The organism is Alcanivorax sp. 24, from assembly GCF_004360225.1.
Classification (GTDB): domain Bacteria; phylum Pseudomonadota; class Gammaproteobacteria; order Pseudomonadales; family Alcanivoracaceae; genus Alloalcanivorax; species Alloalcanivorax xiamenensis.
Genome location: NZ_SNUA01000007.1, coordinates 113,134 through 170,804, shown reverse-complemented (window position 1 = coordinate 170,804; position 57,671 = coordinate 113,134). Strand labels below are relative to the sequence as shown.

Below are 57,671 nucleotides of genomic sequence, written 5' to 3'. Positions count from 1 at the left end.
GTTGCCTTCGGTGGGGACCAGCAAATGGGAAGCCAGCATGCCGTCGCCTTCCAGGGATTCGAGGAACAACCGCAGCAGGCGGTAATCACTGAGATCCTCGGTGAAGTCACCGACGTGCATAATCAGATCACCACCAGGCAACTGCGCCTGCATCTTGCGATACAGTTCCGTCACCAGACCGCTGCCGTTGAAGATATTTTCGTTGGACAGCGTCTGGGTATCGCCGAACAGGTGGATGTTCACCTGATCGTCGCCATCATCGGTGGTGAAGCTGAACTCGGTGCTTTGGTTGGCACCGCCATCACCGACCTTATAGCGATAGGTGGTTCCCGGCGCCAGATTGGTCAGCGCTACATGGTGCACGCGTACAACCCCCGCTTCCGTTCCATAGAAGAACGGCAGAATCCCGGAGTCACCAGTGGCGGTCTGATTCAGGGAACCGGTGCCGTACATCACTTCGCTGGCGCTCACATCCGTGGAGGTATACCAGGTCACGTTCACTTGTGAACCATCCGCGCCCGGGGTCAGATACAGGTGACGCGGCGCCGGCGTCAGCCGCTCCACCAACGCCTGCACATCGGTCATCAGCGATGACCCCAGATCGTCATAGGCCCGGAACAACATTTCCCGGGAGTCGCTGCCCGCGGGCAGGGTCACGGCCAGGCGGCCTTCCGCGTCGGTGGCACCCAGCACAACCACGTCACTGATCTGGTCCGTGCCACTGTTGTAGGTGAAGGTTTCCACCGTCACCCCGGACGCGGCGTTACCCTGCTGATCCACCACCAGCATGTCCAATTGCTGGCCGCTGATGCCCCAGTGGGTCAGCAAGCGATAACGGCTGCCCACCTCTTTGCGCACCACCGGATGGTAGTAGGTATCGCCATCCAGTTGGCCGTTCACCACCACGGACACGAAGGTGTTCTGGATGTAGTCGCGCACCTTCAGTTCCAGATACGCCACCACGCCGGTATTGTCATTGAACCCGGTAAAGCGCCCGCTCCAGTTGCCTTCCGTGGTGCTGACATCGGTGGCGCTCAGGTCACCGTCGATCACCGTCATGGCGGCTTTGGTGGCGTCGTAGTCGAGACTCAGATTGAAGTCACCGAAGTGGCCGCCACCCTCCACACGGATCGGTACCTGGAAGGTGCCGCCGGGGTAGAACTGGATACTGGCACTGTCGATGTAAACGCGCGGGCCACCGGTCAGCACCTGGAACAGATAATCGCCCGCGGTGACGTTGCCGTTGGTATCCGCCACGCGGTAGTCCACCCGGTGCCAACCGTCCGCCAGATCAGCGCTCTGGAACTCGATACGGTCCTGGCCATTGTTGGTGAGCGAGGCGGAAACGTCCTGGCCATCCAGGGCTACATAAGCGCTGCCGAAATCCACGCCGGAATCGTCATGCACCTGCAAGGACAACAAAGGATCAGGCTGCTCCACCGTGGCGTCGGCTTGCGGCGACACCGTCACACCGGGACCGGCGAGATCGGTGTCATCGCTGTAGATGGCGGTGAAGTCGTCCAGAATCACGTGGGAGTCGATGCGCTCGGCGGTCTTCAATACCAGGAAGCGGAACGGCTGGAAGAAGCGCAGTGGCTCCTTGTAGCCGGAGCCGATTTCCGCCTTCATGAAATGCCAGCCCCGTTCCGGCAAGGCATCGCCATCGTTGTTGTAGTTCAAGGTGACGGTCTTGCCATCGTCATCCTTGAGACTGCCACGCACCCACCATACTTTGCCGGCCAGTTCATCAGGGATATAAACATTCACACCCAGGTACTTGGGATACCCCGGCAATTCGGTCACCTGCCCCGGATCGGTGAGATAAGCGCCAAAAGTACCGGGCTGGGCGGGGTCCGCTTCCCAACTCAGCTTCATGGAGTAATTGCCGGCGAATACCTGGTCGGAGACTTTCTCGATATTCACCGTTTTATGACGAGCACCGCCTGGCGCGAAGGCGCTGGTATCACCCTCGAAGCCGCTCACCAACTCTGGCGCCACGCCGATATTCACCACGGTGGTGGCACTCATTCCGGCGGCGGTGGCGGTGACGGTACAGCTTCGGCCTTGTACCGGCGCCACGGACAGCACGCCTGTTTCCGGATTCAGAGTGCAATCGTCGTTGTTGTCCAGCTCATAGCTGATGACGTCGTTGGAATAGTGCACGCTGTCGCCATCACTGATCAGCAGCGGCGTCAATTGCAGGCTGCCGCCACTGTCCACCGCGTACTGCTCGCTGGGAAAACGGATCTCATCGATGGTATCGGTGACACGCACTCGAGCCACACCTTTTTGTTCACCGACCTGAACCACCACATACCCTTGCGCATTCGCATCGGCTGCTTTGAAAGCACCGGTGCGACTGTCGATCAACCCCAGGGAGGCATCGCTGATGCCATACTCCGGGATGTCACCGCCGCCTTCCCAGGACGCGCTGTCGTAACCCACGCCCCGGAAACGGCGATAAACGGACCCCGCCATCATTGTCAGTTCCCGGGGATACACCGCCACCGCATTGGCGTCGTAACGTGCCTGCTCCGCGTTCAACACCAGCCCCCACTTGGTGGCGGTGACCCGCTCGCCACCGTCGGAGGGTGTGTTCACCAGATAGGTGTAGCGTTCGCCGGGCAGACGCGCGGCCAATGTGGACGAGCCACCGCCGTCCAGGTTGATCGCTTGCACCGCGCCATAGCCGATCATGATCTGGCCCAGTTTGGTCTGGGTGATGCCGTCGTAGAGAGAGCCCACCGGCTTGTCCACCACCAGGAAGAAAGCGCTGCCGTCGGCGCGAATGCCGAAAGCAGTGCGGCTGCTTACCGCCACTTCGTCCTGATTGTTGCCAAGCTGACCGTCCTTCACCAACAGACCACGACCGAAGCCGGCCCCCAGAGCACTCTCCACCTGCTCCCAGGACGGATCGTCGGTTTCGTAACGGATATCCACCTTGCTACCGATGGACAACACGCCGCCGTCCACCAGCAACGCGTGCCCGGCGGGAACCACATAGTTGGCGCGGTCTTCCACGCGTCCCACCACGGTTCCGGATAATGGCGGCAACTGCACGCTGACCTCGCCGTCGCCCCGCTCCACCACGCTGACGCCATTGGCCTCGGCGGCGATCAGCGCGGCGCTACGGCCGGTCAGATCAACAGTGCCGCGATAGCTTTCCGCCGGATACAGTTCCAGCTCGGAGTCGCCTCGGCTGAAGCTGGTGTTGGCCTGACTGGCGTTATTGAAGTAATGCACCTTGCCCAGCGGCTCCAGCAACTGGCCATTGAGATACACATTCAAGGTGAACTGGGGCACCTGTTCCAAAATACCCGGCGAACCGTCCTGATAGACCACGATCGCCTGCTCGTTGCGATCGGAAAACCCGGTGTAGGTGACCCCGTCTTTTTTTATCAGACCCATATTCCAGCCCTGGGTCATATCATAGGGATCCGCATTCACCGCCAGAATCACGTTCTGGCCGTTGTCGATGGCATGGTTGGCGGACGCGGTGGTGCGCTCAAAGGAGAACTGACCGTTGGAACGGGTCAACGGCACCAAAGAGAGACTGCCGCCAGTGGTGAACTCAGCACTGAAGATGCCTTCATCGCGAACGTGATTCAGACGACCGCTGGTCAGGCTCAGATCGGTATTGACCTGGAAGCGCTGGTAACCGCTGATCAGAGTCGCCTCGGTTTCCCGTGCAGTGACGCCATTCACCACTGGCGCGGGTTGCGGCTGAAACTGATCGTCGGCGCCATCCGGCGCGGCGATTACATTCGCGGTAAAGGTTTCCGCACCGGATAAATCCTCCACATAGGGGACGTCCTCGGTGACGGGAACCTCGACCTCTTTATCGACGAATTTGGTATCGGTATCTCCACCGCAACCGGCCAGCAAGGACGCGATCAACGCCGGCAACACAGCCGCACGCCATCGGCCCGCGTGGCGAACGCAAGCTCCCATGATGTTCTCCCGAATAGATAAACCTGTGTCAGGGCAAACGCCCCGCTAAAGATCGGGCAGGATAGAAGAGGACGGTGGCAAATCGATTACCGGAAGGTGACATAATTTATGACAATCGTGCTTCCCTTTTTCTGTCACCACAGTGACACCTTTTCACCTTACAAGCTGTAAGAAATGACAGGGTGATCATCACGAAACCGCAATACTTACTGCCTAATCTGTTATGAAAATCCGAGAATCAAAATCATAAAGCGAACACCCATAAACCACAGGGAAGGCTCAGGGGGATGTTCTACGATAAAAGCGTGGTGGCCCAAATCCTGGCCATCACCCGCCTTACACGCCTCACACGTTTGCACACGGCGGTGGAGTACTTCATCCGTGAACATGGATTCCAGTGCTATTTTTTTGTCATCAACAGCACGGTATCCCTGAACCCGCCGGAACCGCTGCGTTTGCATAATCTGGCCGACGACTGGGTCCGGCTCTATCGGGACGAGCACCTGATCAACACCGACCCGCTGGTGCACTACGCCCTGAACCATCACCTGCCATTGGACTGGCGCTCCCTCATGACCCTGCCGGACTACGACACCAGCGAGCAACGCCGCGTCATGATCCTGCGTGCCCACCACGGCATGGCCTCCGGCTGTACCGTGCCCCTGGCCATTGACGGCCTGCATGCCCGTTTCAACCTGATCAGCGAGGAGGACGGCGAGCGCGCCTGGGACCATGCCCATCAATTCCTGCCCTATGCCCTGTTGCTCGGCAACGTCATCCTGGAACGCACTCGCACACTGCGCGGTCAGGATGGCACCACTACAGCACAACAGCGCGAAGCCCATTGCGCCGAAGCACTCAACAGCCGCGAACGGGAATGCCTGGTGTGGGCCAGCGCCGGCCACACCAACAATGAAATCGGCCAGCGCCTGGGCATTACCGAGCGCACCGTGGTCTACCACATCAGCAACGCCTGCCGGAAACTGCGTGCCCGTAATCGGCAGCATGCCGTGACCCGGGCGATTCTTTCCCGGCAGCTGCCGCTGGAAGGGCTGCCAGTGCAGTTTGATTTGCAGGGTGGCGGGGGCGACTGAAGCGGGTAAAAACCTCGGCATTTTTATTCTGGGCCCGTCGAAATATTCGCTTGCAAGCAAGCTTCCCACAGCCCTCATGTCATGCCGGGCTTGATCCGGCATCTCCCTCTACAAAGCCGTGCCCCTCAGACGGAGATCCCGGGCCACACAACGGTGCTTAGAGCACCGTTTGGACGCCCCGCAGGGCGCCCCGAAGGGGGCGTTCAGTGGCGTTAAGCCATTGAACTATCTACCCCGGGATGACCGGGTACAGCCTTTAAAAAAAGGGGCGCCCTCTTGGGCGCCCCGCTCCGGTCAGGACCGGATATGCTGCTTAGTTAATGCAGTTGTTAATAACATTGTCGATTTTGCCAGAGCTGACGGGGGCATAACCAACAGGCAGACCTGACGCATTGCTCACAGCCATGAACAGGCTCTCTACCGCAGTAGCATTGGGGTTATTATTGGTGTAGGTAAGCAGGTTGGTGAAAGCCACGATGGGATAGCTTTGAGTCAGTTGGATAGCGGGATTCACCACAGCCAGACACCCCACTTGAGTACCACCAGCAGAGCTCAGGGACTGGGTAGTCGGCAGACCATTCGAGCCCGGATTACCCAGGACGGTGTCAATCAAGATGTCAGGGTCCGCGACAACAATGCTACCACCACTAGCCGGATCGTGGCCTTCTACCAAGGCGTAAGCCAAACCCGGCTCAGCGGCTACGTTGGAAAAGTTGGCGTAGCCGATGGCGCCCGGGGTGCTGGTTACGGCATCGATCACACCACCATTACCGCTACCACCTACTGACCGGCTGCCATATACGGTCAGAGAAATGGCATCGCTGTACAGCTCCTCGGTTTGGAACGTGGTAGCAGAGATGTTGCAGGCGGACGCCAGATACTGGGTAAAGGCGAACGTCGTGCCGCTGCCGTCGGAGCGATAAACGACCTTGATTTGCTGGCTGGAAGGTACGCCCACATCACTCCAAACCGTGGCGCTGCCGTCAAAGATGGAACAGACTTCGGCGGTGCTCAGATCGACGTTGGTGATGGGGTTACCGGAGCCGTCCTGGATATTCATCGGCAGCCCCAAGAAAGCCCCAAGGGCCGGCACCTGAACCAGGTTGGTACGTTGGGATTGATAACCATCGGTTGAGTCGATGAACTTGCTGATGTCTCCTGCCGTCAGCGGCGCGTCGGAGCCGGCGAAATCAGGCAGTGCGTTCGGCCCACTGAAGCCATCGGCGGAATCGCTGTAATCCTTACAATTTCCTGAGGCGATTTCGTCAGCGGCGCTCAACAGAACCCGCTTACCCGTGCTGCTACCGGTCTGACAATAAGATGCATTATTGGCCCCTTGGTTGTAGATACCAAAAATAGAGGTGCCATCCGCAGTCACTTGATTATAAGGCATACCTGTGCCGGGGTTGATGCCTGCAAAAAGGACACTGCTGGAAAGCCGTGCCTGGGGATCTGGTACAGTAAAGCCATCACCGACGTAAGCAACGGCGGGCAGCGATGCCCCGCCACCCACCAGGTTGGCAGCGGAAGCGGCAAATGGGGCGGACATGATGGCAGCAACCAGAGCCGCCTTTTTCAATATGGTGTTCATGATCAATTACCCTCTTTAAAAGTGGTTAGTTCGATTGCAACGAAGCGCGGCGAACCGCATGAACCACACTAAAGAGGGCGCGTTTCCGAACCTTTTCATTTCGGGGAATATTACCGGTCGATCAGGCGACGTTTTCTTGTCACGGCTTTGTTGTTTCCAGCAGTTTGTAACCGGTTTTTCGTTGTCTTTTATGAACCCCGCTTGCATCCCGGGTTCGGCCGCTGTCGAACAGGGAAGAGATGTGACAAAAGGTTATAAATTGACGGATATGATTGCTGTGATCGGCAAAGCATGAAGGCCGCTCTTGGGGTGAATTCGAAGCCGCGGTGGGAAGCTTGCTTGCAAGCGAATTGCCAGCGCCGGGTTATTCGTCTATTCGCTGCCAAGGCCGCTCCCACAGCGGATTCGTGGTTGGAGTTGGGAATGAAAGGATATGTGATCGCCTTCGATCAGCGACAAGCGCTACACCATGTTACCAACCAGCCGGGAACTGTCACTGGTGGGACCAAACAGCTTTCGAGACAGGATGGCCTTGGTGACCGCGTGTTGGCGATTGCGGGCATGGAGTTTTTCACAGGCATGGTGAACGTGATACACCACGGTACGTTCGCTGATGCCGAGCAGCGCACCGATTTCCGCGTTGGTCTTGCCTTCACTGGCCCAAAGCAAACACTCCCGTTCCCGTTGAGTGAGCGGTGTGCCGCCATCGGGCTCCATCAGGTCGTCGTCTTCTTGCCGGGTCAGACCCCGGGTTTTATCCAACAGGACCTGTCCCAGCAAAGAAGCGTATGGCAGGTAGCGGCGAATACAGAGATCCGCTTCCTCGTCATCATGATCACAGATCAAATCCAGCCGCGCCAAAACGCCACTGGCCTGACTCAAGGGCACGGTGCAACCACTTAATAGTCCGTGTTGGGCCCGCGCCGCCATGACGCGCAGATAACCCCGGTGCTGGTAACCGGGCAGCGCCATGATCTGCTTCCAATCCATGGGCAGGGTACGAGTAGCGGCGTAATGAGCGAGGGGATCCTGATCCGGCTCTCTATCCATTTCAGGCCGGCGGCCATTGACCGGCAAATTGTGCAAGGTGACCGGGTCGCGGCCTGTCAGCGCATGCTGCCCGCGCAGCGAAAAATAGTAAAAGCGAAACCCGTGCATCTGAATCAGATACGTGGTGGCGGCATGCAGGCGCGCCAGCGTGGTCACCCGGGTCATCGCCAATATCTGACTGGCCGCGTCACGGTCGTAGAACATCCTTGTGCCTCCTGGCAATGTCCCCGGAGCGGGCTTGCTCCGGGGTTCAACGGAGATGATCAGCGCGACTTGAGTCCCCGGCGCTCAGCGGGCGTCAACATGCCCGTCTGGTTCGCCGACAACGGCCCCGCCCCCAACACCTGTACCATGCCCTCTCCAGGCCGGGAGGCCGGGGCGGCGCTGGTCCGGTCGCCTCCCGCTTCCAGCCGTTCCTGGCCGTAACCGAGAATTTCCACGCTGATAATGGAAGGCTGGTTCTGCTGATAGCGCCGGCCCACCTGCTCCGCCGCCTGCACCGCACTGGAAGCGGCATTGCTGGCGCTGGTCAGAGCCCCCACGTTCACCGCCGCCACCGCCGGCAAGCCGGTGGACTCCCCTTGCACCTGGATGTTTTCCGCGTTCACTACCTGCAACGCCGCCACGTTGATGCTGCCAGACACGCGAATACCCGCCTCACCAGCATCGATCACGCCCAGCGGCGCGATCAGATCGATATCCCCCGGCGGCACTTCCGGAATCGGAGCCAGGGTGGCGATGCCCGCGCCAGTGCTTGGCACGGACGGCGACAGCGTCACATTACCCAGATCGTCGTAAGTGCGGCGCGGCGGGGTGTACACCAAGGTGGTCTTGGCACCGCGGCCGGCGTTGATGTCACCGGCGTTGGACCAGGCGAAGATGTCGCCGCCGTAGGTGGTCATGATGCGGGACAGGCCCAGAGCGATGTCGCCCTGGCTGAACAGCTGAATATCGCCGCTGCCCTGAGTGAGGATGCCATTGTCACCGTTCTCCGGGCGCACCGATTCCAGGCCGATGATCAAATCACCGCCGGGCACCAGCATCTGAATATCGCCGCCGCCTTCGGTGCGGATCAGACTGGATTGCTCAGAAACGTTTCCGGCAGAGTTTGTTTGCTGAGTGGTGAACATGGTGAAGTCGCCGTTATAGGCCGAGGTGCCAGCCTCACTGTCCATCTCCGGCAGCAGCGTCTCGATCATGCGGCGGCCACGCAGATAGCTGCCGTAGCGGGGGCCATCCATCTCATTGAATTCCCGACCGCCTTCGCGCAGCTCGGCGTAGTACACCTCTCTCAGGAAGATACGCTGCTGCTCCGGCGCCAGGGCCAGGAAGTAGCTCAGAGCATCGGTGCCGTCCATGACATCCTCGCCGTAGCGCGCCGTCAGCCAAGCCGCCAATTCTTCCTCATAGGTCTTGGCAACCTTATCTGGCTGATCACCAAGCGGCTGATCCGGATCGGCCAGATTGGCGGGGTCCAGATAAGTGTCGATGAGCGCCTGGTAATCCGGCCCCGCCTCTCCCATACCCACATTAATGACGATGTCCGCGCCGCCGCTGGGATCACTGGTGGCCAATTTCGTATGGGGGCCACGGCTGATCAGCTGGCCGCTGTCCGCCTGGTAGAAATTGCGCCCGGCGCTCAGTTCCAAAGTGCCCGCGCCCACCACCTGGGTATCGATATAAATCAGATCCCGGCCGGCCTGGATAATAGACACATCCGTATCGCTGTAGTGGCCCATGGCGGTAAGGCCGTTATTGCCATACCGCACGATATCCCGACCGGCACGCACATGGGCCGGGCGACCGGCTTGGTTGATCAGCGACTGGGATCCTATCGGGCTGGTGTAATAGCCGTAGTACAACTGATAGATATCCCCCTCCCGGGCATAAAATCGGGCGGGAGAGACAGTGGAACCGAGCAGGTCCGGCTCGTAGGCTGACGACACCCCCAGGGTATAAATGGAACCCCCAGCCAGGAATTCCAGCCAGCCGTCGGCGGTGGTTTCGGCTACCCAGTTCCGGGCGTTTGTATTGTTGCCTTGTCCATAGATAGTACCCTCGGCGGCGATCACGCTGAATCGGGCCGGCGACGTGCCGGAACTGGACCCCATGCCAATGTTACCGCCGGTGCTGAGCAAAGCCGCCTCAGTGCGGTCGGTCCACAGGTCCACACCATTGGCACCAGGGTTCTCGACATTGATGAGCAGATCACCATAGGTATTGACGCGGGCCTGGGTATCGCCCAGCACCAGACGCAAGCCCCCATATTGCCTCTGATCGACTTGCAGCCGCTCATCGTTCGGTCGAGGGTCGGTGTCCGTGCTACTAACCAAATAGGTATTCCAGATCTGGCCAATGACGCCGGCCTGCACCAGCACATCACCGCGTAGATTGGTCACACTGCCGTTCCCCACACCCATGGTGCTGCTGCGGGTATGATTAACGATGCCCCCCACCTCCAGGCGCAGATCGCCACCACCGTACTGCTGGCGCTCGCCGCCGGCGTTGACCCAGCCGGAAGAGGCCACCGCCAGGGACAATCCGCCCAAGCGAGTTCCATCGCTTAGCTGATCATAGACGCCGAAATCCCTACCCACGGCAACGTCCAGGTTACCGCCGCCCAGGGTGCCGATGCCGTCAAAGGCCAGCAGCAGTTCCTCAAACCTATTATCGTAGTTGGCTGGTACCCCGTAGCTCCCGGTATTGATCCACCAGGCCTCGGCGTCACTCGCCGGATCGTTCCAGGTCCACAGCCAGTCGAAGACCTCCATCTTGGCCGTCGGATCACTATTATCGGAATCATTACCCCTCATATCACGGCCCACCCGCACCAGCATATTACCGCCGCCCGTGGCGAAAGAGCCGGGTGTGGCTTCGGCAACACTCAGATAGGTGGGCTTATCTTCTTCCTCGGGATCCTCGGGAACGTAGGTATCACTGGGCGTATCACTGGGCAGGGTATCCGGATCTCTCTGGCGTTCGGGGGCGCCACTTGCCTCGGCGGCGGTGCCGGCGGTGTAGATGCCGAAGGGGGTTTCCTGCAGAAAGTCGCGGGCGGCGATCAACTCCAGGTCGCCGCTGCCGGTGCGGATGACGCTGGTGCCCGGCTGTCCGCCGATGATTTCCGATGCTTTGGGACCGACCAGATGAGGGTTATCCAGTATCAGGTCGCCCTCCGTGGCCGCTTTTACCGAGCGCCGATTGGCGGACGCCAGGTCGGAACCGGCCACCAGACTGACGTCCCAGCTCCGCGTACCCTGGGGCAACAGTGACGCCACCGACCATATTGCTTGCTTGATCGGATCCTTCTCATCGCTTTTCAGGCGTGCTATGCGCATGCCTTGCGGCAAGACTGTGCCCTCCGGCAGGACGATATCTTGATTGAATTCCTCAGCGGAATTGATACGCAGTCCCAGCAACTCGGTCCCCGCCAATATGGTCGTGGGTTTCGCGTATAAGTTCGACGTCAGTGTCAAAGTATTACCAGCCTTGATGGTCGACCCTATGGGCAATTTCAGATTCTCGATGAAGGTGCCCGCTGGAATCTCTCCACTATAGCTGATTCCCGTTCCGGTATCCGTTACCGTAACCCCTTCCCCCAGAACAATGGCACTGACCAATTCCATGTTCCAAAGAGTTGGTTCACTACGGGTAACCGTCACATCCAGTGGCAATACCGTTCCCGAGCTAACCTGGAAATATTGGCCACTGACCGTCAAGTTGAAAGGCAAAGAGCCACCCTCCCTGTAAACATTTTGCATATTCCAGCCCGCTGCCAACTCCGCCTCCACCGGCAAGGTCACCGCCTCATCCCTTAACAACGTATTACTCAGATCAATGTAGTAACTGCTGTCCGGTGTATTCGGTGGCAGATAAAAGCCGTCCGTGACACTGCCGTTGACTTCCAGATCGCCTCCGGCGCGCATCACGAATACGCCAGCGGTACCACTGCCATGCACGGCGGCATCCACATCCGGCCCATAGCGGTATCCGGAGAAATCCAGGTCACCATCAATACGCAGATTGCCGTCCTCGGTGGCGGAGACGATCTCCACACCGGGACGCAGGGAGAACGCCTCGCCAGCGGCCTCTTTCAGGCCAGCCAGACGCTGTTGCAGCGCGTCGTTGGCCAGAGCCGCGTTGACAAAGCCCTTGCTGTCTTCGTGGATCCGATCCAGATATTCCTGATCAACACGCTGCGCAGCCGGCCCCTCCGGATCGGCATCCGGATCGTCCGGAGCATCATCGTAGGTCCAGAATCCGTTCACCGACACCCGCTTGGCGCCGTTCACCGTCAGGCCAGTGCCGGCATCCACCGCCACGTCGTTGCCGGTTGCCGATGTTTCAGAGGGATCGTCCAGACGGCGCGCATTCAGATCGATGGTGCCACGGGCTTCACCGCCCGCGCTCACATCCAACGTCACGTTATCACCCAGCACCAGACGGCCATCCCGGCTGGTCAGGTTGATAATGGCGCGGTTGCTGCCCTCGATGGGGTCGCCATAGCTATCCAGTTTGAGTTGCTCGCCGCTGGCATCCAGGGTCGATCCATTGGTAACCCGCAGATCATTGGCGGCGGCCAGGTAAATACTGCCGGCGTAGTCACCACCGGCGCGTAGATTGCCGTTGACGATCAGGTCACCGCCGTTGGCGGTGGCCTCGATATGGCGGGCGCGGACTTCTTCACCCAGAGTCAGGTCGCCTTCATTGGTCTCGAAGCCGCGCAGGTAATCAAAGCCGCCGTCGGTGAGGCGTTGGTTGAGCGCCACGAAACCGGGCAGGGTATTGGCCTTGATGCGGATGGTGCCGCCTTCGCCCTCCCCTTCCGGATCCTCCTCGGGGTTACGGGCGACCAGTTCTCCGGCCAGATCCACGGTGCCGTTGGCGGCGGAGGCTTCCAGCTTGCCGGCATCGCTGTATGGTGCGGACACATCAATGCGGCTTCCCGCCGACTGCTGGATACTGCCTTCAGCGCTTTCCAGGCTGATCGCGCCACCGAAGCTGTATTTGGTGACATCGAAGAACTCCACCGCCCGGCCAGCCACGTTGATCAGGCTGCCGTCGGCCAGCAGCAGATCCTCGGTGGACTCGATGGCCACCTTGCCGCTGGGGGCAATGATGCTGCCCTCCACACGAACGCTATTGCCCTCCAGACTCAGTTGCGCACCCAGGTCCAGGTCCGCCGGGGCCGCAGCGGCGGCATTGTCGGGACGGCTCACCAGCAGATTACCGCCGGTACGGTAGGCCATTTCGGAACCGGCCTGGCCGGTAAGCACCGGGGCGCTCAGGGTCAGGTTGCCGCCGCTGAAGGTATCGTCACTGTTCTTTTGCTGGTAAACGGACAGGCCGCCGTACAGATCGCTGGTAATACGGTCCTGGGCTCCGAAGGTAACGTCGTTGAAACCGAGCATCAGACGTTCCAGGGTGGCGTTGGCGCTCTGGTCGCCCACCAGGCCGTTGAAGCCGAACATGACTTCGTTGGCTTCCACCCGGAAAGCGCCTGTGCCCGTACCCGCGCCGCCGGCGATTACCTCGCCGGGCGCCACCGAGCCGGCTTCGAATTCCGCCGACCCTTCGCGACCGGAGGTATACCCCAAGCCACTCCAGATAAACTGATCGGTGCGGATGGTGGCGGTGTCGCCGTCCCCACCGAGGCCATAAATGGCCGGTCCGATAAAACGCAGATTGGCCTGGGACTCACCACTGTCATCGTAGGTGTCCAGGGAGACCGAACCAATGAAATTGATGGAATCGGAAGCCTGCAAGCTGAGACTGTCTAGCTCACCCAGCGCCAAAAGGCCATCCAACGTGCTCTGGTTCAATTGCCATCCACCGGAGAGTACCCCCTGGGCCTCAGCCGCCGCCAAGGCGGCGTCCTCACCGATATTGATGTCCTCCATGGACAGCAGCAGATCGCTGGCGGCCAGGCTGATATCGCCGATCTCCAGGCCACCCGGAGCGGACAGGGCCAAGGTGCCCTCGCCGTACAAGCCGGCACCGTCCTCAATACGGATGGTGCCGTTGCCGCTGGCGGCGCCGAACTGCATCCTGTCGTTGCTCACCGTCAACAGAGCCACATCGGCGAGCGGGGAAATAAGAAAACCGTTGTCGGCGCTCCAGCCGGCCTGGCCCTGACCACGGCTGTCGAGCACCGCGCCGGATTCCACCACCACGGCACCCTGTCCCGACCCGCCAACCAGCAAGGAACCGGCCCGTAAGGTGGCGCCGGAACGAATCACCGTCTTGCCGGAGGCGCTTGGCCTGCTTGCATCCCTATTAACACCAACCCCCAGCACAGTGGCGCCGAGATGGTTCAGATCCTCGTCCAGAAAGGTGATGTAACCGCTGTCCGCCTCGTCACGCTCGCCGGTGGCGGCCACCACTTCCAGATCCTTGCCATACAGCGCCACCATACCGCCACGACCATCTTCCACCTGGGTGTTGCGCAGTTCCCCGTTGAAGGAGAACACCCGGTCATCGCCGCTGGCGGCATAGCGAAAATCAAAGCTGAGCGGCCGCACATCTTCCGGCAACAAGGGGCCCATTAAACGGGTATCACCGAATTGCGCCAGCGTATTCGTCACCCATTCGCTCAAGGTGGTTTCGTTGTAGTCACCATAGCGGCGCACGGCATCACCGGACATAACCGTGGCCCACAGAGGCGCCGAACCCGAGACCCCGCTCAGGCCGTTGACCGTATTCACCGGAGCGCGATACAGACCCGCTGCCGGGCTGGCCACGATGCCCGTATCATAACGGGCCATGTCGCGGCCCAACTCCACCCGGTAGCCGCCGGGCATCAGGGCGTATTCCGCCGGCAACAGGGTATAGGTGCCCGCCGGCAGGCCAGGCACGCCATCGCCGATGGTGATCCGTTGCCCCACTTTGGAATGACTTCCCAGTGCCGGGTCGAGAGGCGCCTGGCTATCGCTCAAACCGGGCACAATGGCGTAGACCTGGGCATCCGCCTCACCGGCGTGCCAGGGGGCGGCATTGGCCAGGGCGGTATTGAGAATATCCACGGAGCCGCCGCGCCCCGTGGTGAACCCCACGCCGCGCAGCTCGCCGCCGGCGCTGACGTCGATCACCGCGCCGTCCTCGGCCTCGAACGTGGCAGCAGCGAAATGGATGCCCGTGGCGGTGCGCTGCTTCTGTTCGGTTCCTCTGTTCCCCGCTACGTCATAGCGAACCTCGGTGCCATTGTAGTAATAGCTCTCCCCTTCCAGATGGCCGTAGGGCAGCACCAGACCGGCCGCGCTCACCGAGGTCAGGCTGCCCCGGCGCAACAGCACGTCCATCTCCAGATTCTGAATGGATAGGGGAGCTATGCCGCCATAAAGGTCCGTGGGGTAATTGCTGTCGGGGCCGCCCTGATTCCCGTGAGAGCGCGAAAACGCGATGCCTCCCAGCGGAGCGTACAGCGCCCCCCCCTGATCGATGACGGGGGCCTCCATGGACAGGTAACCATAGACGGAAAGCGGCGGCGCCTGCTCCCTCGCCCGTTCCTCGTCGTAGTAGCGGAAACGCAGTACCGCGTCCTCCAGCGGACCACCGTTGATGCCGGCATCGCCAAGCCCCACCCGGATGCGGTTACCGCTGTGGGTGGTGGGGTACAGACGCTGGCTGATGAAGGTCAGCGCCTCCGTCGCCACCAGATCAGCGCCAGTGAGGCGGATATCCCCGGTGCTGGTCAGGGTGATATCGGCGAAGCCCGGCAATTCCACCAGGGTGGCGCCATTGGGAGTGTCATGGCTGCCCCGGGCGCCGAAGGTCAGCACCCCTTCACCGAGATCGATCAGCGCCGCCTCCACGCTCAGTTGGCTGTCGCCCTCCGCGAGCGGCGCATTGTTGTCGAATTGAAGGTAGGGGCTGACACCGCTGTCACCACCTCCCAGAGGGTTAGGGAGATTTACTCGTCCAGCCAGATGCACATGGGGAGCGGCCAACCGCACCTCTCTGGCGGCATGATCGGAGGTGGCCAAGGTGACGGCGGTAAGCGACAGGCTGCCCCCCAGTGCCAGGTCCACGTCGCCATCGAACAGAATAGCGTCCCGGGCCCACAGGCTCAGGTGGTCGATGCCCGAATCCTGCAAAGCGTCAACGGAAAAGCGGGCCTGGCCATAGGCCAGATTTTCATCGTCGTAACCGGAGCCGGTATCCGCCTGGGTGAGCGTGATATTACGCAGCACCGAACCCTCTTCGGTAGCCTGCGGGGTAGTTGTCAGAGTACCTTCCAGCAGCACTTCCAGGCCGCCTCCCGATGCATTCGTGCCACCGGCGCCGGCACGCAGTTCGCCATCGAAATAAATCCCGGAACTGGAACGCATGGCCAGGGAGCCGCCGTCGCTGGCCACCGCGGAGGGATTGGCTTGACCCAGGTCCAGGCCGGCACTGGCGCCGGACACATCGATCAACGCGCCTTCACGCACCACCACAAAGAGATTGCTGGTGTCATAAAGGTTGGAGTCACCGAAATCGTCCGGAGCACCGGCTCCCAGCACGACCTCGCCGCCCCCAAGCACGGTGCCGTAGCGACGGCCCCGGGCGTCCGTGGCGGTATAGGCCAAGCCGGAGGCATCCAGCACCGCGTTTTCACCGATCTCGATCCGGTCTTCCGAACCGCTCGCGGGTCCAATGGTCAGGAAGGAAGAGACCACCTGAATGATACCGCTTTGTGCCCGCAGTGTTCCGTCCACGGTAAGTTGATTACGGCCGGAAAGCAGCAGCGACTGGCCCGGATCCACCTCCAGGCGAGCGCCCTCCGCCACCGTGATGGCCCCGCCCAGGCCATTGAGATCGGAGCGCAGGGCCAGGCTGGCGCCGCCGCGTTGTTCCAGCTCTCCGTCCAGAGGGCGTTCCAGGAACAGTTCCGGCTGCCAGGTTTCCAACGCCTCGTCATAGGCGGAGGCCTGGAAAGCGCCCTCGGCCAGACGCAACACCGGCATGGTGACGTCAATCTCGGTCTCTTTGCTAACCAACACCCCTTGATGCCCGTTGATATCGTAGCTGGAGAAGCCACGCTGGAAATCGGCTTCGTTCAGCACCAGCACTTCCTTTACCCGGACATCTGAGGGCAAGCTCGTACCACTCGCCAGGACGGAACCAGCCTCAATAGTGATATCAAACGGCGCGGGCGATCCGGCCTCAACCACCGATGCACTGGGCACCAGCGGTACACCATTGGGGAATACGTCCGCCGGTACCACGTAATCCGCAGCCCACGCCCCAAGATTCGATGGGGTTTTGGCGATAATCGAAGAGCCCGCCGGCACGATAGCCCCAGAGTATGCCACCTGATACCCTCCCGCAGGAGACTGGTAGGTAACATAGAAAGTACCGTGTTCCGCGTCGGGAACGACCCAATCCGCCCCGGTGACGAGAGGATCCGACATGGAGACCTCAAGCTCACCATCTCCGACGGGCTCTCCCGGCGCCGCCGATGTCCTCTCGTAACTGTAATCCAGAGGCAGCGGCTGCCCTTCCCGGACCACCAGGTCCTCTATCAGCGTCAGGTCCACAGGCGCGGTTTCGCCGGCCTGTAGAACACCATTGGTCTCCAGGCCCCCGTCGCCAATCACCACGGCCTGGCCGGTCTCCAATATCAGCTCGCCACCGCCAGCAACCCCGTAGCTGCGCAGTTCTCCATCCAGGACCAGCGTACCGCCACCGGGACTGGCTGAACCGGAACTTGTGGTGAGGGGAACGTTCGCCCCAAGCGTGATATCACCGCCACGCCCTCCCAGCAGTTCTCCATCCGCCTTCAAGGCAGCCCCGGAAGACACATCAATCAGGCTGCCTTCAGCGAGGGTGACATCTTGAGTGCCTTCGATGGTGACATCGCCGCCATCCACATAGGCCTGCTTCCAGTTCTCACCGCTTTCCAACAGGCCATTGCTCCACAGGCCACGGGCGTCCAACTGGCCGTTTTCGGTCAGACGCAATTCGCTGTTTCCGTCCTCATCGGTGAACGCTATCGGAGTGAGACTGGTGCCGGCAGGCATCAATATATTGGTCAGCGCAGTATCCCCGCCCCGGGCGGTGACGGAGGCATCCACCTCCACCTGCCCGGACACCAGACGCAACTGCCCACCCTCTGCCAGAGTCAGATCACTCTCCACCGAAATGCTGCCACCAGACACCAGATCCAGGCCACCGAGGCGCTGTTCATTCAAACGACCAGCGTCCAGCCAGACGGTGTTGAGCCGTTCGCTGAGGTCGGATTCCAGGGTGAGCTGTTCGCTGATGTCGTCGAAATCACCGATGCGGATGTCGCTGCCGTAGGCGTTTTCCAGGCCGTACTGGCCGTACTCCCCCACCGCCAGGCGGCCGCGGCGGGCCACCCGGTTCTGCGCTTGCTGGTAGCTGTCCCGCCCGGCGTCCTGGGCCTGGTTCTGGCGCTCGCCCTGGAACACTTCGGCGACGATGTCGCCCTCCAGCACGGCGGTGGGGGCGTTGATGATCAGGGTGCCGGCGTCGCGGCCCACGGTGTAGCCGTTTTCCAGTTGACGCTCCGGCGCGATCAGCGGATTGCGCCAGGCGTCGGTTTGCCCCCAGCGTTCGCTGACCCGTTCATAGCCCTGATAGATGCCCGTGTAAAGCATGCTCGCCGGGGCGGTGGCGGCGTCATACAATCTGCCGTTGGCGCCTTTGAGCCAGGTTTTGGCGATATAGCCGGTCTGCACATCAAGGGTACCGCCGGACAGGTTCACCGACGAGCCGGTCTGGGTCACCACTTCACTGCCGCCGAGCAGCACGGTGCCGCCCGCCGCCGACCATTCCCCGATGCCGTGGCCCTGGGTATCCAGATAGCCACTCACTTCCAGCAGACCACCGGCGGTATACCACCGATCCGTTTCGTAGCCGCCAGTGCCGGCGGGCACGAAGATCAGGTTGCGCCGATCAACCCAGACGTCACCGTTGTTGAGCCCACCGTTGTCGCGGTTATCCGGCGAATCCCGCTGCTCATTACCCTGCACGTTGATCAGGACATTGTTGGATTCCATCGCCACCTTCACACCCACGGAGCCGGACACGTCCAGTTCCGAGCCCGCGTTCAGCTGGGTGCGGCGGCCAGCGTCCACGGCGATCTGGCCGCCGGTGGCCAGGGTCAGGGAATCCTTCTCGAACACCACATCGCCGCCGGAGACGATTTCCACCCGGGACTGGTCGCGGCGGTCGGCCATCAGGCCGATGTTGTCGAAGGCGCCGGTGATCATGTCATCGCGCAGGCCATCCAGTTCCGCCGACGACTCGATCAAGGCGTCACGCTGATTGTCCAGGGCGGTCTCGCCATCGTCCTCGATCACCACCGTGGTCACCGTCCCCTCGCCCAGGGTCACTTTGCCTTCGGTGTCGCTGGCCGAGTTGAGCAGATGAACGGTACCCCGGGTGTTCACCGTGGTGGTGGCCATGGCCACGCCCTGTTGGCGCACGTCGTGACCGGTGAGGGTGATGTCCCCTTCCCGCGCCACGATCAGGCCTTCATTGGTGACGGTGCCGGCGTCGCTGCCGGCTTCCCAGGTGCTGGCCACTTCGTTGCCACGGGTGGTGGAGGCCTGGTTGGCTTCGGTGCCCGCGCCCTTGCGGATGTAGAAGTCCTCACCGGCGGCCAGGGTGGTCTGGCCCCGGCGGGTGGTGATTTCCCCGGCGTTGTTCACCTCCCGGCCCATCAGCAGCACATAGCCGCCGCCCTGGGTCACCGATTCCGGTTCGTGGGTGGTGATGCGGGCCCCGGCGTCCACCGTCACATTGCCGGCGGCGTCGGTGAAGGTGGGCTGGGAGCCGTTGGTGTCCACGTACAAACCGCGTTCGGTGAACTGCTGGTCGCTGATGTCGGCGGCGGCGGCCACCAGGTTGCGCACATTGACCTGGCTTGAGCCGCTGAACACCACGCCATTGCGGTTGACGATCATCACCGTGCCGTCGCCCTGGATCCGCCCCTGGATCTGACTGGGGCGGGCGTTGGGGTCGTTGACCCGGTTCAGCGCCGCCCAATTGGCCTGCTGATCGAAGTCCACGGTGGTGTCACGGCCGACGTTGAAGGTCTCCCAGTTGAGGATGGCCTTGTCGGCGGTTTGTTCGATGCGGACGGTGGTGTGGCCGTCCTTGGTGGTCTGGGTCGGATCCTTGGCGTTGAGCCAGCCGGCGGTGTCCGGGTTCACATCGACCTTGAGGCCGCCTTCTCCGAGGCCGTTGGGAATGTTCGACGCGGCCTGTTGGGCAGCCTTGCGGGCCGCTTCCTGCGCCGCTCTCTGGGCGGCCACGGCAGCGGCGGTGCGGCCGACATTGTTGATCGAGTGCTGCAAGCGTTCGCGGGCCTGCCGTTGCTGGGCCAGAGGCCGGGCAGTCGGAGCGGTATTGGCGCGGTTCTGCGCCGCGGCGCCACGGGCGGCGGCGAACCACTCCGGGCTGAACGGGCGCGGGCTGCTGGCCTCGGCCTGCCCGGCACCCACCGCCAGAATCGAGGCCACGGCCAGGGCCAGAGGCTTGCGGGAAATCACGGAACGTACCGGAGTGCGGCGGGCCGGTCTGGTGTTTTTGGTCAGCATGAAATAGGCGCTCTCAACAACGGCTGTGGACGACCACCAAGGCGATGGCGGTGCGCGCGACGGGCGCGCCCCGCATCCCTACACGCTACCGACGGCGGCCACGGCACAACCCCAACGGCCCCCGGCGCGGCATCGGCTCCAGCGTGAACGGTCTTTGTGAGAAAGATGATCGGCCCGCCCCACGACCGCCGTTTTTTCACGGAAAGTTCATCAAGGGGCACAATCCAGGCAGTGTCGGGTTCTACAACCAACGACACGGATTTGACACACAGAGCCTGCATGGTGGAGCACGGATTGAATCCGCCGGTTCAAGACCCGGATGCAGTGTCTACAGGTGACCATGCCAGTGCCGTCTTTCCCGTGACGATCACCGCCTCTTTCGCCAACTGGAGCTCCGTTCTCCGTTTGTTGCGACGGGTGGGGACAGGACTGATGCTGGCATCGACCCTGACCGGCCACGCCAATGAAGGCGCCCCCTTTTTTGATCTTCCCGCGCAGCCTTTACCGCTGTCGCTGGAGACTTTCAGTGAGCAAACGGGGATATCGATCTTGGTTACCAGTGATCGCATCCAGGACAAAACCGCCAGCGCCGTACGAGGTCATTTCGCTCCGGATCAGGCGCTGACGCTGTTGCTGAACGGTACCGGGCTGACCAGCCGCCGGCTGACCGATTCCGCCCTGACGCTGATACCGGACCAGCACGACACCACCGAAAACGTCCCGCCCAAGGTCCGCTCCTCGGTGCCGCCCGCCTATGCCCGCTCACTGCAACAATCAGTGATCACCAGTCTGTGTCGCCATCGACCGGAACAACTGGGACGTTTTCGCCTGGTGGTGCAATTGTGGGCCGACCCTCAAGGCCGGATCACCCGGATGCACTTTCCGGACAGCGATGCCGAGGCACGGTGGGGGAAAAACGTCCACGCCAGTTTCAAGGATCTGACCCTGCCGCCACCGCCGCCGGGCATGCCGCAGCCGATCACACTGCTACTCCACCCGGGCACACCATCCTGCCAAGGAGAATCCAGGGAATGAGCACCGCCGACATCCCGCACCAGTCGCTGCACGATCTGCTGGTGCAACGTTACGACGAGTTCCGTCAGCGCCTCTCCAGCCGCCTGGGTTCCCATCAACTGGCGGAGGACGCCTTGCAGGAAACCTGGTTGCGCATCGAACGTATGCAGGAGGGCACCCGTGTTCATCACCCCGCCGCCTACCTTTTTCGCATCGCCATGAACGTGGCGGAAGAGCAACGCCGCAAACACGCCCGGGTGATGACATTGGACGAAGTGGAAGATCTCTATCAGATGGCGGATGAACTGGCCGACCCCGCCCGTGAAGCACTCGGTGAACAGGAGATCCGGATATTCCGCAGAGCCCTGGCGGAACTGCCACGGCGCCGCCGCGCCATCGTCACCGCCGCGCGTATCGAGGACACGCCGCACGCGGAAATCGCCGAGCGTTTCGGTGTATCCCTGCGCACCGTGGAAAAAGAGCTGCGCGCCGGATTACAGCATTGTTGCGAACGGTTGGAACGGGATTACTCCCCACGTTACGGGCCCAGACAAAAAAGGCCGACGCAATCATGACCGATTATCGAAATGCCCCCGCCCCCTCTTCCGACCGGATCACCCGGGAGGCAAGAGAATGGGTGGTGCACCTCTCCTCGGGACGCGCCAGCGCCGCCGACGGTGAAGCTTTCCGCCGCTGGTGCGCGCGGAGCCCGGAGCACGCCCGGGCATTCGTCCATTGCCGCCAGGTCTGGCAAGGCGTGGAACAGGCCGTTACCAGCGAAACCGTCGAAGCGGAAGTTCATCCGTTGCCCCGGCGCCGTTCTTCCCGCCTCACTCGGCGGGCCTTTCTCGGCGGCGCCGTGGCGGCTTCGGCGGCGGGCTGGCTGGCGTTACGCTCGCCTCTGGATCTGTGGACGCGCATGGGCATGCAGTCCGCCGATCTCTGGACCGGCACCGGGGAGCAGCGCGAAGTGGTGTTGCCCAATACCGCCACCGTGCAGCTCAACACCCGTACCAGTATCGATGTGAACCGGCAGGCGGAACACATTACCGGGCTGGTGTTGAACAGCGGTGAAACCGAGATCACCACCGCCGACGGCAACCGCCTTCCCTTCACGGTGACCGCCCAGAACGGCCTCATTGAAGCACGCCACGCACGCTTCAATGTGCGCTTCACCGATGACCGCGTGCGGGTGACCTGCCTGGATGGCCAGGTGGCGGTGCGCCATCAACACCAGAGTGTCCAGCTCCAGCCTGCCCAGCAAGTGGTGTACAACAGCGCCCGCTTGTCCTCCGTGCAACACGTGGACCCGGATCATGTGACGGCCTGGCGGCAACGCATGCTGGTGTTCAACGGCACGCCACTGGCCCGGGTGGTGGACGAGGTGAACCGCTACCGCCCGGGGCAGATCGTGTTGGTGAACGATCAGATCGGCCGGGTTCCGGTACAGGCTTATCTGTCATTGGACAAACTGGAAGACTTCGCCGCTCTGGTCAAGGAAGTGCGTGGCGCGGAGGTGCGATCATTGCCGGGTGGGATTCTGATTATCAGCTGAGAGACCGTACTCCTACACATCCTACACGCTGATTCGCTGCCAAGGCAGCCTCCCACAGCGGCTTCGTAGCTCTCTCTGGGAAGCTGCCGTGGCAGCGAATACCATGCGGATTCATACCTTCAGCGGGCATGTCCCGGCATCCCGCCGCTAATCCTGGCAGTAATAGACCACTGAGTAGTTATACACCAGCGTTACCGGAGCTCCCCGCGCCACCGGGGCACTCACTGCTTGTCGGGAATCCACGTTTTTCAAACGCACCCGGTCCGTGCCACAAGCCTGGCGCGCCTTGGCGATACAGGGATTGGCTTCCACATCCTGGGTCAGCGAACATTGCACGATCACCGAACGCTGATAGCGATCAACCGCTGAATCGGAGCGGGGCGTGGTCTGGGTACAGGCGGCCAGCACAGTGGCGGCCAGCGCCGTTACCATTACCATCCGGATCGGCATACAGGTTCCTTTTTGATTAAGGCTGGTTTTGGTTTTCCAGCAACGCCGTCACCGCGGCGCCGTTGATACTGAGAGAAGCTTCACCCACCAGACGGTTCAGGTAGGCCTCGGCGTTTTGCCGCCGGCGCTGCTCCCTGACCGTGGCGCGCAGTTGATCGCGCACCTCATCGAAGGTGGCGGTTCTCGCCGCCTCGGTCTTCTCCAGCTTGAGCACATGCCAACCCGACGCCGTGCGAAACGGCGCGGAGACTTCCCCTTCCTTCAACGCCGTCACCACCGGGCGCGCCTCCGGAGTAAGCTGGGCTAGTGACTGCACGCCGATATCACCACCCCGGGCGGCGGAAGCCGCGTCATCGGAATGACGACGGGCCAGTTCGGCGAAGTCCCCTTTGTTAGCGCGGGCTTCCTTCACCAATTGCCCGGCGCGGGCTTTCACCTGGTCGGCATTGGCGCCGTCCACGGCAAGAAAAATCTGCCTGAGGTAATAACGTTCCGGTACCGCCAGTTCCTGCTTTCTGTTGTCATAAAGCTGCCGCAGCGTGGCGTCATCGGGAAAGTCCTCCGGCACCTGGCTCACCGCGCCCAGATAGCTGCGCAGCAGGATCTGATCGCGCGCTTGACCGATGGCCTGTGTCACTTCCTCCCGCTTCTCCCAGCCCTGTTGCCGGGCCTCCCGGATCAGTGCCTTTTCCGCCAGACGCTGACGCGCCCAATCATCAAACAGCGCACGATCCCGCTGTATCGCCGAGCGGGCCTGTGGCGACAACGCCGCCAGCCAGTCCGCCACTTCCTGATCGCGCAGACTGACCGCCCCCAGGGCCGCGACCGCATCCCCTTGCCCTGTGGAGGTGGGCGATGAGGCCGCCGGTGACGGAATCGATGCCGGTTCCGAAACGGCCACCGCCTCGGACGGTTGCATCACCCAAACGGTGCCAATGACGCCCGCCAAACCGGCCAACACCGCGCTGAGTAAAACCTGTGCGCTTTTCATGGTTCACTCCCTGGTTGAAACCATCGCCGGCACGCCGGCAATTCACTTCTCTACCCGTCACTCCGCCACTTCCGTGCTTATCGCTTGCTCATGTTCCGAGGCATCGTCTTTATCGTGGCTCTCATTACGGTTCTCGTCACGGTAATTGCGCAGATAGAGCAAAAACTCCTGCAACAAGCGGTCCCAGATTTCCAGGTTGGCGCGCACATGGGCGCGGCGCACACCGCCAGCCACGATCACATCCATTTCCAGTACCAGAAAATCACCGTGCCGACTCAGTCGCGAAAAACGCTTGCCGCGATTCCAGGCCGGGATCAGTCCTTCCGGCAACTCGCCCTGGATGCGCAAAGCGCAGCTGATGGTGAAGTCCAGCAGCCCTTCCCCCAGCATATTACCGGGGCGCACGGCAAAGCCGATGCCCTGACTGGCGCTGAGCAGTTGCTTGCTGCCGTTATGCTCGGTTTCATTGGTGCGATAACCGGCTTCCTGCAACAGAGCACTGAGTTCCTCAAGAGGCAGAGTGTCGATGATGTGGTTTTCTTCGCTCATGGTGATGTCCTTAACAAGCCGTTGTGACGTTTCAATGATGGTCAGCCGTCGTTTTCCGCCGCCCCGGCGTTACCGTCCTGGTCCGACCGCACCACGCCGACCTGGGCGTTATACAGCCGGTCTCCCATTTCCTGGGCCCTGTTCTCGAACTCCACCCGCGACGAGGTCGCCAGCGGCTGACGCATCTTGAACAGGCTGCCGGCACCGAGGCTTTCATAGGCGGACAGAATCTCCTTGCCCGCCATATACATCTCCTCGTTGCGGCTGACGCAGGTCTGTAATTCGGCGGTATGTTGTTGCAATGCTTTCTGCAACGTCAGCCGCTCCGTTTCCTTGCCTTTGGCCAGGGTCAACAACTCATCGTAGGCGTCGCGCATCTGCTGGGCGCGTTCCTGGCTGGCGGCGATGCGTGCCTGACTGCTGCGTTGCTGGGAGGCCAGATTGCCTTCCACCGCATCGAGCCGGGCCTGCAATTTGGCCACCTGGGCCCTGGCGGCGTCACGTTGCACTTCCGCGTTGGAGCGGGCCGCCTCCAGGCCCGCTTGCCGGGATTGCAGGTCTCGTAATTGCTGGGTGGTGTTGCGTAACTCGGTGCGCAGACGTTCTTCCAGGCTGGACTGCTGGGCCTGTGCCCAGGCCGGCAAGGCCAGAACCAGCAATGTCAGCGTCGCGGGAAACCACTTTGTTTTGACGTTATCCGCCTTCTTCATGGTATTACCTCCCTTCATCGCCAGGCCGATCAGAACCGGGCATTCAGTTCGAGTTGCAGGATGTCGATGGACAACGGCGGTCCATACACCTCTTCCGAACTCATCCAGCGGCCCTGAAAGTACAGCCGCTCGTTCAAGGCGTAAGCCGCGCCCAGGTAGTAGCCCTTGGCGTTGGTACCACCGAGGTGGAAGGAAGAGTCGTTGTAGGCATCCGGCAGGGCGTCGGGCTCAATATGTTTGTAGCCCAGGAACGTCATCCAGTCGCCACGCCGCTTCAGATCCAAGGAGGAGCCGAAAGCGGCGTGCACCATCCAGGCGGTTCGCCCACTTTCAAATTCGCCGTCTTCATCGAAGTTGTTGGTAATCATGCCGGCGGCATTGCGCCACATGGCCTGTTCGGAATAGGCGTCGTTATAAATGATGTTGCCCGCCAACCTGAGTTTGTAATCACTGAAAACCCGTGTATCCCAGATCAGGTTCAGATCGAACAGCTGAAATTCCGAGGCCAGCCCCAAATACTGGGGCATAGAGGTGGGAACGCTGGTATCCGGGTTGGGTACGATATCGCGCAGCCAGAACAGGGTATTCCCCTTCTGCATGAAGGTCGGCCGCGACCAATCCGTATCGCAGAACTGGTATGGGTCACTGTACAATTCACATTTGGAAGACCGCTGCCCTTGAATGTTATCAAAGTGGTAGTAGCCGATGGTCGCGGTCAGGCGCTCTTCCTGATTGAACACCCAGTTGGCGCCGACCTGCGCGCCGAACAGCCATTTGTCCTCACTATCACTTTTGTCCGGGCTGCTGGAAGGCCATGAGTCGGAGCTGTATTCCAGGGGAAAGGCGCCAATGGTGCCGAACATCGCGACGCGATCACCGACCCGAAGGTCCTTGAAACCGGCGGACACACCATCGAAACTCAGATCACCGGAGAACAAAATGTCGGTGGAGACGAAGGGGTTCTCCGCGCGCCCAGCGGTGAAGCGCCAAATCCCCGGAGCCCATTTCACCCACCCCTGATCCAGCCAGATGTCTTTTTTGCTGAGCCCGCCACCGAGCGTCTGGGTAGTGGAAACCGGGCCATTGCTGCTGCCCGTGGCCAATCTGACACCGGTGCTCCAGTTGCCCCCCAGATCCGCTTCCAAACCGAAACGGGCACGGAGCCGCAACAGGTTGGTGCGGTCTTCACGAGTGTTCATCAGGGGGGGGAAGTCACTAGCGATAGGCCCCAGATTGGTTTCAAACGGGCCATCTTCATTATATTTTTGGCCATCCACGAGTTGATCAATGTTATCCCCGGAAAAGAACCGGCTCTCATTACGTACCCGCACGTCACCAAACAGCTTCACCCGCGATACCCAGTCCGGAAAGGTATTCGGTGCCGCCCAGTTTTCCGCCTTGGCCTGGGCCATCACTTCCTGTTTGACTTCCTCGCGAATCTCGTCACGAACCACTTCCGGGATGTAGGGCACACGCACGTCCCCTTCCCGCACTTCAGGTTCGGGGCGGCGCTGACTGGCGGTCTGGGCCTCCTGTTGCGCCTGCTGTAGCAAGGCGTTGGCCTGGGCATCGGTGATCACCCCCTGTTCCACCAACAACCGGATCAGGTGCACGGTGGTGCTGTTGCCCTCCGGCGCGGTGGATTCGGCGGGTGCCTGCGCCACGGCCGGGCCGCTCAAGGTCGCCGCCACGGCCAGCATCAGCAGCCACTGATTGCGCTTCATGTTCATTGCTTTATTGCTCCTGAAACGGTTCGTCTCGATTCTTGGGTCTGGTTGGTTTCGGTCCCGGTCAGCCCGGACGCCGCCCTTGCAAAGCCACTTTCACCGGCAGTGTCATCGACTTCGGCGGCTTTTGATCCAGCGCCGGGATGGCACGCACGGCGGCGATCACTTTGTCGTCCGTATCCGGGTCACCACTGGACTTGAGTAATTGCACCCGGGTGATCTGGCCGGCTTCGTTAAGCCAGAGATTGATCTGTATCCGGTAACTCAGATGACGGATCGACGGCTCCTCGCGCAGCGCCCGCTGAAAGGCGTAGGAGAGGTACTGGCCGTAGGTGGCGTTGCCGACCCGGCCAGTGCCGGAACCGGCCATGCCGCCGCCGCTGCCGGCGCCGATATTGAAGGCATCGGTGCCGGCCTGGGCTTCACCATCGATCTGCATGGCCTCGGACAAATCGTCCGACGGCGAAGGCGGTTCCTCCGGCGTCGGTTCTTCCACCGGCGTGGGATCCGGTTCCGGCTCGACGATCTCCTCCGGCTCGGGCTCTGGTTCCGGCTCCTTCATTTCCTCCGGTTCCGGCTCCGGTGGCGGTGGTGGCAGCGGCACCAGCATCGGCTCCTGCGGCACCTGCCGGCGCACACCGCTCATATCGTTGGCCCACTGCCAGATCAGCCAACCCAGCACGATCAACACCACCGCGCTGACGGCCAGGCGCACATAGGTGATCGGCCCGCGCTTGTCACGGGATGCCTTGCTCGCCAACGCGGATTGCCGTTTACGAGAGGAGGCTCCGGAATCCCGCGATTGAGGTGACTGCAACGACATGGTCTTTCCTGTTATCCGGTTATCATCGATCACTGTGGCGGCTTGCCGGTCACCAGACCGACCTGGTTGAGATCCAGACGCCGCAGCACATCCAGCACTTGCACCACTTTTTGGTATTGCACCGCGGCGTCCCCGCGCACGATCACCGGAAAGCCGGGGTTCATGGCTTTCTCGGTACGCAACCGATCCTCCAGTTCAGCGAGCGTCACCGGGTAGGCATCGAGAAACACCTGTCCGTCGTTGTTCACCGAAATGGCCTTGGTCTTGGATTCGGACAGCGACACCGAGGAGCTGGCCTTGGGCAGATCCACCTTGATGCCCGCGATCTGCGCCGTGGCGGTGAGGATGAACATCACCAGTACCACCATGAGCACATCCACCAGCGGCGTGATATTGATGCCGTCCACCGGTCCGTCCATTTCATCGTCGTCCATCGAGGTTCTTACCGAAGCCATCGTTGTTCTCCTTACACCACCGGACTTTGAGAGATGCCATGGCGCACGGCATGACCGGCCTGCGCCGGCTGCGGCGGCCGCTGCCCGGCGCCATGAATCTCGGCCAGGCGGGTGACGAATTCGTCCAGGAACACGCGCATATCGGAACTGATATCGCGGTTACGGCCGTTGATGCGGTTGTAGGCAAACAGCGCCGGGATCGCCACGAACAACCCCATGGCGGTGGCCAACAGAGCGGCGGCCATACCCGGCGCCACCGCGTTGATGTTCACGTCCCCGGCCATGGCGGTACCGAGAAACACCACCATGATGCCCATCACCGTACCCAGCAGGCCGATGTAGGGGCCGCCGGCGATGGCGTTGGAGAGCACACCGAGACGGGAACTCAGCTCGCGATTCTGCTGGGTACGAACGGCGTCCATGGAAGCGCGGATCGCTTCCAGGGTTTCCGAGGAAATGCTGGAAGTATCGGCGCCCTGGGCACGCCGCAGACGCAACTCATGCACCGCCACTTGGTACAACCGCCACAGCGATGAGTGCTCCAGCTCCCGCTCCAATTCGGGGCTGTCCGCGAGTTTTTCCAGTTGCGTGCCGACCTGGGCGAACTCGTCGCGGAAACGGCCATTGGCCTCGTCCACCCGGCGGCTATGGCGAAACTTCCGGTACATGACGAACCAGGTCTGGATCATCATGATCACCAGAATCCCGATGATGACCCAGGCGTCGATGGGCACCGCGCTGAGCAAGAATCCGAGAGCACCGAAGCCGAATCCGGACTGCTCTTCGTCGACGCCGAATACCACCAACCGCGACTCGGAGCCCTGGGCCTGATAATCCGCCATCAACAGAGACGCCGGCCGGGCCTGCTTGGAAATCCGCACTTCATCCAGAGCGCCATTGAAGTAGCGGGACGGCACCGCCGCCGGTGTAGTGGTAGCGACATCCTCCCCTTCACTCGCGGTTTCTTCCGCAACGGGCTCGGCGGGCGCGTAACCGGGAATATCGCCCCCCAAGGCGATGGCGGTGGCCAGCGGCGGCAGTGCCACCGGCAAGCTGCTGATCTGGCGGCCATTCACGTACAACGCCACTTGCCGCCCATCGGCGGTCACCGCCAGATGCTGCCACTGACCGGATGCCAGCGGTTGCGCTGGCGCCGTTCTCTGACCATTGACCTCAACAAAGGGCTGGCCGGCGTTGATGCCGATCAACAGCGAATTACCGGCGTCACGGCGGGCATAGATCAACTGTTCATTGGCACTCTGATCGGCACGCACCCAGGCGCTGAAGGAAAACTGACCGGCGGCTGGCGTCGCCAGGACCGGCGCGGCTTCCACCATCAGCGGTTCGCCACCGGCAAAGGCGGCGGCCTGGCCGATCACTCCGGTGACGCTTTGCGCCACGGTGTTACTGGAATTGTTGCCGTAGGCGGTGGCGTCACGGGCCGGTGCGCCGGGCGCCTGGTCAAAGTGATAGACCAGGGTGTAATCGGCATCGAACACCGCTTGGCCATTGCTGGTGGCCGGCGCGTCGGGATTGCCGTAGTACATCCAGATATCCTGGCTGGACCCGGCTTCCAGCGCCGGCACGTCCACCCAGACGTAGGCCACGCCCAGCAGCGCGTCGAAGCTTTCAATCTGGTGATTGAGAACGGTTTGATCGTCCGCCGCCACAAAGCGCAGATCCGAGCCGTTTTCCTGGACGTCCTGAAAACCGAAGTTACCGGTATGCAGACGTACCAGCAGCGGTACCCGGCCGACCCGCTGATCGATGGCCGCGCCCTGGGGCGAGGTATCGATGGTGATTTGCTTGCGGTAACTCCAATCGTCTTGCCACCAGGCATGGGCCAGGGTGGGCAACAGCGCACCCAGGCAGGATATGAGAAAAATCAGCAGGCGTTGTTGCATGATCAGACACTCCGAAAAACAAGCTGTTTGGACGCCCTTGGGGACACCCCTGGTTCTGTTCAGAAACTGGCGGTAATACTGAAATGCACTCTGGGGTCGTGTTTTTCCGTGTTTTCCCCATCGGTGAGCGGGTACCCCAGATCCAGCCGCCCGCTCAACCAGGCACCGATTTCCGCTCGCAGACCGACACCGACACTGGCCAGATCGAATTCGTCGTCCTGTTCCGGCAACGGGTTTTGCAGTGTCAGATGGGCGCCCTCGCCGAACACATGGGCGCGCACCAGACTCCAGGGCGACCCCAGCCACTCAGCAATGGAAGGTGTACGCAGCTCAATACTGGCCAGCACACCGTCATCGGCGGATTGCTCCGCGGACAGATAACCCCGAACCGTGCCGGCGCCCCCCACCGCGAATTGCTCGTTGGAAACCAGGGAACCGGACGCCATTTGCGCGCTTACTTTTGTCGCCAGCCCCCACTCGCCCAACAGCCTCTCGTTGCTGGCCTCGGCCTTGATCACGGCGAAGTCCGGTTTGGCCCGGTAACGTTTGTAATCGAACTCCTCCCAGCCGCTGCTGTTGCCGGGAAACTCATTGGTGGCGGTTACCAGAGTCAGATTGATCGAGCCCTGATTCTTTTCGGTGTAGTAGTAGCCGTTATAGCCAAAGGTAAAAGGCGCGTATTTCAGCGGGATGGTGTCCTCGGCATCGCCGAATTCCAGTGACTCGTCGAAGTCCTTGAAATCAACACCGAGTGAGAAGGAATGTCCCCAGGTGCCGTCGAACGGAATGTTGTAGGTGGCGGAAACGCCGTAAGAACTCCCTTGCCCCAGCACGCTGGTGCCGCCCACGGTGTTGACGTCGCTGTCGGAGGTATAACCGGAGAAACGCAGGGACCAGCGCTCGGACAGCGGCATGCCGTAACTCAACGACCAGACCTCGGCGTTATCGGTATTCTCCGGCGCGGTGAACAGCGTCAGGGACATACTGTGTCCCCGTTGCCACAAGTTGGAATGTCCGAGGGTGGCGATGGTGCGCAGTTTTTCGGTATCGGCGCTGTAATCGTTGTTCAATGTCAGGCTGCCGTTCCAGGGCGTCTGGTCCTCGACGGCCAGATCCACATCCATGGTGCCGGGAATGGCGCCTTCCTTGACCACTGGCATCACCTGCCGCTTGCCGGTGCGGTTCACCTTGGTCAGGTCTTCCTGCACCAGTTCGAAATTGGGCACCACGCCTTCCCGCAGTGCCGTCACTTCCTCGCGGATTTTCAGCGGCGAATGGTATTCGGCGCCGACCACGCGCACCCGGCCCACGGTGACTTCGATCACCTGCAGATAGACCACGCCGCCGCTGACCCGCTGCTCCGGCAGTTCCACGTAAACGGATTGATACCCTTTGTCCTGATAAACCTTTTGCAGAGCTTTTTGCGCGCTCTGAATGTCTTCCAGGCTTCGTTCCGGGCCGAGAAAGGGGTACACCGCCTTCTCGATGTCGCGCGCTTCCAGAACCGTGTTGCCACGCACGACGTACTCGTTGATGGTCACCGTTCCCGGCACTTCCTCCGGCGCGGCCTCGGCTGGCTCCACCCCGGGCGCCATCCGCGCCTCCTCGGCGGCGGCACCTTGTTGAGCGTGAAGTGCCGATGTCATCGTCATGGCTGCCACAAACACTCCCCCCCAAAAACAGGACATTCCGCTCATTCTATTGGCGTCACGCATTGACTCGACTCTGCAAACACATACATGGACCGGTGGCCAGCATCACCGTGGAAAACTCTGGTAACCACGAACCACAACCCCGAAAGACACCGCGGCAAATACGGTGATCCAGTTAACACTCTCTAGATGTCGGGAGTCCGTCGGAACCGAACTGTTGTCACCAAAAATTCACGGAAAGACCGCGTTGCTACAGCAAAAAAAGCGCGGACCGGTGAGGTGGGAAAGACGCTCAAGCGGCGCCGGAGCAGTGATGGCGCGGCAATGGGGAGAAACAGTGGAGAGCAGGACGCCGGTCATGAAAAATTCACTGAAAAACCACTTCGTTTTCATTCTCCTGGGGGAGCCCAGGAAAACGTCATGCCGGACTTGATCCGTCATCTCCCACTACGAAGTGGTGGCCCTCCAGAGAGAGCTCCCGGGTCAGGCCCGGGATGACGCGGTATTGTTCAGAGCTTCCCTGGCCGCAGGCACATGCACCGATAAAAAACGGAAACGACATGAAGCACTGGATACGCATGGGATGGCTGTTAATGATGACACCGGCTCTGCAAGCGGCGGAAGCTCCCGCGCCCGGGGCCGATGAGCCCTCCTGCGTGGAAGTGGAAGTCAACGGCCATCGCGCCCTGCCCTACGACTGCCTGCAGCGGAAGATGATGCCGACGGCCCTTCCCAAGGCGGCCAGGCGGGATAGCCCGGCGCTGGACTCCGCCGACGTCACTCGCCTGCCGCCCAATCAGAGCGGACAGTTCAGTCAGTCGGCATTGCGCAATCGTATGGGCAACGCGCTGGGAAGTGGCGTCAAGCCGCAACGCCCGCCGCGTTGATCCCGACTTGCCGACATCGCTGGCAGACGCCAGTATAAAGGCCCCGTCAGCGAGCGCCGTGTTATGCCCGAATCCGTGTCCAGCCTGGATCCTGTTCAACTAGAGCACTGGGAAGACGGCCTCTGTCTGGCCAGCGGCGGCTATTATCCGGAACGGATCCGGCTGGAAGATTTCGAGCATCAGGCCGTGCCGCTGCCGGCATCCCTGCAAGGCGCGGTGGAGAAGCGTCTGGCCGAATATCTGGCGGGACGATGCTGCGCCAGAGCGGCCATCGAAGCCATCACCCGCGAACCCGCCCTGCCCGGCTACGGGGAGGATCGGGCACCGATCTGGCCACAGGCGGTATGCGGTGCCATCACCCACGCTCAGGGCCGGGCAGCGGCTCTGGTGGCTGATCGCACGCTCTGGCGCGGGGTCGGTCTGGACGCGGAAGCGTGGATCGCCCCGCAACGGGCACTGAAGCTGCGCGATCAGTTGCTGACGGAAGCGGAGATCGAGGCGCTGTCGGACCTGGATCAGGAACAACAGGCACGCCGCGTTTCACTCACGTTCTCGGTGAAAGAGGCGTTGTTCAAAGCGCTTTATCCGCTCACCGGCCAACGCTTTTATTTCCAGGACGCGGCACTGCTGGACGAGCACCGTATCGTGTTGCGCAGTACCTTATCGGATGAGTGGCGCACTGGTGTGGCATTGGACTATCAGTGGCGGGAACAGCACGGCGGGGTGCTCAGCTGGATTCTGGTGGCGCGGGTTTGACCCGTACCGTCATCCCGGACACCGATCCGGGATCCCGCTCAGTTTATCGTGGCCTTGATGGAGGCACTGCCGGCGTCACGAGATCCCGGGACAAACCCGGGATGACGTACGGGTATTCGCTGCCAAGGCAGCTTCCCACAGCGGCTTCGTAATGCCTATGTGGGAAGCTGATTTAGCAGCGAATACGGCGCGAATTCATCTCTCCAGGATCAACAGACTGCCCACGGCTTAAAACAAATCGGCGTCGAGGCTCATCATGGTTTCGGCACCGGCCTTCAATTGCCGCGCCAGGGCTTCGCCGCGCGGCAGCAGACGCTCGAAGTAAAACCGTCCGGTGATCATCTTGGCGCGGCCGAAGTCGTCATCACGCCCGGCGGCATTGACCATCATCATCGCCCACAGCCAGGCGTAGGTGACGTAACCGAACAGATCCAGATATTCCACCGCGCTGGCGTTGACCGCATCCGGATTATCCCCCGCCTGGCGCAGCAATTCCTCGGTGGCCACCTGCAAACGATCCACCGCGGCGACCAGCGGCTCACGCACACCGTCCAGGCCGGCTTCCTGGCCATTTTCTTCGATCCAATGACGCACTTCCGCCAGGAACGACTCCACGTAACGGCCACCGTTGCGGGTGACTTTACGACCGGCCAGATCCAGCGCCTGAATGCCGTTGGTACCCTCATAGATTTGCGAGATTCGGCAATCGCGCACGAACTGTTCCATGCCCCATTCGCGGATGTAGCCGTGACCGCCAAACACCTGCTGGCCCAACACCGTGGTTTCAAAACCTCGATCGGTAAAAAATGCTTTCGCCACCGGCGTCAACAGAGCCACGCGATCCGCCGCCTTGCGGCGTGCTTCCTCGTCCTCGGAAAACTTCACCAGATCCAGTTGGATGCCAACGTACGCGGACAAGGCGCGGCCGCCTTCATTGAGCGCGCGCATGGTCATCAGCATACGGCGCACATCGCCGTGCACGATGATCGGATCGGCGGCGCCGTCCGGGTTGGCGGCGCCGGTGGCGGCGCGGCCCTGAATACGCTCACGGGCATAATCCACCGCGCTCTGGTAACTGGCTTCGCCCAAGCCCAGTCCCTGGATACCGATGGACAGACGCTCGTAGTTCATCATGGTGAACATGCACGCCAGCCCCTGGTTGATTTCACCAACCAGCCAGCCCTTGGCGCTGTCAAAATTCATTACGCAGGTGGCGGACCCCTTGATGCCCATCTTGTGCTCGATGGAGCCGGCGGCGACACCATTGCGCTCACCAGGATTCCCCTCGGCATCCGGCAGGAACTTCGGCACCAGGAACAGGGAAATGCCCTTGGAACCGGCCGGGGCGTCCGGCAGCTTCGCCAGCACCAGATGGATGATGTTATCCACCATGTCGTGCTCGCCGCCGGTAATGAAAATCTTGGTCCCGCTGATTTGGTAGGAACCGTCGTCCTGAGGCACCGCCTTGGTGCGCAGAATGCCCAGGTCAGTGCCGCAGTGCGGTTCGGTCAGACACATGGTGCCGGCCCATTCGCCGCTGTACAGCTTGGGCAGGTATGCCTGTTTCAACTCGTCGCTGGCATGGGCGTCCAGACACAGGGTGGCGCCGTTGGTCAGCGCCGGGTACAGCGCGAAGGAGGAGTTGGCGCTGTGCATCATTTCCTCGAACAGCACCGCCAGGGATTTCGGCATACCCTGCCCGCCGAATTCCGGATTGCCGGAGAACGCGGTCCAGCCGTTTTCAGCGTAGGTTTTGAACGCGTCCTTGAAGCCTTTTGGCGTGGTGACGACACCGTCCTCGAAGTGACAGCCTTCCTCGTCACCGTCACGGTTCAGCGGAAACAGCAGGTTCTCCACCATCTTGCCGGCTTCTTCGAGCACGGCGTCGGAAAGATCGCGGGTCACTTCGGAGATAGGGGGCAAGGAAGACCAGAGATGTTCCGCCTGAAACACGTCGTTAAGCACGAAACGCATGTCTTCCAAAGGAGCCTTGTAGATCGCCATGGTCTGTCTCCCAATTGCTGACCGTGTGAAAGGCGGTCAGTTTAGCCACGACGCCGGTGCGGTAAACGATTATTTGTGACTCCCCATTCATCCGTGACCGCCCGGTTCCGGCCGTTTCCACAGCCAGATCAAGGTCACGCACAGAAAGGCGGGCACGCTGAACTTCACCAGTGGAGGCGCCGCCGACAGCGTGATCAGCACCACGCTCAGCGCCATCATCAATGTCGCCGCGACCTTGGCGCGACGGGATACCGCGCCATGTTCACGCCACTGCCGGATCGAGAAGCCGTAGCGGGGGTGGTTCAGCAACCAGTGCTCCAGGCGCGGCCAACCGTGCGTGCCAGCCCAGGCCGCCAGCAGCAGAAACGGCACCGTGGGCAGACCGGGCACCACCACGCCGACCATGCCCAGTGCCAGAGTCAGCAAGGCCAGTGTTCGCCACAACAGAATCTTGATCATGGCGGCTATTACAGCATGGCCACCGCCCACTGTCTTCGTACGGGGAAAGGATTGATGGATGGGGGGCTTTCTAGCGGAGGGCTTCGTAGCCGAGCGTCTCAGTATTCGTGGAGTGCTGCCGGTCAGGGCGTTCCAGGATCGTGTTTGCCCACGGGTGGCCAAACCCTAGCGTACAGGGACGTATTCATAGCGTGTCCTGGGCCGTTGGCGATTCGCTTGCCAGCAAGCTTCCCACAGCGGCTTCGTGGCGGATCCGTGGGAGACCCGCTTGCTGGCGAATTCCGGCCCTCTGGTGTTGGGATATTCGCTTGCCGGCAAGCTTCCCACAGCGGCTTCGTGGCGGATCCGTGGGAGGCCCGCTTGCTGGCGAATTCCGGCCCTCTGGTGTTGGGATATTCGCTTGCCAGCAAGCTTCCCACGGCGGCTTCGTGGCGGATCCGTGGGAGACCAGCTTGCTGGCGAATTCCGGCCCTCTGGTGTTGGGATATTCGCTTGCCAGCAAGCTTCCCACGGCGGCTTCGTGGCGGATCCGTGGGAGACCCGCTTGCTGGCGAATTCCGGCCCTCTGGTGTTGGGATATTCGCTTGCCAGCAAGCTTCCCACAGCGACTTCGTGGCGGATCCGTGGGAGACCAGCTTGCTGGCGAATTCCGGCCCTCTGGTGTTGGGATATTCGCTTGCCGGCAAGCTTCCCACAGTGGCTTCGTGGCGGATCCGTGGGAGACCAGCTTGCTGGCGAATTCCGGCCCTCTGGTGTTGGGATATTCGCTCGCCGGCAAGCTTCCCACGGCGGCTTCGTGGCGGATCCGTGGGAGACCAGCTTGCTGGCGAATAGAGCGGCTTGGTAGCCCCTTCCGTTACAGACCCGTGCCCATGATCGAAGCGCCGTGTCCCGCTAAACCGCGATGAACCACAAAAAAGCCCGCCGAAGCGGGCTTTTCAACAGAACATGCCGACAATCAGAACGCGAAGTGCTCGGCGTCCAGATCCATCATGCTGTCCACACCGCCTTCGATGGCCCCTTTGTGACCAGCAGTGCGCGGCAGGATGCGCTTGAAGTAGAAACGCGCGGTTTTCACCTTGGTGTTGTAGAAGTCCTCGTCGCCGGCACCGGCGGCCAGCTGTTCCTGGGCCTTGGCGGCCATCAGCGCCCACAGATAGGCCAGGGTCACATAGCCGGAGTACATCAGGTAGTCGACCGCGGCGCCGCCGGCGTATTCCGGATTCTGCATGGCCTGCAGACCAATCGCCTGGGTCAACTCGCCCCACTCGCGGTTGTAACCCGCCAGCGGCTCGATGAACTCTTTCAGGTCGGCGTTATCGGCGTTGGCTTCACAGAATTTGTGCACGATCTTGGTGAAGTTGCGCAGCGCCTTACCCTGAGTCATCAGCACTTTACGGCCCAGCAAGTCGAGCGCCTGGATACCGGTGGTGCCTTCGTACAGGGTGGAGATGCGTGCGTCACGCACGTTCTGCTCCATACCCCATTCGCGGATAAAACCGTGACCACCATAGATCTGCACGCCATGGTTGGCGGCTTCCAGACCGGCTTCGGTGACGAACGCCTTGGCGATCGGTGTCAGCAGCGCCATCAGATCGTGGGCGTATTCACGCTCTTCCTCGGTTTTACCCAGTTTCACGCTGTCGCCCAACTGCGCGCACAGGTACACCAGAGCACGGCCGCCTTCGGCGAACGCCTTGCTGGTCAGCAGCATACGGCGCACGTCCGGATGCACAATGATCGGGTCCGCCGGACCGTCCGGGTTTTTCGGACCGCTCAGGCTGCGCATGGCGAGGCGGTCCTTGGCGTAGGTCAGACCACCCTGGAAGCCCAGTTCGGCATGGGCCACGCCCTGAATGGCGGTACCCAGACGGGCGAAGTTCATAAAGGTGAACATGCAGTTCAGCCCTTTGTTCTCCGGACCGATCAGGTAGCCCGTGGCACCGTCGAAGTTCATCACGCAGGTGGCGGACGCCTTGATGCCCATCTTGTGCTCAATGGAGCCGCAGGCCACCGCGTTACGCTCGCCCACGCCGCCATTACCGTCGGTGAGGAACTTCGGCACGATGAACAGGGAAATGCCCTTGGTGCCTTTCGGCGCTTCCGGCAGGCGGGCCAGCACGATGTGGACGATGTTCTCGGCCATGTCGTGTTCACCGGCGGAGATGAAAATCTTGGTGCCGGTGATTTTGTAGGAGCCATCGGCCTGGGGCTCGGCCTTGCTTTTCAGGATGCCCAGGTCGGAACCGCAATGCGGTTCGGTCAGACACATGGTGCCGGTCCATTCACCGCTGGTCAGCTTCGGCAGATAAGCCTGCTTCTGCTCGTCGGTGCCGTGAGCCTCAATGGTGGCCACGGCGCCATGGGACAGACCCGGGTACATGCTCCAGGACCAGTTGGCGGTGCCGGTCATTTCGGAAATGGCAATGCTGGCGGAACCGGGCAGGCCCTGTCCACCGAACTCCGGATCCCCACCCATGGCCGGCCAACCGCCTTCCACATACTTGGCATAGGCTTCCTTGAAGCCTTGCGGGGTAGTGACCACGCCGTCCTCGAAGTGACAGCCTTCCTCGTCACCGGAGCGGTTCAGCGGCGCCAGTTCGTTTTCCGCGAATTTGGCACCTTCCTCCAGGAAGGCGTTAAGCAATTCGCTGTTCACTTCTTCCAGGCCCAGCTTGGCGTAGTGGGCATCCAGGTCCAGCACCTCGTTGAGAACGAAGCGCATGTCGCGCAAAGGGACTTTATACTCAGGCATGTCAGGTCTCCCTGAAAACGGTCTGTCTGGGGTTCCGGGCGGGCACGCCCAAGGGCGCCGCCATCATTGAAGGGCCACAATCTTAGGTGACGGTGTCATCAGTGCCCACCTCTATTTGTGACCCATAAGTCAAACGACTGTTTGAATTCGCGCACGGGACCCCGAGGGCTGGTATAGTCGGCCCCGAACCATCATGACCATGAGGTGAGAAGGCGATGATCGACCCCAATCTGCTCGATATTCTGGTCTGCCCGGTCAGCAAGGCCCCGCTGATCCTGGACGAGAAGGCCAGCGAGTTGAAATGCAAGGCCAGCGGCCTGGCCTACCCGATACGGGACGGTATCCCGGTGATGCTGGAAGAAGAAGCCCGCGCCATGAGCGATGAGGAACTGAAAGGTCTGTGAGTTCCGCCACCACCAACGAGGACGGGGTATGAAGCGCATTCTGCTCGCTTGTCTGTTGTGCGGCCCGCTGCTGGCCCAGGCCGAGGAAAGCAGCGACGCCACCGAAGCCGCCGCCCGGGCGGCGAAAGCGAAACACGATGAGTGTTTACTGCGTGGGGTTCAACAAGGCGACCGCACCGTCACTCTGGAGGAACTGCGCCGCTGGTGCGATCCGCAGCAACAGCAGCGCAGTGCCCATGAGGATGCACTGCGCGGCCGGCTGGCCCTGGAGCGCTCTTCCCTGAACAACCCCTTCGCCATCACGCCGCATCGCCGCAATTACCTGATGCCCTACTCCTACTGGTCGAACCCCCAGTGGAACGACCCGGACCGGGAAGACGATTCCCTGGACTCCGAGGAAATCAAATTCCAACTGTCCCTGAAAGCACCGCTGTACGACGATTTCTGGGACGGCAGCACGCTGTACATGGCCTTCACCGGCACCTTTTACTGGCAGGCCTACAACAGCAATCAATCCAGTCCGTTCCGGGAGATCAATTACGCGCCGGAGATTTTTCTCGCCAAACCCATGGACTGGAAGCTGGGGCCGGTGCGTACTGAACTGATGGCGCTGGGTTTTATCCACGAATCCAACGGCCGGGATGTTCCCGCGTCACGCAGCTGGAATCGCATTTATCTGCGCCACATTTCCCAGATCGGTTCCTACTATGTCTCGGTGATGCCCTGGTACCGGATTCCCGAGGACAAGAAAAAAGACCCGCTGCAAACCAGTGGCGACGACAATCCGGACATCGAAAAATACATGGGCCATTTCCAGCTGGAAGTGGCGCGGCCGTTCGGTAATCACGTGCTGGAATTGATGGTGCGCAACAACCTGCGCTCCGACAATAAAGGCGCCGGCGAAATCTCCTATTCCTTCCCGATCAACAAGCGCTTCAAAGGGCTGGTGCAGGTGTTTTCCGGCTATGGCGATTCGCTGATCAACTACGACGACTACGAGAACCGTTTTAGTCTCGGCATCCTGCTGACCGATACCCTCTAAGCACGCCAACGGCGCCCGTCCGGGCGCCAAATTGATTCCCCTCCATCAAATTTACCACGAAAACATCTTGCCCACCCTTTCTATTGCCCTCATATTAATGACTTTCCATTATTCCAACAACAATCCAGCACCGCACAAATCAAGAGGGAGACGCCGTCATGAGTTTCCGCCACCCCGCCGAACCGGATTTCCCCGGCAAGATCGGCCGCACCGTCGCCGACTCCGAACCGTCCTGGCCTGAACCGCGCATGCCGCAAGGCGCCCCCAACATCGTACTGGTGGTGCTCGACGATGCCGGCTTTTCCCATCTCGGCTGCTACGGTTCCAGCATCGCCACGCCCCATATTGACCGGCTCGCCGGCGAAGGCCTGCGCTACACCGGCTTCCATACCACGGCGCTGTGCTCGGCCACCCGCACCTGTCTGCTCAGCGGCCGCAACCACCACGCCGCGGGCATCCGCGCGATCTCCAACTTCGATACCGGTTATCCCAACACGCGCGGCGCCATTCCCGCCAACGCCGCGCTGCTGCCGGCGATTCTGCGCGACGCCGGCTACGCCACTTTCGCCACCGGCAAGTGGCATCTGGCCCCCATGCGCGAATGCTCCGCCGCCGGCCCCTTCACCAACTGGCCGCTGCAAAAAGGGTTCGATCGTTTCTACGGTTTCATGCAGGGCGAGACGGATCAGTTCTACCCCGAGCTGACTTACGACAACCACTTCGTGGAGCCACCCCGTTCACCGGAACAGGGCTACCATGTGTCCGAGGATATCGTCGACCGCTCCCTGGATTTCATCCGCGACAGCGTCTCCCTGGTGCCGGAAAAACCCTGGCTGCTGTATCTGGCGATGGGCGCCATGCATGCCCCACACCAGGCGCCACGGGAGTATCTGGACAAATACCGGGGCAAGTTCGATCACGGCTGGGAGAAGGAACGTGAGCGCTGGTTCGAGCGCCAGAAGGCACTGGGCATCATCCCGCCGGATACCACCCTGGCCCCGCAAAACCCCGGTGTGCCGGACTGGGACACCCTGCCCGAGGACCACCAAAGGTTCGCCTCACGCCTGCAGGAAGCGTTCGCCGCCATGCTTGAACACACCGACGCGCAGATCGGCCGGCTGATGGCGGGGCTGGCCGAGCTCGGCCAGGACCAGAACACCCTGTTCGTACTGATCTCCGACAACGGCGCCAGCCAGGAAGGGGGTGCCACCGGCACCCTGGATGAAATGCGCTACTTCAACGGCATGAAGGAAGATGTGGCCACCGCCGTCAAACGCCTTGACGACATCGGCACGCCACGCAGCCACAGCAACATCCCCTGGGGGTGGGCCCAGGCCGGCAATACGCCGCTCAAATGGTACAAACAGAACACCCATGGCGGCGGCGTGCGCGATCCACTGATCCTGCATTGGCCCGGCAAGCTCGGTAAACCCGGGGAGATCCGCCACACTTTCTGCCACGCCGTGGACATCGCTCCCACCCTGCTCGATCTGATCGGTCTGCCAATGCCGGAGACCGTGGCCGGAGTCCCGCAAATGCCGTTGCACGGGGTCAGCCTCAAAGCAACGCTGGAAGCGGACGTCAGGGTGCCGCGCGCAGCCCAGTATTTCGAGATGCTCGGTCACCGGGCGATCTGGGCCGACGGCTGGAAAGCGGTCACTCATCATCGGCGCGGCAGTGATTACGATACCGAGGACTGGGAGCTGTACAACCTCGACGAGGACTTCTCCGAGTCCAACGATCTGGCGCACAGCGAGCCGGAAAAGCTCGAGCGACTGAAAGCACTGTGGTGGCATGAAGCGGAAAAAAACGGCGTGCTGCCGTTGGATGACCGCAAGGCCGGCGATCTGTTCCGTGGCTCCCGTCGCAAGGGCGTGCCCACCGGCCGCAAGCGCTTCGTCTACTATCCACCGGTATCGCACATCGTTTCCGACGCCTGCCCGCCGGTCTACAAGGGCTTCACCCTCACCGTGGAACTGCCGGATCATCCCGAGCGTGGTGATGGCGTACTGGTATCGCGCGGCACCATCAATAGCGGTTTCGTGCTTTATATCCAGGGTGGCAAGGCGCACTTCGATCACAACGGTTTCCATGACCATACCCACCTTGTCAGTGAGCAGGTTCTGACACCCGGCGAGCACACCCTCGCCGTGACCATTACTCGCCGCGAGGATGGCGGCGGCGACGTGACCCTGGCGCTGGACGGTGAGATCCAGGCCAGTGGCTCGATTCCTCGATTGCTGGTGATGTTGTCCAGCATCGGCATGGATTTCGGCCGCTGTCTGTCGCCGGTCACCGAAGGTTACAACGCGCCCTTCCCCTATCCGGGGCGCATCAAAAGGGTGATTTTCGATCTGCCGTCCGGCGGCAACAGCACGCTCGACCAGGATGCCGACAAGGCCAACCAGCGGGCGATTATGTCGCAGCAGTAGGTGCCCGCAGGCTGAAAAGCGCCAGATTCCCAGTTCCGGAGCTTTGGGGTTATAGGGCAATTCGCTGCCAAGGCAGCTTCCCACAGCCGCGTTGCAACGCCCTGACGGGAAGCTGCCTTGGCAGCGAATACGGCACGAGTTCGTGGCGCAATAGCGTTCTCATCGGGAAAGCGCGTCCAGCGTGCGCTGGCGTAGGGTTTCCAGGCGCTCACTGAGGCTCACCGGATAGGGTTGGGGCGCCGGATCAACGCCACGCCACGGCTCCGGCAACGCCGCCCGTTCACGGCCCAACCGCTGGCGGGCGGCATCCGCGTCCGGTTCCGCGATCACCGGCTCGCCGTTGGCGATGACCGTGCGCAACAGTGGCTCGCCGTCGCGCTTCTCATCAGTGCCGGTGATCTCGTCACCGGCCAACATGCCGTTGGCATCGTAATGCCGCCATACCTGCTTGGCACCGGGATAGACCGGTTTGCCTGGCGCGTTCTTGAGCCGGGGCGAGCCACCGTATTCAGTAAGCTTGTAGGCGAAATCCAGGGACGGCGCATCGGCCACCGAGCCCATCTCCGTGCCCACCCCGAAGCCGTCCACGGGCGCGCCGTCCGCGACCAGCCCGGCGATTTTCCATTCGTCCAGGCCACCACTGACGACGATGCGTATATCGCTCAGCCCGGCATCATCCAGCCGCTGGCGCGCCGCTTTCGCCAAGGCGCCCAGGTCCCCGGAATCGATTCGTATGGCGCCCACGTCGACGTCTTCGTCCCGTACCAGGCCGATCACTTTGTCCACCGCCGCCAAAGTGTCGTAAGTGTCCACCAGCAGAGTGGTTCCCGGATACAGCCGCGCGTAGTCGAGAAAGGCCCGCCGTTCATCCCCCACCGCCTGAATGTAGGAGTGCGCCATGGTGCCCTGGGCCGGCAGATCAAAGTCCCGCGACGCCAGCACATTGCTGGTACCGCTGATGCCCGCCACCCGGTAGGCGCGCACGCCGCGCCAGGCCGCTTCCAGGCCATGCATGCGGCGCATTCCGAAATCCATCACCGGCCGCCCGCCGGCGGCGTCCACCACCCGCGAGGCCTTGGAGGCCAACAGCGTCTCCAGGTTGATGTAATTCATCAGCAGACTTTCCAGCAGTTGCCCCTGAACCACAGGCGCGCGCACTTCCAACACCGGCTCGTGGGGAAAGATGAGAGAGCCTTCCGGCACCGCCCGGATCTCCCCGGTAAAACGAAAGCCGGCCAGCCAGTCCAGAAATTCCGGCTGGAATTGCTTCAACGACGCCAGGCGGGCCACCTGCTCCCGAGGAAACCGCAACGCGCTGACCAGGTGGGCGGCGTACTCCTGACCACAGGCCACCGCGTACTGACGCTGCTCCGGCAGAACCCGGAAAAAAAGGCTGAAAATGGCTTCGTCATTGTGCTGCTGATGCCAATATGCCTGCGCCATGGTCAGTTCGTAGAGATCGGTGAGCAGACATAACGCGTCTTGGTCCGGCCAAATGGCGGTCATCGGGCTTCCTCAATGCAGTAGGCGGTACTGTGGCCAGGCGGATTGGTTTCACTGGCCGGCGATCCGGGAGCTTCCGAGCAGCACCCCGGCTTCCCGTAGCGCCCGGTGGCACTCCTGCTGCCGATCGACGAACACTGGCCGGGTGGCATCCAGCAGCAGGTGGGTGGTAAAGCCGTGGCGGCGAGCGTCCAGAGCGGTATGGTAAACACACACGTCTTCCGCCAGACCGCCCAGCCATAAGCGCCGCACCCGTCGGCGGCGCAACCAGTCCGCCAGACCGGTGCCGTCAAAGGCGGAATAGGCGTCCCGCTCGAAGTGGCTCCCTTTGCTAACCCGCACCGCCCTGTCCGGAATCCGTAATTCCGGGTGAAAGGCGGCGCCCCAGCTGTCCTGCACGCAGTGTACCGGCCAGGGCCCACCACGGGTATGAAACGAAACATGGTCCAGCGGATGCCAGTCCCGCGACAGAATCACCGGCAGATTGGCATCGGCCGCCATGCCGATCCAGCGATTGAGTACCGGCACCACCGCGTGACCGTCGTCCACCGGCAGGGCACCTCCGGGGCAGAAGTCGTTCTGCACATCCACCACCAGCAGCGCGTCTCCGGCGCGCATCGATGTGCCTGTCATGACTTACCTCCTTTTCCGGCTAACACGGACACCAGGATCAGCCGGCCTCCAGCTCATCCAGCACCCGCCGGTGCACTTCGCCCGCGGACGGATCAAACAATACGAAACGCACCTGTTGCAGCGATGATCGCTGCCCGGTCACCGCCCGTACCGTTCGCAGCGCCACCCGGGCGGCCTCTCCCATCGGATAGCCGAAGACCCCGGTGGAGATGGCCGGGAACGCCACCGAGGCCAGCTCACGGGACGCCGCCAGTTCCAGGGCATTACGGTAGCAGTCGGCCAGTAACCGGGCGGACGGCTGGTCCAGTTGGTAAACCGGTCCCAGGCAATGGATCACATACCGATTGGGGAGGTCAAACCCTTCGGTAATCACCGCCTCTCCGGGGCGGATCGGCGCCAGCGGCGCGCAGGCCCGGGCCAGTTCCGGCCCGGCGGCGCGATGAATGGCGCCGGCCACACCACCACCGGGTTTCAGATCCCGATTGGCGGCGTTGACGATGGCGTCCATGTCCGCTTGTCGGGTAATGTCTCCCACGGTAATTTCCAAGGAAGTCATGACGTCCTCCCGATCGGTGTTGGATGCCCTCATGCTGCTGCTCATCAGGGAGCCTGTAAATGCGTTTTGCCGTTGTTTTTTTCGCCCTGCTACTGTCCGCCTGCCAGACCCTGAGCGGTCTGGAAAAGCCGGAAGTATCGCTGTCCTCGGTGCAGCTGGAACAAGTCAGTGTGTTCGAGCAGCAATGGCATCTGGTGTTGCGGGTACGCAATCCCAATGACCGGGAGCTGACCCTCAACAGCCTTGACTATGAAGTGTTTTTCAACGGCGAGCGCTTCGCCCGCGGCCTGACCGGAGAACGGGTCACTCTGCCGGCCATGGGCGACGCCCTGGTCAGCACCCGTATCACCACGACGCTGTTGGGGACTTTGCAGCAGCTACAAGGGTTACAACGGTTGGACGAACCGCTGGACTATGAAATCAAGGGCAAAGCCCGGGTGGCCGGTGTCGGCTTCCCGTTGCATTTCGACCGCAAAGGCCAGTTCACCCTGCCTGATACCTTGCCACGGGCACGCTGATCATGGCCGGCACGTTGTTTCACCACAGTCCGCCAGGAGGCCGGGATGGGATTACGACGTGAACTGCTGGGCGGCCAGGCGACGGCGTTTCAGGCGGCGCTGGCACTGGCCCTACGAGGCATGCTGCGCATCGGGGTGCGGCCGGCCTTTCGTCCCGGCCTGCGCCTCGGTGTCCAGCGCTTCTGGTTGAACACCGCCAGCCGCGCCAGTCTGGTGGCCGGCGGTGTACCGCGCCACCGGGCCCGCTTCGGTTCAGTGCCGGCGGAGGTTTTGGGCCGCCCCCGGGACCAGGTCTTGCTGTATCTGCATGGCGGCGGCTATGTCTCCGGCTCGCCGGCCACGCGCCGGTCGCTGACCTCTCATCTGGCGCGCCGTATCAACGCCTCCGTGGTGGTGCCAGCGTATCGGCTGGCTCCGGAGCACCCCTGCCCGGCGGCACTGGACGACGCCCTGATGGTGTATCAGCGCTTGCTGGACAAAGGCCATGACGCCGGCCACATCGCGGTGGGCGGAGACGCCGCCGGTGGCGGCCTGGCGCTGGCGCTGCTGCAACGGATCCGGGACTTGGCGCTGCCGGCACCGGCGGCCGGCGTGCTGCTGTCACCGTGGCTGGATCTGACGGTAAATCAGGAGCAGCGCTCGGATATTGGCGAAACCCTGCTGAACATACCCTGGCTGGCCCAGGCGGCCCGGCTCTACGCCGGCGACGATACCGCCCGGCCGCAGGCGTCACCGCTGTATGGCGACCTCAACGGTCTGCCGCCCTTGCTGATTCAGAGCGGCGGCGATGAACTACTGCGAGTGGACAGCGAACGGCTGGCGGATCGGCTGCGCGCCACCGACACCCCGAGCCGCTACCAGTTGTTTCCACGCCGCTGGCACGTGTTCCAGACCCACGCCGGCCTCCTCGCCGACGCCGACCTGGCCGTGGCGGAGATCGGGGATTTCCTGCATCAAAAATGGGGGAATATCAATTGACAGTTGATAGTGGACAGTTGACAGCGTGAACAGACAAAACAGCCCGATCTTTAGCCACTATGGGAGCTTGCCGGGCGGCGCTCCCACAGAGAATTCATAAATTGACTTTTTCCTTTCGCTGTCAACTGTCCACTATCAACTGTCAACTGCCTCTCTTTTCCCGTCGATAACGCGCCGGCGTCTGTCCGGTCCAGCGTTTGAAGGCGTGAATGAAGTTGGAGACTTCGGAGAAGCCGAGGCGCGCGCTGATTTCCTCCTGTCTCAGTCCACCACCCAACAGCCATTGTTCCGCCAGCAACTGGCGCACCTCGTCCAGCAATTCCCGATAGCTGGCGTCCTCCGCCAACAGCCGCCGCCGCAAAGTGCGGCTGGTGATGCCGATCTCGTCGGCCAGTTGTTCCATGGTCGGGAACTGGCCGGGTCTGGCCAGCAACCGCTCACGAACCCGAGCCGCCATGCCCACCCGCCGGCGCCGCTGCGCCAGCAGTTGCTGGCACTGCTGTTCGCACAACCGGGCGGTGACCGGATTGGCCTGGGGCAACGGCCGGTCCAGCAAGCCCGCGGCGAATCCAATCCGATTCACTGGCTGGTCGAATTCCGGCGCCAGTCCGAACACCGCCTCGAAAGGGGCCGTGGCACTGGCCGGCAGACGCAATTGAAGGCACGACAGCGGCATCCGGCTGGCGAAGAGTTCCTGCTGGATCATCATGATGGCGCTGGCATCGCGGGCCAGCAGATAATCCCGCACGCCTTCTGGCAGTGCCTGGTCATCAATGATCAGCGCAGCCTGCTCGCCGTGTTCTTCCAGGGTCACCCGATTAAAGGCGAAGGTCAGATCCAGGTAACGCTGTCCCAGCGCCACCGCGTCCCGAAATGTGCCGCTACTGAGCAAAGCGAATCCCCACACGCCGTAGCTGCTCAAATGGTAACGCTGCCCCATGGCCAACCCCAGCTCGGCGCGATCTCCCAATTCCGCGCACAGATTGGCGATCACCGCCAGTTCCTGCTCCGCCTCGATCTGCACGTCATTACGTGCCAGCCATTCCAGTTCGATACCCGACCCGGGCAGCAGACGTACCGGCGGCACACCGTGTTCGGCGGCGAACTCCACCTGCATATGGACGCTGGTCAAACCACGGCTGGATGCGCTCATAACTGTCCGATTTCCACAACTTTTTGTCCTAGCATGCCATAAACAGCCTGTCCCCGCCCCGCTACAGTGGATCGATATCAATAAACAAAGTGGATACCACCATGGATGCGACCCACCAGGTCATCATTATCGGCGCCGGTTTCGGCGGCCTGGGCATGGCGATTCAACTCAAGACCCAGGGCCAGCACGACCTGTTGCTGATCGAGAAAGGCGATGACGTGGGTGGCTGCTGGCGTGACAATACCTATCCCGGCGCCGCCTGCGACGTGCCCTCGCATTTGTATTCGTTCTCCTTCGAGCGCCATTACCCCTGGAGCCGCCGTTTCGCGCCCCAGGCGGAGATCCTGGACTACCTGCGCCATTGCACGGACAAATACGGTATCCGGGAGCATATTCGCTTCGGCACCGAAGTCACCGAGGCCCGTTACCTGGACGCCCACGGCCTCTGGCAGCTAACGCTGAACGACGGAGAGACCGTTACCACCCGGGCCCTGATCACCGCCACCGGACAACTCAACCAGCCGGCCTACCCACCGCTGTCCGGCATCGAGGACTTCCAACGGCCTCATTTTCACAGCGCCCGCTGGGACCACGACGTGGATCTGACCGGCAAAACCGTGGCGGTGGTCGGCACCGGTGCCAGCGCCATCCAGTTCGTGCCGGAAGTGGCCCGCAAGGCGGGCAGATTGCTGCTGTTCCAACGCTCGGCGGCCTATGTGCTGGGCAAGCCGGATCGCCGTTACCGCCCCTGGGAGCACCGCCTGCTGAAAACACTGCCGATAACCCAGACGCTGGATCGTCTGCGTATCTACGCCGCCAATGAATCCCGGGTACTGGGTTTTACTTCGTTACAAAAAGCCATGACGGTGTACCAGAGGCTGTTCCGGCGGCACCTGGAAAAACACATCGCCGACCCGTCGTTGCGGGCAAAGCTGATCCCGGATTACCCGATGGGCTGCAAACGTATCCTGATGTCGAACCACTACTATCCGGCACTGGCCCGGGACAACGTGGAAGTGATCAACCACGGCATTCAGTCGGTGGATCAGGACGGCCTCACCGACAGCACCGGCACCCACCATCAGGCCGACGCGATCATTTACGGCACCGGCTTCAGAGCCACCGATTTCCTCACCCCCATGACCCTCATCGGGCGCCATGGCCTGACGCTCAATCAGGTCTGGCGGGACGGGGCCGAAGCGTATCTGGGCATCACCGTGCACGGTTTCCCGAACCTGTTCATGCTCTACGGCCCCAACACCAATCTCGGCCACAACTCCATCATCTACATGTTGGAAAGCCAGATTCACTACATCCAGCAGGCGCTGGCGCAACTGCGTGCCACCGGGGCCCTGGAAGTACGCTCGCGCACGCAGAACGATTTCAACCGGCGCTTGCAGAAACGCATTCGCGATACGGTTTGGGATAAGGGCTGCGATAGCTGGTACAAAACCGAAAGCGGCAAGAACACCAACAACTGGCCGGGCTTCACCTTCGATTATCGGCGCCGTACCCGGGTACTGGACCTCCGCGACTATGAATACCATTACTGATTCGTTGCGGCGACAACGCCGCCCCGATCAGCGCCTGTTGGCCGCCACCCTGCGCCGTGCCTTGCAGTTGCTGTTCAAACCCATGGCCCATCCCCGTATCGGCATTGCCACACAGCGGCGTTGGCAGGAAGCCCTCGCGCGCACCAATCCGGGAGCCCGTGGTGCTCCCCATCACGACATGGAAGCGGGCGGAGTCCGCTGCCGTGTCTATCAGCCGGAGAGCGCCGATGCCACCGTGCTGTATCTGCATGGTGGCGCCTATATCACCGGGTCGCCATCCACTCATCACGGTCTGACCTCTCATCTGGCCAGACACAGCCAGGCCCGGGTGGTGGTGCCGGATTATCGGCTGGCGCCGGAGCATCCGTGTCCGGCCGCCATCGAGGATGCGGTGGCGGTCTACCGGGCCCTGCTCGATCAGGGTACCGATCCGGCACAACTGGCGCTGGCCGGGGATTCCGCCGGCGGCGGCCTGGCGGTGGCGACACTACAAGCCTTGAAGCAGGCCAACCTGCCGCTGCCCGCGGCGATGTTCCTGATTTCTCCCTGGGTCGATCTGACCCTGACCCGGCTGTTCGACACCGACCGGGACGTAATGTTGAGTCAGGCCTGGCTGGCGGACGCCGCCCGCGCCTATGGCGGCGATCATCCCGAGCGGCCGCAATGCTCACCGATCAATGGCGATCTGGCCGGGCTGCCTCCGGTTCTGATTCAGGCCGGCGGTGACGAAATCCTGCTCAACGACAGCCACCGGCTGGCGCGGGCGGTCCGTGATGCCAGCGGACAGATCCACCTTCAGGTGCACCCGCAACGCTGGCATGACTTTCAATTGCACGCCGGGTTGCTGGCCGACGCCGATCTGGCCCTGCATGGTGCCGCCGATTTTCTGCGGCATCACTTTCGGTCCCCCGACATCCCGGCACCGGAGCAAACGCCGCCATGATCCCCGCCACCCCGAAGAGTATCCTGATCACTGGCACCGCCAGCGGCATCGGCCTGGCCACCGCGCGCCACTTCCATCAACACGGCTGGCGGGTGGGGTTACTGGACATCAATGAGACCGCCCTGGCTGATCTGGCGCGGGACCTGGACGGCGCCTGGTTTCATCCACTCGACGTCACCGATGCCGAGGCCCGCACGCAGGCGGTTTCCGCTTTCACCGGCGCGGGTGCGCTGGACGCGCTGTTCAATTGCGCCGGCATCCTGCGCATGGGACGCTTCGAGGCGATCAGCGCGGAGCAGCACAAACGCATCATCGATATCAATGTCACCGGCCTGGTCAATATGAGTCTGGCGGCTTTGCCAGCCCTGCGGCGGGCGGACGCCCCGGTGGTCATCAACATGAGTTCCGCATCGGCGCTTTATGGCGTGCCGCACCTGGCCAGTTATTCGGCCAGCAAGTTCGCCGTGCGCGGCCTCACCGAAGCGCTCAATATCGAATGGAAACGTCTGGGGATCCGGGTGGTGGATAAGAGCCTGTTTGGGCACTTTACGCCACCGCGTTGCTGCTGGAAAAGCCGCCAGAGGGCGTCGCGGACTGCGGGCTCTGGTGGGGCCAAAGGCAAAGGCCGGGGCGCCCTCTGGCGGCCCTGTGCCCTCCGGGTATTTTCCAGCGCAACCCGAAGGGCCGGGCCCACTTTCTTTAGGTGGAGAGTGCCGCCAGCCCGCGATTACGCTTGTTTATGTAGATGGACTACACCGCACAATCGGAATCACGACCTGACGACACTTTCTACCAGGTGAACAGGGAACTCCGGCGCGGCGGCGTAAAGTGCCCAAACAGGCTCTGCTGCCGCCCTTCGTGAAGACACCCATGGTGGAGGATGCCGACTATCAGGCGCCGGTGGTGAGCCGTCTGGGCGTGAAACTGAAAGCGGAGGACATCGCCGCCAAGGTCTGGGAAGCGGCGGCGCGGGAGGTGCCGGTGCACAACCCGGTGGGAGGTGTGTTCAAGATGATCAAGCTGTTCGACAAGCTGCTGCCCAGCGCTTCGACCCGTCTGACCATGACCTTTCTGAGTCGCGAGTAGAAGGACAGCAAGAAGGGCGCGGAACTAGCGGTTCGCCGTTCGCAGCTCCTGGGAAAGGGGTTCGAAACGGATCCTGACCTTGCGTTTCCCCCAGCGCAGCGCCGCCCTGCGATCCTCGCCCATATAGATATCGATCTTGTTGCGCCAGCGGGAATGCATCTTGTCGCGCACGTACCAAATGCCGTCCAGCCCTTCGATGGTAACCGCCGTGCCATAGTCCAGCCCGGCATCCAGCAGATCCCGGGAAACGGCGATGACCTTCATGCCGGGCTCCAGTTGATCGCCCCAGGCGGCCAGGCTGTGATCTTCTCCCGCGCCCTGCCCCTGCAACGAATTGTAGGCTGTGGCGGTAACGGTGCGGCGCTCGGAGAAAGTGGTCTCGCCGTGTACCGGTATGCTCGCGGCGGCCAGCAACAACGCCAGCGCCTTTATGGCGTCTCTCATCGGCGCCCTCGGACTCAAGTCGGATGATTTGGCGGCCGATTATACCCCAACACAGAGGGAAATCGGGTAATGCAACGAACTGCGCTCTATCCGCAACGCCCTGGCCAGCGGCGCGGCAGCCATAATCCGGCCGTGGCGCGATCCTTATCATGGAGACGGTTACCAAACTCCAACGAACCGCGAATGTCGCCGGCGGTCCCAATTTGTAAGTCTCGAAACCGGCCCGCAATCACCAGACTCGGCGTTCTCGGGATGAGTACTTCCGGGAAGAGCATTTTCGGGCAGGGAGTTTTCGGGCACAGGGAGGAGCAATGAAGAAAACCGTATTGATCACCGGGGGTAATTCCGGGCTGGGATTGCACAGCGCCGAACAGATGGCCGCCCGGGGCGCCGAGGTGCTGATCGGTTGTCGGGACCGGACCCGCGGTCAGGCCGCCGTGGCGCACATCAAGAACCTTCACCCACAGGCACGGGTGCGCCTGTTCGCCCTGGATCTGAGTGATCTCGCGCAAGTGCGCGGCGCCGCCCGCCGGCTGCGGGATGACATCGGCGAATTGGACGTACTGATCAACAACGCCGGGACAGTCCCTACCCGGCAGCAATTCACCGCCGACGGCTACGAAATGCAATTCGGCGTCAATTACCTCGCCCCCGTGCTGTTCACCCACCTGCTACTACCGTTGCTACGGCAAGCCCCGTCCGCCCGCATCCTGCATGTGGCCTCCGTGGCGCACTGGCTCGGGCGCATCAATTCCCGTACCTGGCGGGGCCGCTTTCCCTATCTGGTCATGGACGCTTACGGCCAATCGAAGCTCGGCAATATCCTGTTCAGCAATGTGCTGGCCCAACGGTTGGCGCGTGAGGGCATCACCAGCAATGCCCTGCATCCCGGCGGCGTCGATACCGGCATCTTCCGCCATGTTCCCGATCCTTTGCGGAGATTGATCCGGCCCACTCTGATCACGCCGGAAAAGGCCGCCCTGCTGCCGGTGTCCATGGCGCTGGACGAGGATTTCATCGGCGTCACCGGCGGCTACTTCGATGCCCGGGGCCGCGCCCGCCGTTCCCCCCGCGCCCGCGACACTGAATTGGCGGCACGGCTCTACGACGAAACCATGGCGCTCTTGGAACTGACACCGCTGGCCGCGCCTCAGCCCACCCGGGTGCCCGGCTGAACCGGGCGTTCCAGGGCGGCGTCCATCACATGGGCACGCAGTTCAGGGTAGAAGCTCAGGAAAGTGGCTTCCAGCGCCTCATAGTGGGCACGGATATCCTCGATGCTGCCGGCGAACGTATTGGCGAAGCGTAGCCGCCCGGCGATACGGTCCAACGCCACGCCCACCGTCTCCAGATCGGCGTAATGCCCGAACCAGTCGTTACTCACCAGGCGCCGGGTGGTTTCGCGCATGTGTCCGGGCATCAACGGTTGACCGTATTGCAGATGACGATAATCGGCGCGGATCACTTGCCCCAGGTCTTCATCATGGAAACGGGACCAGTGGCGAATCAGGAAATGGTCGAACAGCACATCCAGCGCCACACCCGCAAAGCGCCGCCGCTGAGGCGAGAAAAGGCGGCGCGAAGCGCGCACTCTCGGATGATGGTCGGTAAAGCGGTCCACCAGACGGTGATTACGCAAGCCCGCCCGAACCGGATCCGGCAGCGCCTCCTCACGCGTACCCCGCATAAAATCCCCCAGCAGATTGCCGACCTTGGAGGTCACCGTGGGCTGTGCCAGTACCAAATGAGCAAAATAATTCATTGTTTTATCGCGGCGCCGAAACGCCATCCACTTTTGTCTTATTGTAAAAACCGTTGATTAATACAATAAGATGAGCAATATATAACCATAAAAGATTAGAACGCGAACCCCCGCGAACCGTAAAAACCGTCGCTTTTGCGACTTCATGCCCGCCTGACGCCGGATTCGGCGCCGCTTGGGCATTATTGGTGAGGATACCCATGAAAACTGGCCTGGTGGTGGATTCCGGTTGCGACTTGCCCTCTGACTTTATCAAAGAAAACGGCATCCTGGTGCTGCCGGCGTCGATTCGCATCGGCGACGAGGTCATCGCCGATGACCGTTCTCCCCAACGCACCCGCTCCTTTTACGACCGCCAGTTACTGGACAAAGTCCATGACGCGCAGTCCCTGCCCGCCACCGTGGCGCAAATCAAACAGCTTTTTCTCGAACAGGTCGTGACCCACTGCGACTACGCGCTGGTGGAAACCGTACTGCAAAGCCGCAGCCCGATCTTCCACAACGCCACGGAAGCGGCCCACGGCATCCTGTCCGAGTACCGGGCGGTGCGTGACCGGGCCGGCCTGCAGGGACCGTTCGCGGTGCGGGTGATCGACAGTCAGACCCTGTTCGCCGGTCAGGGCGCGCTGGCGGCGGAAACCGTTCGGCTGATGGCCACCGGCATGCGCGGTGCCGAGTTACGCGCCCGGGTCAGCGCGCTCGCCGCGAAGGCCACCGGCTACGCGGTGGTGCCTGATCTCTACTACCTGCGGCAGAGAGCTCGCAAGAAAGGTGACAACAGCGTGGGACTGGTGGGCGCGTTGCTGGGCTCGGCCCTGGATATCAAACCGATTCTTTGCGCGCGCGGTGGCGAAACTTTCCCGGTGGCCAAGATTCGCGGTTTCAGCCAGGGCGTGGCGCGACTGTTCGAACATGGCACGCGCTGTATCGAAAGAGGTCTGTTGTCGCCGGTACTGTGCGTGAGCTACGCCGGGGATCCCCAGGCGGTGTATCAGATGCCAGGCTTCGAGGCGTTGAAAAGTTGCGCCGACCGCCATCAGGTCAGGGTGCTGGTAAGCAGCATGGGGCTCACCGGCAGCGTCAATATCGGCCCCGGCGCACTCAGTATCGGACTGCTGGCCGAGCAGCGGGATTTCGCTTAGCCCCGATTCATGGGCCAGTACGCTTACATGCCGATTCGCTGCCAAGGCAGCTTCCCACAGAGAGGATTACGAAGCAGCCGTGGGAAGCTGCCTTGGCAGCGAATTCCGTGTCAGCGCGCCCAGCACAACCGTGGGCCAGTCATGGTCCGCGAACCGCGATCGACCACTAGGCACCCCGATTGGATACATCCAGCAGAAAATCCAGATTCCGCCGCACCGCCGGCCACTCCAGATTGATGATGGAGAACACCACGGTATCGCGGTACAAGCCATCCGCACCCACCTGATGATTGCGCAGCACGCCATCCTGCTTGGCACCGAGCCGGGCAATGGCGGTCCGGGAGGCGCGGTTGTGCCAATGGGTGCGGAATTCCACCGCGATGGCGTCCAGTGCTTCGAAAGCATGGCCCAGCAGCAGCCGCTTGCATTCGGTGTTCAAGCCACTGCGCTGGAAGCGGCGGGCATACCAGGTATAGCCCACCTCCAGACGATGGTTGCCCTCGTCCACATGGCAAAAACGGGTGGAGCCGATCACCTTGCCGCTATCACGATGGCGCACCGCGAACGGCATCTCGCCATGCTGATCCCGGCGCGCCAGCGCGGCGTTGACATACTCCGCCACCGCGTCCGGCGCCGGCACGAAGGTATACCAGAGCCGCCATAACTCACCGTCCCGGGTCGCCTCGGTCAGATCGTCCACGTGTTCGGCCCGCAACGGTTCCAGTACCACCTGCCGGCCTTCCAGGATGACCGGCTCTATCCATCGGCTCACGTCCGTTCCCTCTGCTTCCGGCCTCAGGATGGGTCGTCCTGCCCGGCCTGAAGCTTCTTGGCGTAGTCCTGCATGCGTTTCATCTGATCCCTGGCGCGTTCCAGGGAAGCCGCGGCGCCATCACAGGCGGTGACCGAGCCCAGACAGTCCACGCATTGCACCAGATCGTTGGCGGCCATGCTCAGATGCACTTTGAAAGCCAGTGTCTGCAACGCGGCGGCCTCGCCGCGCAGGTTGCGGGCCTGTTCCGGCAGGTCCGGATAGTCCGCTTTGCAGGCTTTCTGGATTTCGGCGGTTTTGCCGTCGGTGTATTTCCCGTGCAGCTCACGACCGGTCTGTTCCATCTTGGCGATGCGTATCATCAGACTGTCGATGACTTTCTGCTCGGCGTCGTCGGGCAATTGCGCGAAGGACGGCACACTGACGACCACGGCCAGCAGGCCGATGATCCAGGCTTTACTCTTCATCTTATTATCTCCTTTTGTTTTTAGGTGACGTTCGGGACCGTCACCTTTTATTAAGGTCCGGCGAGGCCGGTACCAGGGCTGCCCCTGGAATTACGGGCTCAGCCCGGTGGCCAGTTGAACGGACGTCCCCCCATCACATGGACGTGCAGATGGAACACCGCCTGACTGGCGCTGGCGCCATTATTCACGTTGACGCGGAAGTCCTCCAGCCCCTCCCGGGCGGCGACCTGGTTGCCGACCAGCAAAAGGTGCCCGAGCAACGCCTGATCTTCCTCGGTGGCGTCGGAGAGTTTGGGGATAGGTTTCTTCGGAATCACCAGGAAATGCACCGGTGCCTGGGGATTGATATCCCGAAACGCCAGGCATTGCTCATCCTCATGGATGATGTCCGCCGGGATCTCCCGGTCGATGATCTTGGAAAACAGGGTCTCGCTCATCTGTCAAAGGTATCCAATGGCTTTACTGGGTTTGCTACCAGGTGGTTCGACTCGCGGACGCGGGTGGCTCATGGAGCCGTTGATACCGCCGGCGGCAGGCATCCGCGCACGGGTATTTTACCGTCGGGCAGAACCAACCATAGAACAACGGAGCGGCCCATGCCAGACAGCGGGTCGCCGCTTGCGTTTACTCGCACCACCGGGCAGGATGCGCGCCACACAGCCGGGACGTGGTGCCGTTCACATCCCGCCCAATTCATCGCCGCCGATCCCCCTTGGTGGGGTGAGCCAGGCCGCCCCGGCCGCGTATACTATCGCCCTGGCATCGCCGTCGGCGATGATATCCGTGGATTCTTGTTTTTGCTGATCGGAACGATATGGCCACTCTGTTCGTAGACAACCTGACCGTACTGGACTTCTCCTACCTGCACCCCAAGCGGGGCATGGTCGGCGAATCCTGGATCGTGGACCTGGAGCTGTCCGGTGATCTGGACGGCCAGGGCATGGTGTTTGATTTCGGCCAGATCAAACGGCGGCTCAAGCACCTGATCGACGCCCAGGTGGACCATCGCCTGCTCTTCCCCGGCGCCCATGAGGCGCTGACTCTGAATCAGCGCGAAGATCAGCAACTGAGCCTCACCTGGCGGTATGGCGCCGGAGAAATACGGCTGCTGGCGCCCGCCGAGAGCCTTCTGGAAATACCCGGCACCAGTGTGTCCAAGGCCTCCGTCACCCTGTTTCTGATGGAATTGCTGGAGCCGTCCCTGCCGGACAACGTCACCGAAGCGCGCATCCTGCTTCGCGAGGAGGATGTCGGTACCGCGCCGTTTTACCATTATTCCCACGGGCTGAAGAAACACGACGGCAACTGCCAGCGCATCGCCCACGGCCACCGTTCCACCATTCAGATCTTCGAGAACG

At 61.8% G+C, this 57,671-nt stretch carries 44 protein-coding genes (2 of these 44 only partly in view); 19 read left to right on the top strand and 25 right to left on the bottom strand.

The genetic code is table 11. From position 1 onward, the window contains the following. Nucleotides 1–3,951, bottom strand: the 5' portion of a protein-coding gene (locus E0L37_RS11685; protein WP_240687462.1) for a phosphodiester glycosidase family protein. The gene continues 609 nt to the left of window position 1, outside the view; only the first 3,951 of its 4,560 coding nucleotides appear in the window; it begins with the start codon at nt 3,949–3,951; the stop codon falls past the left edge of the window. Nucleotides 3,952–4,238: 287 nt separating this feature from the next. Here E0L37_RS11685 and E0L37_RS11680 point away from each other — a divergent pair, with 287 nt between their 5' ends. Continuing rightward, nucleotides 4,239–5,045, top strand: a complete 807-nt coding sequence (locus E0L37_RS11680) for a LuxR family transcriptional regulator (protein ID WP_133491916.1) — start codon at nt 4,239–4,241, stop codon at nt 5,043–5,045. A 313-nt stretch (nt 5,046–5,358) separates the two neighbouring features. Here E0L37_RS11680 and E0L37_RS11675 read toward each other — a convergent pair whose 3' ends face one another. Next, nucleotides 5,359–6,636, bottom strand: a complete 1,278-nt coding sequence (locus tag E0L37_RS11675) for a PstS family phosphate ABC transporter substrate-binding protein (RefSeq protein WP_133491915.1) — start codon at nt 6,634–6,636, stop codon at nt 5,359–5,361. Nucleotides 6,637–6,694: 58 nt separating this feature from the next. On the opposite strand from E0L37_RS11675, the gene E0L37_RS11670 reads away from it, so the two are divergent. Then, complete coding sequence (locus E0L37_RS11670) at nt 6,695–6,931, top strand: hypothetical protein (RefSeq protein ID WP_133491914.1); 237 nt, start codon at nt 6,695–6,697, stop codon at nt 6,929–6,931. A 167-nt stretch (nt 6,932–7,098) separates the two neighbouring features. On the opposite strand, the gene E0L37_RS11665 is transcribed toward E0L37_RS11670, so the two are convergent. Beyond that, nucleotides 7,099–7,890, bottom strand: a complete 792-nt coding sequence (locus E0L37_RS11665; RefSeq protein ID WP_133491913.1) for a LuxR family transcriptional regulator — start codon at nt 7,888–7,890, stop codon at nt 7,099–7,101. A 59-nt stretch (nt 7,891–7,949) separates the two neighbouring features. After that, nucleotides 7,950–20,234: a filamentous hemagglutinin family protein gene (locus E0L37_RS11660; RefSeq protein ID WP_133491912.1), complete on the bottom strand. Its 12,285-nt coding sequence runs from the start codon at nt 20,232–20,234 to the stop codon at nt 7,950–7,952. Nucleotides 20,235–20,666: 432 nt separating this feature from the next. Between E0L37_RS11660 and E0L37_RS11655 the strand changes: the two genes are divergently transcribed. The 3 genes from E0L37_RS11655 to E0L37_RS11645 are packed head-to-tail and all read left to right on the top strand — an operon-like array spanning nt 20,667 to nt 22,803. Next, on the top strand, nt 20,667–21,269 hold the full coding sequence (locus E0L37_RS11655; RefSeq protein ID WP_166643054.1) for a secretin and TonB N-terminal domain-containing protein: 603 nt from the start codon (nt 20,667–20,669) through the stop codon (nt 21,267–21,269). Further along, nucleotides 21,266–21,823 carry an RNA polymerase sigma factor gene (locus E0L37_RS11650; RefSeq protein WP_133491910.1) on the top strand — a complete coding sequence of 186 codons (558 nt, stop codon included), beginning with the start codon at nt 21,266–21,268 and terminating at the stop codon, nt 21,821–21,823. The genes E0L37_RS11655 and E0L37_RS11650 overlap by 4 nt, the downstream gene beginning before the upstream one ends. After that, a complete protein-coding gene (locus E0L37_RS11645; protein WP_133491909.1) occupies nt 21,820–22,803 on the top strand; it encodes a FecR domain-containing protein in 984 nt (327 codons plus the stop codon). Before E0L37_RS11650 ends, E0L37_RS11645 begins: the two co-directional genes overlap by 4 nt. 147 nt (nt 22,804–22,950) lie before the next feature. Here E0L37_RS11645 and E0L37_RS11640 read toward each other — a convergent pair whose 3' ends face one another. The 9 genes from E0L37_RS11640 to E0L37_RS11600 form a co-directional block, all read right to left on the bottom strand. Beyond that, nucleotides 22,951–23,253, bottom strand: coding sequence for a hypothetical protein (locus E0L37_RS11640; RefSeq protein ID WP_097058364.1), 303 nt, complete (start codon nt 23,251–23,253; stop codon nt 22,951–22,953). 16 nt (nt 23,254–23,269) lie between these two features. Further along, nucleotides 23,270–24,244: a peptidylprolyl isomerase gene (locus tag E0L37_RS11635; protein WP_133491908.1), complete on the bottom strand. Its 975-nt coding sequence runs from the start codon at nt 24,242–24,244 to the stop codon at nt 23,270–23,272. Nucleotides 24,245–24,301: 57 nt separating this feature from the next. Then, complete coding sequence (locus E0L37_RS11630) at nt 24,302–24,793, bottom strand: YbjN domain-containing protein (protein ID WP_133491907.1); 492 nt, start codon at nt 24,791–24,793, stop codon at nt 24,302–24,304. A gap of 41 nt (nt 24,794–24,834) precedes the next feature. Next, nucleotides 24,835–25,503 (bottom strand): DNA repair protein, encoded by a 669-nt coding sequence (locus E0L37_RS11625; protein WP_097058361.1) that lies wholly within the window; start codon nt 25,501–25,503, stop codon nt 24,835–24,837. 29 nt (nt 25,504–25,532) lie between these two features. After that, complete coding sequence (locus E0L37_RS11620) at nt 25,533–27,233, bottom strand: putative porin (protein ID WP_133491906.1); 1,701 nt, start codon at nt 27,231–27,233, stop codon at nt 25,533–25,535. 61 nt (nt 27,234–27,294) lie between these two features. Beyond that, nucleotides 27,295–28,053 carry an energy transducer TonB gene (locus E0L37_RS11615; protein WP_240687461.1) on the bottom strand — a complete coding sequence of 253 codons (759 nt, stop codon included), beginning with the start codon at nt 28,051–28,053 and terminating at the stop codon, nt 27,295–27,297. Between the two features lie 29 nt (nt 28,054–28,082). Then, nucleotides 28,083–28,508, bottom strand: a complete 426-nt coding sequence (locus tag E0L37_RS11610; protein ID WP_014993295.1) for a biopolymer transporter ExbD — start codon at nt 28,506–28,508, stop codon at nt 28,083–28,085. A gap of 11 nt (nt 28,509–28,519) precedes the next feature. Then, a complete protein-coding gene (locus E0L37_RS11605) occupies nt 28,520–30,412 on the bottom strand; it encodes a DUF2341 domain-containing protein (RefSeq protein ID WP_133491905.1) in 1,893 nt (630 codons plus the stop codon). 59 nt (nt 30,413–30,471) lie between these two features. Further along, nucleotides 30,472–32,064, bottom strand: a complete 1,593-nt coding sequence (locus E0L37_RS11600; protein ID WP_240687466.1) for a ShlB/FhaC/HecB family hemolysin secretion/activation protein — start codon at nt 32,062–32,064, stop codon at nt 30,472–30,474. A gap of 560 nt (nt 32,065–32,624) precedes the next feature. Between E0L37_RS11600 and E0L37_RS11595 the strand changes: the two genes are divergently transcribed. Together E0L37_RS11595 and E0L37_RS11590 are read left to right on the top strand one after the other, a co-directional pair. Then, nucleotides 32,625–32,951, top strand: coding sequence for a hypothetical protein (locus tag E0L37_RS11595; protein ID WP_133491904.1), 327 nt, complete (start codon nt 32,625–32,627; stop codon nt 32,949–32,951). A gap of 63 nt (nt 32,952–33,014) precedes the next feature. After that, a complete protein-coding gene (locus tag E0L37_RS11590; protein ID WP_133491903.1) occupies nt 33,015–33,707 on the top strand; it encodes a 4'-phosphopantetheinyl transferase in 693 nt (230 codons plus the stop codon). A gap of 228 nt (nt 33,708–33,935) precedes the next feature. On the opposite strand, the gene E0L37_RS11585 is transcribed toward E0L37_RS11590, so the two are convergent. The 3 genes from E0L37_RS11585 to E0L37_RS11575 form a co-directional block, all read right to left on the bottom strand. Continuing rightward, nucleotides 33,936–35,711, bottom strand: a complete 1,776-nt coding sequence (locus E0L37_RS11585; RefSeq protein WP_133491902.1) for an acyl-CoA dehydrogenase C-terminal domain-containing protein — start codon at nt 35,709–35,711, stop codon at nt 33,936–33,938. Between the two features lie 87 nt (nt 35,712–35,798). Continuing rightward, entirely contained in the window at nt 35,799–36,170 is a 372-nt protein-coding gene (locus tag E0L37_RS11580) for a YbaN family protein (protein ID WP_133491901.1), read from the bottom strand. Between the two features lie 958 nt (nt 36,171–37,128). After that, entirely contained in the window at nt 37,129–38,925 is a 1,797-nt protein-coding gene (locus tag E0L37_RS11575; RefSeq protein ID WP_133491900.1) for an acyl-CoA dehydrogenase C-terminal domain-containing protein, read from the bottom strand. 215 nt (nt 38,926–39,140) lie between these two features. On the opposite strand from E0L37_RS11575, the gene E0L37_RS11570 reads away from it, so the two are divergent. The 3 genes from E0L37_RS11570 to E0L37_RS11560 all read left to right on the top strand — a co-directional run bounded on the left by E0L37_RS11570 (nt 39,141) and on the right by E0L37_RS11560 (nt 42,803). Continuing rightward, nucleotides 39,141–39,329, top strand: a complete 189-nt coding sequence (locus tag E0L37_RS11570) for a Trm112 family protein (RefSeq protein ID WP_133491899.1) — start codon at nt 39,141–39,143, stop codon at nt 39,327–39,329. A gap of 28 nt (nt 39,330–39,357) precedes the next feature. Continuing rightward, nucleotides 39,358–40,371 (top strand): phospholipase A, encoded by a 1,014-nt coding sequence (locus E0L37_RS11565; RefSeq protein WP_133491898.1) that lies wholly within the window; start codon nt 39,358–39,360, stop codon nt 40,369–40,371. Nucleotides 40,372–40,529: 158 nt separating this feature from the next. Further along, on the top strand, nt 40,530–42,803 hold the full coding sequence (locus tag E0L37_RS11560; RefSeq protein ID WP_133491897.1) for an arylsulfatase: 2,274 nt from the start codon (nt 40,530–40,532) through the stop codon (nt 42,801–42,803). Between the two features lie 159 nt (nt 42,804–42,962). Here E0L37_RS11560 and E0L37_RS11555 read toward each other — a convergent pair whose 3' ends face one another. From E0L37_RS11555 to E0L37_RS11545, 3 genes are read right to left on the bottom strand one after another with little or no spacing between them, the layout of a single operon-like run. Continuing rightward, nucleotides 42,963–44,309, bottom strand: coding sequence for a nicotinate phosphoribosyltransferase (locus E0L37_RS11555; RefSeq protein ID WP_133491896.1), 1,347 nt, complete (start codon nt 44,307–44,309; stop codon nt 42,963–42,965). A gap of 48 nt (nt 44,310–44,357) precedes the next feature. Beyond that, on the bottom strand, nt 44,358–44,939 hold the full coding sequence (locus E0L37_RS11550; RefSeq protein WP_133491895.1) for an isochorismatase family protein: 582 nt from the start codon (nt 44,937–44,939) through the stop codon (nt 44,358–44,360). Between the two features lie 37 nt (nt 44,940–44,976). Continuing rightward, on the bottom strand, nt 44,977–45,495 hold the full coding sequence (locus E0L37_RS11545; protein WP_133491894.1) for a macro domain-containing protein: 519 nt from the start codon (nt 45,493–45,495) through the stop codon (nt 44,977–44,979). A 59-nt stretch (nt 45,496–45,554) separates the two neighbouring features. Here E0L37_RS11545 and E0L37_RS11540 point away from each other — a divergent pair, with 59 nt between their 5' ends. Together E0L37_RS11540 and E0L37_RS11535 are read left to right on the top strand one after the other, a co-directional pair. After that, a complete protein-coding gene (locus E0L37_RS11540) occupies nt 45,555–46,013 on the top strand; it encodes an LEA type 2 family protein (RefSeq protein WP_133491893.1) in 459 nt (152 codons plus the stop codon). Nucleotides 46,014–46,058: 45 nt separating this feature from the next. Continuing rightward, a complete protein-coding gene (locus E0L37_RS11535) occupies nt 46,059–46,991 on the top strand; it encodes an alpha/beta hydrolase fold domain-containing protein (RefSeq protein WP_133491892.1) in 933 nt (310 codons plus the stop codon). Between the two features lie 142 nt (nt 46,992–47,133). Here E0L37_RS11535 and E0L37_RS11530 read toward each other — a convergent pair whose 3' ends face one another. Continuing rightward, nucleotides 47,134–48,144, bottom strand: coding sequence for an AraC family transcriptional regulator (locus E0L37_RS11530; RefSeq protein WP_205655608.1), 1,011 nt, complete (start codon nt 48,142–48,144; stop codon nt 47,134–47,136). 101 nt (nt 48,145–48,245) lie between these two features. On the opposite strand from E0L37_RS11530, the gene E0L37_RS11525 reads away from it, so the two are divergent. From E0L37_RS11525 to E0L37_RS11510, 4 genes are read left to right on the top strand one after another with little or no spacing between them, the layout of a single operon-like run. Next, nucleotides 48,246–49,697, top strand: a complete 1,452-nt coding sequence (locus tag E0L37_RS11525) for an NAD(P)/FAD-dependent oxidoreductase (protein ID WP_133491891.1) — start codon at nt 48,246–48,248, stop codon at nt 49,695–49,697. Beyond that, the gene (locus tag E0L37_RS11520) at nt 49,681–50,640 is read left to right on the top strand and encodes an alpha/beta hydrolase (RefSeq protein ID WP_133491890.1); all 960 of its coding nucleotides are present in this window, start codon (nt 49,681–49,683) and stop codon (nt 50,638–50,640) included. Before E0L37_RS11525 ends, E0L37_RS11520 begins: the two co-directional genes overlap by 17 nt. Continuing rightward, entirely contained in the window at nt 50,637–51,440 is an 804-nt protein-coding gene (locus E0L37_RS11515; protein WP_240687460.1) for an SDR family NAD(P)-dependent oxidoreductase, read from the top strand. Before E0L37_RS11520 ends, E0L37_RS11515 begins: the two co-directional genes overlap by 4 nt. A gap of 28 nt (nt 51,441–51,468) precedes the next feature. Next, nucleotides 51,469–51,726 carry a hypothetical protein gene (locus tag E0L37_RS11510; RefSeq protein ID WP_240687459.1) on the top strand — a complete coding sequence of 86 codons (258 nt, stop codon included), beginning with the start codon at nt 51,469–51,471 and terminating at the stop codon, nt 51,724–51,726. Nucleotides 51,727–51,750: 24 nt separating this feature from the next. On the opposite strand, the gene E0L37_RS11505 is transcribed toward E0L37_RS11510, so the two are convergent. Then, the gene (locus E0L37_RS11505; RefSeq protein ID WP_133491889.1) at nt 51,751–52,170 is read right to left on the bottom strand and encodes a 3D domain-containing protein; all 420 of its coding nucleotides are present in this window, start codon (nt 52,168–52,170) and stop codon (nt 51,751–51,753) included. Nucleotides 52,171–52,481: 311 nt separating this feature from the next. Between E0L37_RS11505 and E0L37_RS11500 the strand changes: the two genes are divergently transcribed. Continuing rightward, on the top strand, nt 52,482–53,345 hold the full coding sequence (locus tag E0L37_RS11500) for an SDR family NAD(P)-dependent oxidoreductase (protein WP_133491888.1): 864 nt from the start codon (nt 52,482–52,484) through the stop codon (nt 53,343–53,345). Here the strand turns inward: E0L37_RS11500 and E0L37_RS11495 are convergent. Then, nucleotides 53,321–53,932 carry an ACP phosphodiesterase gene (locus tag E0L37_RS11495; RefSeq protein ID WP_133491887.1) on the bottom strand — a complete coding sequence of 204 codons (612 nt, stop codon included), beginning with the start codon at nt 53,930–53,932 and terminating at the stop codon, nt 53,321–53,323. The genes E0L37_RS11500 and E0L37_RS11495 overlap by 25 nt on opposite strands. Before the next feature lie 200 nt (nt 53,933–54,132). Between E0L37_RS11495 and E0L37_RS11490 the strand changes: the two genes are divergently transcribed. After that, the gene (locus E0L37_RS11490; RefSeq protein ID WP_133491886.1) at nt 54,133–55,074 is read left to right on the top strand and encodes a DegV family protein; all 942 of its coding nucleotides are present in this window, start codon (nt 54,133–54,135) and stop codon (nt 55,072–55,074) included. Nucleotides 55,075–55,240: 166 nt separating this feature from the next. Here the strand turns inward: E0L37_RS11490 and E0L37_RS11485 are convergent, their stop codons facing one another. From E0L37_RS11485 to E0L37_RS11475, 3 genes are all read right to left on the bottom strand, one after another. Continuing rightward, a complete protein-coding gene (locus tag E0L37_RS11485; RefSeq protein ID WP_133491885.1) occupies nt 55,241–55,846 on the bottom strand; it encodes a GNAT family N-acetyltransferase in 606 nt (201 codons plus the stop codon). A 23-nt stretch (nt 55,847–55,869) separates the two neighbouring features. Next, complete coding sequence (locus E0L37_RS11480) at nt 55,870–56,313, bottom strand: hypothetical protein (RefSeq protein WP_133491884.1); 444 nt, start codon at nt 56,311–56,313, stop codon at nt 55,870–55,872. A 98-nt stretch (nt 56,314–56,411) separates the two neighbouring features. Next, a complete protein-coding gene (locus tag E0L37_RS11475; protein WP_133491883.1) occupies nt 56,412–56,750 on the bottom strand; it encodes a histidine triad nucleotide-binding protein in 339 nt (112 codons plus the stop codon). Between the two features lie 377 nt (nt 56,751–57,127). Here E0L37_RS11475 and E0L37_RS11470 point away from each other — a divergent pair, with 377 nt between their 5' ends. Beyond that, nucleotides 57,128–57,671, top strand: partial view of a 6-carboxytetrahydropterin synthase gene (locus E0L37_RS11470; protein ID WP_133491882.1) — the 5' portion only. It continues 335 nt past the right edge of the window; the window shows 544 of its 879 coding nt (coding positions 1–544); its start codon is at nt 57,128–57,130; its stop codon lies off the right edge, out of view.

Coding starts and splice junctions, on each gene's coding strand:
- E0L37_RS11575 (WP_133491900.1), bottom strand. CDS start 38,925: ATGCCTGAGTATAAAGTCCCTTTGCGCGACATGCGCTTCGTTCTCAAC.
- E0L37_RS11595 (WP_133491904.1), top strand. CDS start 32,625: ATGAAGCACTGGATACGCATGGGATGGCTGTTAATGATGACACCGGCT.
- E0L37_RS11590 (WP_133491903.1), top strand. CDS start 33,015: ATGCCCGAATCCGTGTCCAGCCTGGATCCTGTTCAACTAGAGCACTGG.
- E0L37_RS11580 (WP_133491901.1), bottom strand. CDS start 36,170: ATGATCAAGATTCTGTTGTGGCGAACACTGGCCTTGCTGACTCTGGCA.
- E0L37_RS11490 (WP_133491886.1), top strand. CDS start 54,133: ATGAAAACTGGCCTGGTGGTGGATTCCGGTTGCGACTTGCCCTCTGAC.
- E0L37_RS11600 (WP_240687466.1), bottom strand. CDS start 32,064: ATGACGATGACATCGGCACTTCACGCTCAACAAGGTGCCGCCGCCGAG.
- E0L37_RS11560 (WP_133491897.1), top strand. CDS start 40,530: ATGAGTTTCCGCCACCCCGCCGAACCGGATTTCCCCGGCAAGATCGGC.
- E0L37_RS11585 (WP_133491902.1), bottom strand. CDS start 35,711: ATGGCGATCTACAAGGCTCCTTTGGAAGACATGCGTTTCGTGCTTAAC.
- E0L37_RS11680 (WP_133491916.1), top strand. CDS start 4,239: ATGTTCTACGATAAAAGCGTGGTGGCCCAAATCCTGGCCATCACCCGC.
- E0L37_RS11520 (WP_133491890.1), top strand. CDS start 49,681: ATGAATACCATTACTGATTCGTTGCGGCGACAACGCCGCCCCGATCAG.
- E0L37_RS11515 (WP_240687460.1), top strand. CDS start 50,637: ATGATCCCCGCCACCCCGAAGAGTATCCTGATCACTGGCACCGCCAGC.
- E0L37_RS11675 (WP_133491915.1), bottom strand. CDS start 6,636: ATGAACACCATATTGAAAAAGGCGGCTCTGGTTGCTGCCATCATGTCC.
- E0L37_RS11500 (WP_133491888.1), top strand. CDS start 52,482: ATGAAGAAAACCGTATTGATCACCGGGGGTAATTCCGGGCTGGGATTG.
- E0L37_RS11670 (WP_133491914.1), top strand. CDS start 6,695: ATGAACCACACTAAAGAGGGCGCGTTTCCGAACCTTTTCATTTCGGGG.
- E0L37_RS11495 (WP_133491887.1), bottom strand. CDS start 53,932: ATGAATTATTTTGCTCATTTGGTACTGGCACAGCCCACGGTGACCTCC.
- E0L37_RS11640 (WP_097058364.1), bottom strand. CDS start 23,253: ATGCCGATCCGGATGGTAATGGTAACGGCGCTGGCCGCCACTGTGCTG.
- E0L37_RS11645 (WP_133491909.1), top strand. CDS start 21,820: ATGACCGATTATCGAAATGCCCCCGCCCCCTCTTCCGACCGGATCACC.
- E0L37_RS11610 (WP_014993295.1), bottom strand. CDS start 28,508: ATGGCTTCGGTAAGAACCTCGATGGACGACGATGAAATGGACGGACCG.
- E0L37_RS11540 (WP_133491893.1), top strand. CDS start 45,555: ATGCGTTTTGCCGTTGTTTTTTTCGCCCTGCTACTGTCCGCCTGCCAG.
- E0L37_RS11480 (WP_133491884.1), bottom strand. CDS start 56,313: ATGAAGAGTAAAGCCTGGATCATCGGCCTGCTGGCCGTGGTCGTCAGT.
- E0L37_RS11555 (WP_133491896.1), bottom strand. CDS start 44,309: ATGACCGCCATTTGGCCGGACCAAGACGCGTTATGTCTGCTCACCGAT.
- E0L37_RS11660 (WP_133491912.1), bottom strand. CDS start 20,234: ATGCTGACCAAAAACACCAGACCGGCCCGCCGCACTCCGGTACGTTCC.
- E0L37_RS11475 (WP_133491883.1), bottom strand. CDS start 56,750: ATGAGCGAGACCCTGTTTTCCAAGATCATCGACCGGGAGATCCCGGCG.
- E0L37_RS11570 (WP_133491899.1), top strand. CDS start 39,141: ATGATCGACCCCAATCTGCTCGATATTCTGGTCTGCCCGGTCAGCAAG.
- E0L37_RS11535 (WP_133491892.1), top strand. CDS start 46,059: ATGGGATTACGACGTGAACTGCTGGGCGGCCAGGCGACGGCGTTTCAG.
- E0L37_RS11545 (WP_133491894.1), bottom strand. CDS start 45,495: ATGACTTCCTTGGAAATTACCGTGGGAGACATTACCCGACAAGCGGAC.
- E0L37_RS11665 (WP_133491913.1), bottom strand. CDS start 7,890: ATGTTCTACGACCGTGACGCGGCCAGTCAGATATTGGCGATGACCCGG.
- E0L37_RS11505 (WP_133491889.1), bottom strand. CDS start 52,170: ATGAGAGACGCCATAAAGGCGCTGGCGTTGTTGCTGGCCGCCGCGAGC.
- E0L37_RS11525 (WP_133491891.1), top strand. CDS start 48,246: ATGGATGCGACCCACCAGGTCATCATTATCGGCGCCGGTTTCGGCGGC.
- E0L37_RS11650 (WP_133491910.1), top strand. CDS start 21,266: ATGAGCACCGCCGACATCCCGCACCAGTCGCTGCACGATCTGCTGGTG.
- E0L37_RS11625 (WP_097058361.1), bottom strand. CDS start 25,503: ATGAAGAAGGCGGATAACGTCAAAACAAAGTGGTTTCCCGCGACGCTG.
- E0L37_RS11620 (WP_133491906.1), bottom strand. CDS start 27,233: ATGAACATGAAGCGCAATCAGTGGCTGCTGATGCTGGCCGTGGCGGCG.
- E0L37_RS11655 (WP_166643054.1), top strand. CDS start 20,667: ATGCTGGCATCGACCCTGACCGGCCACGCCAATGAAGGCGCCCCCTTT.
- E0L37_RS11530 (WP_205655608.1), bottom strand. CDS start 48,144: ATGAGCGCATCCAGCCGTGGTTTGACCAGCGTCCATATGCAGGTGGAG.
- E0L37_RS11635 (WP_133491908.1), bottom strand. CDS start 24,244: ATGAAAAGCGCACAGGTTTTACTCAGCGCGGTGTTGGCCGGTTTGGCG.
- E0L37_RS11565 (WP_133491898.1), top strand. CDS start 39,358: ATGAAGCGCATTCTGCTCGCTTGTCTGTTGTGCGGCCCGCTGCTGGCC.
- E0L37_RS11550 (WP_133491895.1), bottom strand. CDS start 44,939: ATGACAGGCACATCGATGCGCGCCGGAGACGCGCTGCTGGTGGTGGAT.
- E0L37_RS11615 (WP_240687461.1), bottom strand. CDS start 28,053: ATGTCGTTGCAGTCACCTCAATCGCGGGATTCCGGAGCCTCCTCTCGT.
- E0L37_RS11630 (WP_133491907.1), bottom strand. CDS start 24,793: ATGAGCGAAGAAAACCACATCATCGACACTCTGCCTCTTGAGGAACTC.
- E0L37_RS11605 (WP_133491905.1), bottom strand. CDS start 30,412: ATGCAACAACGCCTGCTGATTTTTCTCATATCCTGCCTGGGTGCGCTG.